This is a genomic window from Pseudoxanthomonas suwonensis J47, assembly GCF_000513955.1.
Lineage (GTDB): Bacteria > Pseudomonadota > Gammaproteobacteria > Xanthomonadales > Xanthomonadaceae > Pseudoxanthomonas > Pseudoxanthomonas suwonensis_C.
This window is the reverse complement of the sequence record NZ_AZUZ01000018.1, coordinates 1-55,562: the sequence shown is the minus strand read 5'-3', so window position 1 is coordinate 55,562 and position 55,562 is coordinate 1. Positions and strand designations below refer to the sequence as shown.

Below are 55,562 nucleotides of genomic sequence, written 5' to 3'. Positions count from 1 at the left end.
CATGCCCGGCAGCTGCACCAGGCCGCCCTGGCGAATGTCTCGCCGGCCACCCTGGCGCGCCTGCGCCAGGCGCGCCATGCCGCGACCTCGGCCCCGCCCCGCCGCCGCCCCCTGCTGGCCTCGTGGCTGGCCGGCGGCGCGGTGGCGGCGACGCTCGCCGTCGCGGTGATGCTGCGCCCCGGCGCGCCCGCGCCCGATGCGCCGGCCAGCTACGCCGACGGAGGCGAGGTACCGGCCGACTTCCTCGCCCCCGCAACCGACCCGGCCGTGGCGCTGGAGAACGACCCCGGTTTCTACCTGTGGCTGGACTCGGTCGACGCCACGGCCCTGGCAATGGAGTAAGACCATGCAATCCCGACGCCTCCTCTCCTGCCTGCTGGCGCTGGCCCTGCTCGCGCCGGTGGCGGCCATCTCCGCCCCGGCCACCCCGGCCGCGCCGAAGCCGGCCGCCACGAAGACCCGTCCCGCGGACCTGCCGGCCTGGGAGCAGCTCAGCCCGGAGCAGCGCGAGCTGCTGATTGCTCCGCTGCGCGAACGCTGGAACTCCTCGCCTCAGGAGCGGGTGCGGATGTACGAGCACGCGCAGCGCTGGAAGACCCTGCCGCCGGACGAACGCGAACGTGCCCGCCGCGGCATGCGCCGCTTCGAGGACATGACCCCGGCGCAGCGCGAACATGCGCGCGCGATCTTCCACTACACCCGCGACCTGCCGGCCGAGCAGCGCCAGGCCTTCCGCGAACGCTGGTCGAAGATGACTCCGGAGCAGCGCCAGCAGTGGCTGCGCGAGCACCCGGCGCCGGCGAAGAAGGACTGAGCCCGCCACACCCGCAGCAGCGGGCGCGCCCCGTCAGCCGGCCGCGCCAGCCCCTGCCCGCGCGTCCGCGGCGGCCGCCGCCGGCGGCTCCGGCCACGCCGTCTTCGCCAGCAGCTCGTCGTTCCAGTCGAACGCCAGCTCGCCGCCCTTCAGGAACAGCGCGACGAAGTTGTAGACGTTGCGCGCGTACATCTCGCTGGCGTGCACCGCGCCCATGCTGGCCAGGTTGAGCGGGCCGGCGACGGTGACGCCGCCGGCCTCGATGGTCTCGCCGGGACGGGTCGCCTCGCAGTTGCCGCCGGTCTCGGCGGCCAGGTCGACGATCACGCTGCCGGGCTTCATCCCGGCCACCATCGCCGAACTGACGATCTTCGGCGCCGGGCGCCCCGGTACCGCCGCTGTGCAGACCACCACGTCGATGCCCCTGAGGTGGTCGGCCAGGCGCTGCTGCTGCAGCGCGCGTTCCTCGTCGGTCAGCGCGCGCGCATAACCGCCCTCGCCCGCCGCGCTCACGCCCAGGTCGAGGAACTTGCCGCCCAGCGATTCGATCTGTTCGCGCGTTTCCGGGCGCACGTCGAAGCCTTCCACCTGCGCGCCAAGCCGGCGCGCGGTGGCGATTGCCTGCAGGCCGGCCACGCCGGCGCCGACGATGAGCACCTTCGAAGGACGGATCGTGCCGGCGGCGGTGGTCAGCATCGGGAAGAAGCGCGGCGCCAGCTGCGCGGCGATCAGCACCGCCTTGTAGCCGGCCATGCCGGCCTGCGAGCTGAGCACGTCCATGGCCTGCGCGCGGGTGGTGCGCGGCAGCCGCTCCAGCGGGAAGGCACGGATGCCCCGCGCCTGCAGCGCCCCGGCGCGGGCGGCGTCGGCCTGCGGATGCAGCACGCCGACCAGGACCGCGCCGTCGCGCAGGCCGGCGATCGCCTCGGCCGGCGGCGCCTGCACGCACAGCACCACTTCGGCGCTGGCGCGCGCGTCGGCAGCGGCCAGCTGCGCGCCGGCATCGAGGTAGGCCTGGTCGGTGATGCCGGCGCCAAGCCCGGCACCGGGCTCGACCTGCACCCGTGCCCCGGCGGCGACCAGCTTCTTCACCGTTTCCGGCGTGGCCGCCACGCGCTTCTCGCCCGCCGCGGTCTCCTTCAGCACCAGCACATCCACCGCCATGCGCCCCTCGCCTGCAAGTCAGCCGAGCCGCGATGCTAGCAAATGGCGGGCCCGGCCCGGGGAGCGGGCCGTGCCCGGTCCGGCGCGGGGAGAACGCGGCAACCTGGCCTGGCTCCGGCCGCGGGCGCGCAGCCCGGACCGGCCGGCGAGGCCGGCGGGAAGTCCACCATGGGGATGCCGGGCGGTATGCGCCGCCCGGACCGGATCAGTGCAGCGTCGCCGACTGCTGCGGGGCGACCGCGTCCAGGCGCTCGATCACGCCCTGCATCGCGTTGTCGAAGGCATCGCCGTCGTCGGCCACGTGCATGCGCAGGCGGCCCATCCGCACCATCACCGCCAGCTCTTCCGGCGAGGCCACGCAGAAGCGCACGCCGCGGCGGTTGACGAACAGCAGGCGCGAGGAGATCGGGCTGACCCAGGTCAGCTTCCCCGGCTGCACGCGGCCGTCCTTGTCGATGAAGTCCAGCCAGGTACCGATCGGCAGGCCGCGGATGCGCTCGGCGTCGGCGTGGTCGAAGTCCAGCGTATCGGTGCCGGCGACCAGCTCGACCGGGTTGCGCTCGACCGGCGCCGCCTGCGGCAGGGCCACTTCCGGCAGTTCCGGCAGCGGTTTCTCCAGTTCCGGACGGGCGTCGGCCACCGCCTGCAGGGTGTCGTGCAGGGCGCCGATCGCCGCGTCGGCGGCGTCGCCGTGCAGGCCGATGCTGGCGAAGACCTGGCGCAGGCCCGGCTGCCAGTTCTGCAGCCACGGCTTGCCGACGATGTGGCGCTGCGCCTCGTCCACTTCCTCGAGGATGCCGTCGGCCAGCTCCAGCGCATCGGTGAAGGTGTCGCCGACCTCGCCTTCGCGCAGCAGCGCCAGGGTGATGTGGTGCTGCCACGGATTGCGCAGGAACTCGGCCACCGCCTGCGGCAGCGCGCGGTCTTCCAGCCGGCTGGCGACCTCGAACTCGGCGCGGCGGCGGGCCATCTCCAGCCGCTCCTGGCCGCGCTGGATCTCGGCGGCGCGGCGCTCGGTGACTTCCACGCGGCGGCGGTGCTGCTCGAGGAAGTCGCGGAACTCCTCCTCCAGGGTCATGAAGATGGCCAGGTTCTCGTTGAACTCGGTCACCAGCCGCTCGATGATCTCCTCGACCTTGGCCAGCAGCGAGCGCTCGGCGGCGCTTTCGCCCTGGTTGCCCTCGCAGGCCTCGGCCAGCGCGTTGAGCAGGCGCCGCGCCGGATGGGTCTTCTGCACGAACATGCGCCGGTCCAGCAGCGCCACCTTCACGAACGGCACCACCAGGCGGCCGATCAGCTCGCGCGGACGGCCCTCGAGGTCGCGCTCGTCCAGCAGCACGTCGAACAGCATGCCGACCAGGTCGATCGCGTCCTCGTCCTTCGGGTCCAGGCGGGTGCTGGACGGGTCCACGCCCAGCTGGCGCGCGTTGGCCAGCACCTCGCTCTTGAGCCGCTGCGACAGCGACTCCTGGTCGTCGCTGATCGCCGCGCTGAGGGTCGGGCTGGGCGTGGCCTGGAGCAGCGACAGCACCGAGAGCATCTCGCGATGGCTCAGCGGACGCTGGTCGGCCTGCCCCCCGGGCACGCCGCCGGCTCCCTGCGCCACGTCGCCGCGCGCGCCGCGGCTCTGCTGCAGCAGCTGGTGCAGGGCGTCCAGCAGCGCCGCGCCACCCGGGGCCGGCGCTTCGCCGGCACCGCCGTCGAAACCGTGCTGCTGCATCGCGCCGCGGGTGTCCTGCCAGCGCTGCATGAAGCGCGCCGCCCAGGCCGGGGAATAGTCCTCGCCGCCGGCCGGCTCTTCCCAGCCGCCGCCGTAGCCGCCTGCATAGCTGCCGGCCGCGGCCGCAGCCGCGCTTTCGGCCATGCGTTCGGGTCGCGGCGCCGCCGGCGCCGGGCGCGGGCCGGCCGGCGCGCCGGGCAGCACGCCCTCACGCACCAGGCGCTGGTCCAGGCCCTCGTAGAGCTTGGCCACGGCGGGCGCCAGGTCGCGCTCGCAGAGCTTGATCAGGACCAGGCGCACTTCCGGCGCCAGGTCGCAGGTCGCGAAGGCCTCGTGCACGGCCACGCCGATGTGTTCGGGACCGATCGGGTTGCGGTCGGCATCCAGCTGCAGCGCGCCGGCGATCCAGCCCAGGCGCCGGTCCAGCCGCGACAGCACGGCCTTGCAGTCGCGCAGCATCACGCTGGCCAGGTTGCGTACCGCCAGGCGCGATTCGAGTTCGTGTTCGGCGACCAGGCTCAGCCCGGTCGACTGGCTGGCCAGCGACGCTTCCGCCGACGGCGGCTCGCCGGACTCCAGCGCTTCCCACGCCTGGCCGAGGCGGGCGCGGAAGCGGGCGACGATCTCCTCGCGGCGGCGGCGCAGTTCGCGCATGCCGTCGAGGAACAGCAGCTGCGAACCGCCGGCGCGCTCGGCGCGATCGAACAGGACGTCGTCGTAGCGGGCCACCGATGCGGCGAACGCATCGCCCAGCGGCGGCAGGAAGGCGTCGCGCACCAGGGCGAGCAGCCTCGCGTCGCGGGCGGGGTGGTGGAGGGGGTCTTGCTGGGTGGGGGACATGCGAACAGCTCCGCGCTGGCCAGGGCGTCGGTCGGATACGGCTCCCCTTATGCCGCTCACGCATCGTAGGGGGACCGCGCATCACGCAACCGTGACCCAGTCAGCAATTCATATTCTCGATACGATGACAATCGGGGTTTATCCCTATGCATCGCGCGCATTGTGATGACATGCAGCGCGCCGCGTGCGCGTGAAGACGGTGCGCCGCACATCGCTTGCGCGCGTGGTCGACGCTGCCGTTCCCGCGCCCTGTCCCGGGGACAGGCGCGCAGCCGCCTATAATTGTCGCCTGCCGGCCACGGGCCGGAGCGGAGCCCTTCCTCGCAATGCATACCCCTCCCGCGCTGCAACTGCTCGACGCGCGCCGCTCGGTCCCCTCGCTGGAACTGGGCGAACCCGGACCCGACGACGCCACCCTGCTGCGCATGCTGCAATCGGCCGTGCGCGTGCCCGACCACGGCAAGCTGGTCCCGTTCCGTTTCCTGCGCATCGCCGGCGACGCCCGCCACGCGCTGGGCGAGTTCCTCGCCGCGCGCGCCTTGCAGCGCAATCCCGACGCGCCGCCGGCGCTGGTCGCCAAGGACCGCAGCCGCTTCTCGCACGCGCCGGTGATCGTGGCCGTGGTCGCGCGGATCCAGGCCGGGCACAAGGTGCCCGAGCAGGAGCAGCTGCTGACCGCCGGCTGCGCCTGCTTCGCCCTGCTCCAGGCCGCGCAGGCGCTGGGCTTCGGCGCGCAGTGGCTGACCGCGTGGATGGCCTACGACGCGGAAGTGGCGAAGGCCCTCGGCCTCGGCGAGGGCGAGCGCATCGTCGGCTTCGTCCACATCGGCACCCCGCGCGTGGACGTGCCCGAGCGTGACCGCCCCAACCCGCGCGCCCTGCTGACGGACTGGACGCCGTGAACCCGGACGGCATGCCGGCGCCGGGCGCGGCCCCCGCGCCGCTGCACCTGGTCGACGCCAGCCTGTACGTGTTCCGCGCCTGGCACTCGATGCCGGACGAGTTCCGCGACGCCCATGGCTGGCCGACCAACGCCGTGCACGGCTTCGCCCGCTTCCTGCTGGAACTGCTCGAGCGCGAACGCCCCCGGCACATCGCCATCGCCTTCGACGAGGCGCTGGACAGCTGCTTCCGCAACCGCCTATATCCGGCCTACAAGGCCAACCGCGATCCGGCGCCGGCAGAGCTGCGCCGCCAGTTCGCCCACTGCAAGGCGCTGTGCGCCGCGCTCGGCCTCACCGTGCTGGCCGACCACGACTACGAGGCCGACGACCTGATCGGCAGCGCGCTGCACCGCGCGCGCCCGGCCGGCTACCGCGGGATCATCGTCTCCGCCGACAAGGACCTGTCGCAGATGCTGGGCGAGCACGACGAGCAGTGGGACTTCGCCCGCGGCCAGCGCTGGGGCGCGGCCGGGGTCAAGGCCCGCCACGGCGTGCACGCGCACCAGATCGCCGACTACCTGGCGCTGACCGGCGACGCGGTCGACAACATCCCCGGCATCGGGGGGGTCGGGGCCAAGACCGCGGCGGTGCTGCTGGCCCACTTCGGCAGCCTCGACGCGCTGCTGGAACGGGTCGACGAGGTCGCCTTCCTGCGCCTGCGCGGCGCCGCCCAGGTCGCCGCGCGCCTGCGCGAACAGCGCGAGCACGCGCTGCTGTGGCGGCAGCTGACCACCATCGCCTGCGACGTGCCGTTGCCGTACGAGGGCCCGGCCGCGACCCGCGCCGAGGCCGATCCGGAGATGCTCGAGGCGCTGGCCGACACCCTCCGCTTCGGCCCGATGACCCGGCGCCGCCTGTGCACCGCGGCCGGCCTCGACAGCGGCGCCGGCGAGGCGCCATCGGTCCAACTTCCGGCTTAGCATTGGCTCATGGCTGACGATCCCCGTTCCGACAACACCCCCCGCGTCGTCTACGAAGGGCGCTGGCAGCGCATGGTCGTGCGCGGAACCTGGGAATACTCCGAGCGCACCCATCCCGGCGGCCTGGCCGCGATCATCATCGCGGTGACCCCGGACGACCGGGTGCTGTTCGTCGAACAGTTCCGCGTGCCGCTGCAGGCGCGCACGATCGAGATGCCGGCCGGGCTGGTTGGCGACATCCATGCCGGCGAATCGATCGAGCAGTCGGCGATCCGCGAGCTGGAGGAAGAGACCGGCTGGACTGCCGAGCGCGCCGAGGTACTGATGACCGGCCCGACCTCCTCCGGCGCCAGCAGCGAGAAGATCGCCTTCGTCCGCGCCACCGGCCTGCGCAAGGTCGGCGCCGGCGGCGGCGACGGCAGCGAGGACATCACCGTGCACGAGGTCCCGCGCGCGCAGGCCGCGGCCTGGCTGGCGGCGAAGATGCACGAAGGCTACGAGCTGGACGCCAAGCTCTGGGCCGGGCTGTGGATGATCGACCACGAGCTGGACGGCACCCCGCGTGAACCCTGACAGCGCCCCTTCGCCGCACCTGCTGCAGCCCGGCGACCCGGCGCCGTTCGAGGTGCTGCGCCCGGAGGGCGCCTCGCCCTGGCTGTTCACCGCCGACCATGCCGGCCAGGCGATCCCCCGCGCGCTCGGCGACCTCGGCCTGCCGCCGGGCGAGATCGACCGCCACATCGGCTGGGACATCGGCATCGCCGGCGTGGCCCGCGAGCTGTCGGCGCTGCTCGACGCCTGGACCATCGTGCAGGCGTATTCGCGGCTGGTGGTCGACTGCAACCGGCCGCTGGAGTCGCCAACGCTGATCGTCGAGCGCAGCGACGGCACAGACGTGCCCGGCAACCACGGCCTCGACGCCGCCGCCCGGCAGGCGCGGCTGGCGGAGATCTTCCTGCCCTACCACGCGCGCATCGGCGAGACCCTGGACCGGCGTCGCGACCAGGGCCGCCCCACCCTGCTGGTCACCCTGCACAGCTTCACCCCGGCGATGGGCGGCGTGGCCCGGCCGTGGCACTGCGGCGTGCTCTACAACCGCGACGCGCGGCTGGCCCATGCCCTGCGCGATGCGCTGCAGGCCGAGGGCGACCTGGTGGTCGGCGACAACCAGCCGTACTCGGTGAGCGACAGCAGCGACTACGCCATCCCCGTGCACGGCGAACGCCGCGGCCTGCCGCACGTGGAGCTGGAGATCCGCCAGGACCTGATCTCCGACGCCGCCGGACAGGTCGCCTGGGCGCAGCGGCTGGCGCGGCTGCTGCGCGGACTGGAAGCGGCGTTCGTCGCCAGCTGAGCGCCGGTCGTCGCGGCAGGCTGAGCCGTGAATGAATCCGTGACCGTCGCCGCTGTAAACGGTACCAGCCGGAGGGCCCATCTGCGTCGCGATCCGGCATACTCGGGCGGTTGTCCCTTCCTTCACGCCTGCACACCGCACGATGCCCTCGCCGCGACCGCTCCTCCTGCCGCTGCTGCTGGCCACCCTGCTGGGCGGCTGCTCCATGGGCGGACTGACCAAGTCCTCCGAACCGTCCGCCACCGAAGCCTTCGATTCGGCCAACACCTATTCGCGCAGTTTCGACCACTCGCCGGCGCAGGCCTGCGAGGCCGCGCGCCGCGCCCTGCTCAGCCAGGGCTTCGTGGTCGGCCGCGCCGAGGCCGACGTGGTGGAGGCGCGCAAGTACTTCCAGCAGAACGAGAGCCACGAGCAGGTCGAGTTCCGCGCGGTGTGCATGCCGCAGTACCGCGGCTCGCAGCAGACCCTGGTGTTCGTCAACGCGGTCCAGGACCGCTACGCTCTGCGCAAGAGCAACACCAGCGCCAGCCTGGGCGTGAGTGCGCTGGGCTCGCTGTCGGTGCCGATCGGCTCCAGCGAGGATTCGCTGGTCAAGGTGGCCAGCGCCACCCTGCAGGACCCCAACTTCTACAAGCGCTTCTTCGCCGTGCTCGAACGGTTCCTGCCGGAGGAGATCGAGCGCCCGGCCAGGCCGGCGGCCACGACGCAGGCGCAGCCGAGCCTGTTCGCGGTGCCGCAGTACCAGGCGCCGGAACCGGCGGCCGAGCTGCCGCGCGAGGAACCGCTGCCGGAGCCGCCGCCGGTGCTGGTCAACCCGCTGCCGACCCAGCCGGCGCAGCCGCCGTCCGGCGGCTGAGCGCGGCCGCCGCGGGCCGGCACCGGCCGGCCCGCACGCCTTCGACGGGAGCGTCCGTCAGGCGAACGCGTCGGTCGCGCGCACCAGCGCGTCGACGTTCTCCGGCTCGAACGCCGAATGGCCCGAGGCGGGGCTGATTTCCAGCTTCGACTTCGGCCAGGCCTTGTGCAGTTCCCAGGCGTTCTGCAGCGGGCAGACCACGTCGTAGCGGCCGTGCACGATCACGCCGGGGATGTCGGCGATGCGGTGCGCGTCGCGCAGCAGCTGGTCCTCGACCTCGAAGAAGCCGCCGTTGACGAAGTAGTGGTTCTCGATGCGGGCGAAGGCCAGGGCGAACTGCGGGTCCTGGTGGCTGCTGACGAAGTCCTCGTCCACGTGCAGGAAGCTGGTCGCGCCTTCCCACACGCTCCACGCCCTGGCCGCGGCCAGGCGGGTGGCCTCGTCCTCGCTGGTCAGGCGGCGGTGGAAGGCGGAGATCAGGTCATGGCGCTCCACCGGCGGGATCGCGCTGATGTAGTGCTCCCACGCGTCCGGGAACAGGCGGTTGGCGCCTTCCTGGTAGAACCACTCCAGTTCCCAGCGGCGCAGCATGAAGATGCCGCGCAGGACCAGCTCGGTGACGCGCTGCGGATGGGTTTCGGCGTAGGCCAGCGCCAGGGTCGAGCCCCAGCTGCCGCCGAACACCTGCCAGCGCTCGATGCCCAGCAGCTCGCGCAGCTTCTCGATGTCGGCGACCAGGTCCCAGGTGGTGTTGTCGACCAGGTCCGCGTGCGGGGTCGAACGGCCGGCGCCGCGCTGGTCGAACAGCACGATGCGGTACTTCGCCGGGTCGTGGAAGCGGCGCATCTTCGGGCTGCAGCCGCCGCCGGGACCGCCGTGCAGCAGCACCACCGGCTTGCCGTCGGGATTGCCGCACTGTTCGTAGTACAGCTCGTGGCGGCCATCGACCTTGAGGGTGCCGGACTGGAACGGTTCGATCTCGGGATAGAGGGTGCGCATGCACGGATCCTGCGGCGGAAAGCCCGCATTGTATCGGCCGCGCGCGGATGGGTTGCGGTGCGGTGCGGTGCGGCGATCGCGCGCTGCGCGCGGCTGCCGGATGAGGCGACGGCGCCGGCCGGCACCGGTCGCCTGCGGCTCCGTCAGCCGGGCAGCCGCCCCAGGGTGACGCGGTCGCGCTGCTCCAGGTCGCGCGCCGTCTCCACGTCCACGAATCCGGCCTGCTCCAGCAGCGCGCGCACCGCCGCGCCCTGGTCCAGGCCGTGCTCGAGCAGCAGCCAGCCGCCGGGGACCAGGTGCCGCGGCGCCGCCGCCACGATCGTGCGGATCGCGTCCAGGCCATCGGCGCCGGAGGACAGCGCGCGCGGCGGCTCGTGGCGGAGGTCGCCCTGGGCCAGGTGGGCATCGCCCTCGGCGATGTAGGGCGGGTTGCTGGCGATCAGGTCGAAGCGGTCGCGGCCCAGCGCCTCCTCCCAGTCGCCGCGGCGGAACCAGACGTTGTCCAGCGCGTGGGCGCGGGCGTTGCGCACGGCCACAGCCAGGGTCGCCTTGTCGATGTCGGTGGCGACCACGACCGCGGCCGGGCGCTCGCTGGCCAGGGCCAGGGCGATCGCACCGCTGCCGGTGCCCAGGTCGGCGATCCGCGCCGGCTGCCCGGGCCCGATCCGGGCCAGGGCCAGCTCCACCAGCAGCTCGGTCTCCGGCCGCGGGATCAGGGTGTCCGGGGTGACCTCCAGGTCCAGGGTCCAGAAGCCGCGGCGGCCGGTCAGGTACGCCACCGGCTCGCCGGCGGTCCGGCGCTCGACCAGGGCACGGTAACGGGCGGCCTCGTCCGCCGGCACCGGGTCGCTGGCGTGGGCGAACAGCCAGGCCCGGTCCACGCCCAGGGCATGGACCAGCAGCGGCTCGGCGTCCTCGCGGCCGATGCGGGCGGAGGCCTCGCGCAGAAGGGCATCCACGCGGACGGGGGCGGTCGGGTTCGGGGGGGGGGATTCCATGCCGGGACGATGGACGAGCGCGGCCGGGAAGCCAAGCTTTCGCGGCGCACCAAAGGCGGCTTATAGGCTGACGATAGACAAAATCTATCTATCTAATCCTTTTAATCGATTTGCTATACCTATCGAACCGGCCTAGGATGGCGATCACCAAGTTTCACCCACCCCTCAGAGGAACCATCGAATGTCCCTGATCAATACGACGGTCAAGCCGTTCAAGGCCACCGCCTTCCAGAATGGCGAGTTCATCGAAGTCACCGACGCCAGCCTGAAGGGCAAGTGGTCGGTCGTGATCTTCATGCCGGCCGCCTTCACCTTCAACTGCCCGACCGAGGTCGAGGACGCCGCCAACAACTACGCCGAGTTCCAGAAGGCCGGTGCCGAGGTCTATGTCGTGACCACCGACACCCACTTCTCGCACAAGGTGTGGCACGAGACCTCCCCGGCGGTGGGCAAGGCCCAGTTCCCGCTGGTCGGCGACCCGACCCACCAGCTGACCCGCGCCTTCGGCGTGCACATCGAGGAAGAAGGCCTGGCCCTGCGCGGCACCTTCATCATCAACCCGGAAGGCGTCATCAAGACCCTGGAAATCCACGACAACGCGATCGCCCGCGACGTCTCGGAGACCCTGCGCAAGCTGAAGGCCGCCCAGTTCGTCGCCGCCAACCCGGGCCAGGTCTGCCCGGCCAAGTGGAAGGAAGGCGCCAAGACCATCGCTCCGTCGCTGGACCTGGTCGGCAAGATCTAAGCGGTACCCGCCGCTCCCGCCTGGCGGGAGCGGCATCCCCTCCTTCGTCAGCACATCGACGAGGGAGTGGACCGGAGCCCTCGCTCCCACGCAGCCACCGCTGCCGCGCGGCGCGCCACGCAGGCCGGCGTGGGTTCCGGTCCACTTCCCCGCATTCCCGGTGGCCTGCAACGCAGGTCCGCCCCGCGGAGCGCTTGCCCGGCGCCCGCCCTGCCCCCCTTTTCTCCTTCGGAGTCGATCGATGTTGGATGAAGCCCTCAAGACCCAGCTGCAGGCCTACCTGGAGCGCCTGACCCGTCCGGTCCACCTGGTCGCCTCGCTCGACGACAGCGACGCCTCGGCCGAGATGCTGGAGCTGCTGAACGACATCGAAGGCCTGTCGCCGCAGGTGAGCCTGGAGGTGCGCCGCCACGACGCCGAGCGCAAGCCGTCCTTCGCCATCACCAGCCCGGGGCAGGACATCAGCCTGCGCTTCGCCGGCCTGCCGATGGGCCACGAGTTCACCTCGCTGGTGCTGGCCCTGCTGCAGGTGGGCGGGCATCCGTCCAAGGCCGCGGCCGACGTCATCGAGCAGGTGAAGTCGCTGGAAGGCGAGTTCCGCTTCGAGACCTATTTCTCGCTGTCCTGCCAGAACTGCCCGGACGTGGTCCAGGCGCTCAACCTGATGGCGGTGCTGAACCCGGGCATCAAGCACGTGGCCATCGACGGCGCCCTGTTCCAGGACGAGGTCGACTCCCGCCAGGTGATGTCGGTGCCGGCGGTGTTCCTCAACGGCGAGCTGTTCGCCTACGGCCGCATGGGCCTGGAGGAGATCGTCGCCAGGCTCGACACCGGCGCCGAAGCGCGCGAGGCGGCGAAGATCGCGAAGAAGGACGCGTTCGACGTGCTGGTCGTCGGCGGCGGCCCGGCCGGTGCCGCGGCGGCGATCTACGCCGCGCGCAAGGGCATCCGCACCGGCGTGGCGGCCGAGCGCTTCGGCGGCCAGGTGCTGGACACCATGGCGATCGAGAACTTCATCTCCGTCCAGCACACCGAGGGTCCGAAGCTGGCCGCGGCGCTGGAGCAGCACGTGCGCGAGTACGACGTGGACGTGATGAACCTGCAGCGTGCCGAGGCCCTGGTCCCGGCCGGCGCCGACGGGCTGGTCGAGGTCAAGCTGGCCAATGGCGCCTCGCTGAAGTCCAAGACCGTGATCCTGTCCACCGGCGCGCGCTGGCGGCAGATGAACGTGCCCGGCGAGAACGAGTACCGCAACAAGGGCGTGGCCTACTGCCCGCACTGCGACGGCCCGCTGTTCAAGGGCAAGCGGGTGGCGGTGATCGGCGGCGGCAATTCCGGCGTCGAGGCGGCGATCGACCTGGCCGGCATCGTTTCCCACGTCACCCTGGTCGAGTTCGACGGCAAGCTGCGCGCCGACGAGGTCCTGCAGCGCAAGCTGCGCAGCCTGCCGAACGTCACCATCATCACCAGCGCGCAGACCACCGAAGTGCTGGGCGACGGGCAGAAGGTCGTCGGCCTGGTCTTCAAGGACCGCGTCGGCGGCGACAGCCACCGCATCGACCTGGAAGGCGTGTTCGTGCAGATCGGCCTGCTGCCCAACACCGAATGGCTCAAGGGCACGGTGGAACTGAGCCCGCGCGGCGAGATCGTCGTCGACGAGCGCGGCCAGACCTCGGTGCCGGGTGTGTTCGCCGCGGGCGACTGCACCACCGTGCCGTACAAGCAGATCGTCATCGCCATGGGCGAAGGCGCCAAGGCCTCGCTGGCCGCGTTCGACCACCTGATCCGCACTTCGGCGCCGAAGGAAACGGCGCCGGCCGAGGTCGAAACCGCGGTCTGACGCACTGCGGCGGGCCCCTCGCCCGCCCGGTGCTACAGTCCGGAAACCGGAGGGATGCTGCAATGAACCTGCGCGACCTCAAATACCTGGTGGCCCTGGCCGATCACAAGCACTTCGGCCGGGCCGCCGCGGCCTGCTACGTCAGCCAGCCCACCCTCTCCACCCAGATCCGCAAGCTGGAAGACGAGCTGGGCGTGCCGCTGGTCGAGCGCGCCCCGCGCAAGGTGATGCTCACTCCCGCCGGCCGCGAGGCCGCCGAGCGTGCGCGCCGGATCGTGGCCGAGGTCGAGCAGATGAAGGAGGCCGCGCGGCGCAGCCGGGACCCGGAAGCCGGCGCGGTGCGCCTGGGCATCTTCCCGACGCTGGCGCCGTACCTGCTGCCACACGTGGTGCCACGCGTGCGTGCACGCTTCCCGCACCTGGAGCTGCTGCTGGTCGAGGAGAAGAGCGACGAGCTGCTCACGCGCCTGCGCGAGGGCAAGCTGGACGCGGCGATCCTCGCCCTGCCGGTGCACGACGAACAGCTGCACACCGAGTTCCTGTTCGAGGAACCGTTCGTGCTGGCGGTGCCGGAAACCCACCCGCTGTCGAAGCGCAAGACCCTGACCCTCGACGAGCTGGGCGAACAGCGCCTGCTGCTGCTCGAGGACGGCCACTGCCTGCGCGAACAGGCGCTGGACGTGTGCCGCCTGTCCGGCGCGCTGGAGAAGACCGAGTTCCGCGCCACCAGCCTGGAGACGCTGCGGCAGATGGTCGCCGCCAACGTCGGCGTGACCCTGCTGCCGACCCTGGCGGTGAAGCCGCCGGTGGCGCGTTCGGACAACATCCACCTGCTGGGCTTCTCCGACTCCCACCCCAGCCGCAGCATCGCCATGGCCTGGCGCCGCAGCTCGGCGATGGCCGGCTTCCTGGAGCGGCTGGCGCAGGTGTTCCGCGACCTCCCGCCCGGCCTGCTGTCGCCGGTGGAGGAAGAGCCGGCCAGGCCGCGCGGCACGGTCCCGGCGGCGCCCCCGCCGCGCAGCGACTGGGCCTGAACGCGGGCCTGCCGCGCGGTTGAATCCGCGCCGCTTCCGGGCTAGCTTAGCCCTACAACCAGATGACCCCGGGCGGTGCGGAAACGCGCCGCCCTTTCTTCATACGTGCGCGCCTGCCGCGCATTGCAACGAGGAGTATCCATGACCAACGTCCCCGCCAGCGGCCTGCCGCCTTCCCTGATCATTTCCAGCCGCGACCTGGCGCGGCTCGAGGCCCTGCTCGATTCCCCGGTGCTGAGCCGCCATCCGGCCGCGATCGCGCTGATGGACGAGCTCAACCGCGCGGAAGTGCTGCCGCCGGAACAGATCCCCGCCGACGTGGTCACCATGCATTCGCAGGTCGAATGCGAGGACATGGCCAGCGGCGAGACCCACATGCTGACCCTGGTGTACCCGAACGAGGCCGACGTCGAACGCGGCCGGGTGTCGGTGCTGGCGCCGGTCGGCAGCGCCCTGCTCGGCCTGTCGGTCGGGCAGCAGATCGACTGGGACGCACCGGGCGGCCGCCGCCTGAAGCTGCGCGTCAAGTCGGTGCGTTACCAGCCCGAGGCGGCCGGCGACTTCCACCGCTGAGCCGCGGTCGCCCGCCGCCGGCGCGCGTCGCCCAGCGCGGCGGGCCTCCCGCCCCGGGGCATGGCCCCGCTTCCATTGCCTGCTGACGACCGGACCCGGCTTGCGGGCCCGGTCGCGTCGTCTTACGCGCCGCGCGCGTCCAGCGCCGCCACCGCCGGCAGGGTCTTGCCTTCGAGGAACTCGAGGAAGGCGCCGCCGCCGGTGGAGATGTAGCTGACGTCGCCGGCGATGCCGTACTTGTCGACCGCGGCCAGGGTGTCGCCGCCGCCGGCGATGGAGAACGCCTTCGACTCCGCGATCGCGCGGGCCAGCGTCTCGGTGCCCTTGCCGAAGGCGTCGAACTCGAACACGCCGACCGGGCCGTTCCAGACGACGGTGCCGGCGGCCTTGATCAGTCCGGCGTACTGCGCGGCGGTCTGCGGGCCGATGTCCAGGATCATGTCGTCGGCGCCCACCTGGTCCACCGGCTTGACCGTGGCCGGCGCGTCGGCGGCGAACGCCGGCGCCACCACCACGTCGACCGGCAGCGGGATCTGCGCGCCGCGCGCCTTCGCCTCGGCGTCGATCTTCTTCGCGGTTTCGATCAGGTCGGCTTCGTACAGCGACTTGCCGACCGGGTAGCCGGCCGCGGCGATGAAGGTGTTGGCGATGCCGCCGCCGACGATCAGCTGGTCGACCTTGCCGACCAGGTTGCTGAGCAGTTCCAGCTTGGTCGAGACCTTGCTGCCGGCGACGATCGCCAGCAGCGGGCGCGCCGGGTTGGCCAGCGCCTTGTCCAGCGCGTCCAGCTCGGCCATCAGCAGCGGGCCGCCGGCGGCGACCGGGGCGAAGCGGATCACGCCGTGGGTCGAGGCCTGGGCGCGGTGCGCGGTGCCGAAGGCGTCCATCACGAACACGTCGCACAGCGCGGCGTACTTCTTCGCCAGCGCCTCGTCGTCCTTGCCCTCGCCGACGTTCATGCGGCAGTTCTCGAGCAGGACGATCTGGCCCGGCTTGATCTCGACGCCGTCGACCCAGTCCTTCACCAGCGGCACCTCGACGCCCAGCAGCTCGGACAGGCGCGCGGCCACCGGCGCCAGCGAATCGGCCTCGCTCCACTGGCCCTCCTTCGGGCGACCCAGGTGCGAGGTGACCATCACCGCGGCGCCCTTCTCCAGGGCCAGCTTCAGGGTCGGCACCGAGGCGGTGATGCGCTGCTCGGAAGTGATGCGGCCCGGCTGTCCGTCAACGTGTTCGATCGGCACGTTGAGGTCCTGCCGGATCAGCACGCGCTTGCCGGCAAGGTCGAGGTCGGTCATCCGCAGGATCGTCATCGTTCGGTCTCGCTAGGTGGGGTGTGTTCGTGGTGGCGGCGGGCCGTTGCGATGTTCGGCCGCGATCGGCGGCGGCAGGCGCGCCGGGGAGCGGCATTGTCCCGCCCCCGCGCCGCGCTGCGCAAACCGGCTCAGCTTTGGGCGGGCGGACGCCGCAGCAGGCTCAGGCCCAGCGCGGCCACCAGCACCGCGCCGGCGACCAGCAGGCCCCACAGCAGCAGCGACTTCCAGTCGACCTGCTGCTGCGGGCGCAGCGCGCGCTCGCCGGCCAGTTCCTCCGGGGCCTCGGCGAGGTAGGCCGGCGCTGGCTGCCAGCCAGCGCCGCGCTGTTTGCGCAGCGCCTCGAGCAGGCCGGGGATCGGCGCCTCGGTGCGGCGTGCGTTCGCGCTGCCGGCGGCCAGCGCGAACGGCGGCTCGCCCTGCGCCAGGAACACCAGGACCTCGGGCCGGTAGCCCAGGCGCAGCACCGGTTCGGCGTCGCCGACCGGCGTGCCCGGCGTCAGCCGCCAGTGGCGGTCGCGCACCGTCCGCGGCAGCGGCTTCGGTTCGGACTGGCTGGCACCTTCGGCGCCGCCGACCTGGAAGGCCATCCACGGTCCGGCGCGCCACAGCCACGAGCCGTCGCCGCGCTCGCGGCTGTACAGGCTCCACTGCTCGGCGTTGTTGCCGGGCAGGTGCACGTCGGCGCGCTCCATCGGGAAGCGTCCCGGCAGGACGAAGTCGAAATGCTCCTGGCCACCCTCGCTGCGCCGTTCGCCGCGGATCTCCAGCCATTCCCAACGGGTGTCCGGCGGCGGCGGCGAGAGTTCGGCGACCACGCCGGTCAGCACCGGCACCGGGCCCGGCCCGACCGGCAGCAGGCGCAGATAGCGCGCCTGCCGGTCCAGGGTGATGCGGCCCTGGCGCAGGCGTTCGCCGCCGCGTTCCAGGTCCAGCAGGGTGGTGCCGCCATTGAGCGTGCGCCACTGGCCCAGGTCGTCGCTGCCTTCGACGCGGTAGCGCGCCTGCAGCGACTGCTGCGGCTGCTCCCATTCCAGCAGCAGCGCGCGCACCGGTTCGCGCAGGCGGCTCGCATCGACCAGCCATTGCCCGGGCGCATGCGCTTCGCCGTCGCGCGGGACCACGCCGGCCTCGATGCGGACGATGCCGCCCTCGCCATCGCGCTCGGCCACCAGGCGCAGGTCGCCACCGCCGACGGCGGGGTCCTGCGCCGGCAGCGGGAACCACGGCAGGGCCAGCGTGCGCGGCGCCCGTGCCAGCGGCTGCTCCGGCGACAGCAGTGCGGCCGGCAGCGGCCGGCCGGCCGCGTTGAACACCTCAACGTCCCCCAGCGCCGGATCGATCGCACTGCGGTAGACCGCCTCGTCGAGCACCACGCGGTAGGCGCCGCTTTCCTCCTGGCCCAGCGCCAGCGGCCATTGCCTGGCGTACTGCCCGCGCTCGCCGGCGGTGGCAAGCAGCGGCAGCAGCGCGACCAGCGCGAATGCGCTCCGTGCGATGGCCCTGGTTGCGGTCATGCGTTCGCTTCTCCCTCTGCCGCCTGTGCGGCGCGCGGCGGTGCCGGCGCCAGGTAGCCGACGATAGTGCACAGCACGCCGTAGGCGATGAACGAGACGATGCCCAGCATCCCACCCAGGTGCTGGCGGTCGACCAGCAGCAGCTTGGCCAGGACCACGCCCATCAGCAGCGCGCCGGCCAGCCACAGGCCGCGCCGCCCGCGGCGCGAGCCGACGATCCAGCCGATCACGCCGAGCACGCTCCAGACCACGGTGAGGCTGGTCTGGGCCAGGCTGGTCGACAGCAGGCCCTCGACCCAGGGATGGCCGCCCCAGTGGTGCACCGTGCGCAGCGTGCTGGCGCTGGCCAGCAGGAAGCCGCCCACGGCGAGGATCCCGCTGCACCAGCGCGTCAGGCCGGCCGGCGCGTGTCCCGACCACAGCCAGGCGCCCACCAGCCCCAGCGCGACCAGCTGCGCCAGCTCGGCAGGATTGAGCAGCGGCAGCCACGGCAGCGGCGCGGACGGCATCGGCAAGGCCAGCGCCTGCAGCCAGCCCACCGTGACCACGGCGACGGCCGCGCCGACCAGCACCGTGCGGAGGCCGTCGCTGGCCTCCGCCTCGCGCGGGAACGCCAGCCACGCCCAGCGCCACAGCGACAGGGCGAGCAGCGCCAGCCACGGCAGCGCACACATCGCCTGCACCCAGCCCTGCGCCAGGCCGGCGTCGACCGCGACGCTGTCCAGCCACAGCGACAGCGCCAGCGGCCACAGCATCCACCAGGCGAAACGGGCGACATCGGCCGCGCCCGCCTCTCCGCGCAGGCACCACAGCCCGCGCAGCGCCAGTACCGTGGCCGCCAGCCACGTCGCCGCGCCCCAGCTGCCGCCGAACGGGTGTACGTGGTCGGTGTCCTGCCACAGCGCCAGCAGCGGCATCGCCACGAACGCGGCCGCGACCGTCCAGGCCAGCAGCCGCGCCGGGCGCAGCCGCCAGGCTTCCGCCGCCAGCCAGGCGGTCAGGCCGGCGAAGGCGAACAGCGCGTCACCGCGGCTGTCGGAAGCCACGAAACGGTCGATCTCGTGCACGCCATTGCCGCACCACCAGGCCAGGCCCCACAGGTAGAACAGCCGCGCGTACCCGGCCTCGCCCGCCGCGCGCATCGCATGGGCGCTGGCGAAGCCGGCCAGGGCGACCAGCAGCGCGCCCATCGCGGTGGGATTGGCCAGGAAACGCAGGTCTTCGCCACCATGGTCGGCGACGCCGATCGCCAGCGCGCCGGCGGCCAGCAACTGCAGCGCCGCGCCGGAGAACTGCGGCAGCGCGCGGCCCTGGCGCAGGCCCAGCCACACCAGTCCGGCGCCTTCCAGCGCGAACACGCTGGCGGTGGCGCGCGCCGACAGCGCCAGCGGCACTGCCAGGGTGGCGAAGCCCACCGCGAGGATCGCGTGCGACTGGCCCAGCACTGCGTAGCCGCCACGCCGCAGCAGCGTCCACGCCAGGCCGGCGTAGAGCAGGCCCAGGCCGAGCGCGCACAGCGCCAGCGGCATGCGGCTGCCGTCCGGGTGGATGCTGTCCAGCAGCCCGGCCTGCATGGCGAAGGCCACCAGCGGCGTGCCGAACACCAGGCAGCCATCGAGCAGGTCGCGGCGGCCCTCCGGCTGGCGCCGCGCGAACAGCACCGGCACCGCCAGGTAGAACAGGAAGAACAGCACCAGGAACGGCTGGGTGCTGGCGTACAGCTCCGGGTGGTAGCGGTCCGTCGCCCACACCCCGCCGATGCCGAAGGTGAAGGCGAAGCCGAGCAGGTTGAGGATGCGCCACGAGCGGAACCAGGCGATCGCCACGATCGCCGCGTTGAGCAGCGCGTAGTAGGAGAACAGCGCGACATGGCTGCCGCCGCCGGTGGACAGCCACACCGGCGCGAGGAAGCCGGCCAGCAAAGCGAACACCGCCAGCGCCCTGGCGTCCTGCAGCACCGCCAGCAGGCCCATGCCGGCCACCAGCAGCACGCTCAGCGCGAACGCGGCGCCCGCGGGCATCAGGTCGTACAGCCGCGCGGCCGCGTACACGGTCAGCAGCAGCACGCCGATGGCGCCGCCCTGCAGGCTCAGCGCGAACACGCGGTTGCTTTCGCGCCGCTTCCAGGCGAAGCCCAGCGCCGCCAGCGCGGCGGCAGCCACGCCGGCCAGGCGCAGCTCCAGCGGCAGGGTGAACAGGCCGCGCTCGCTTGCGTACTTCAGCAGCGCGGCCACGCCGGCCAGCAGCACCAGCATGCCGATCTTCACCGGCACGTTGCCGACGGTGAACCAGCGCCGCACCGCGCGCAGGACCGGGTTCTCCACGGGCGCCGGCGGCACGGCGCGCGGCGTGGCCGGGCGCGGTGGCGCCGTCGGCGGCAAGGGCGGCGGTGCGGGCGAGGCGAGCGGTGGCTCCGCAGCCGGTTCGACGGCAGGCGCCGCGGCGGCAGGCCCGGTGGGCGGCGCAGCCGGCGCGGCGGCCGGGGCAGCCGGCTCTCCACCGGCTTGGCGCCGCATCAGTTCGGCCAGCGTTGGCGCCTCGCCGGACGCCGTGGGCGTCGTCGACGCCGGCGGAGCCGTCGCACGCGCCGCCGCTGCCGCGGCGTCGCCAGCCCGCGCGGCACCGGCGCCGCGCAGCGCGGCCAGCTCGCGCTCCAGCACGGCCACCCGCGCCTTCAGCGAGGACTGCGAGACCAGCACGACCACCAGCAGCACGGGCACGGCAAGCAACGCCAGGCCCAGCAGCACCAGGAACCCCACCAGTCCGTCCATCCGTCCCCCGTCGGTATCGGCGATCGCGTGGCGCCGGCAGCGTCGGCGATGCGCGACGGTAACGCAAGCCGGCACGGATCCCGTAAGCGGACCGTTAAAGGGAAAGGGCGCCCGAAGGCGCCCTTTCCGATGCAACCATCGCCAGGCTTACTTGCCGGCGACGACGCGGACCATCTCCAGGCACTTGTTGGAATAGCCCCACTCGTTGTCGTACCAGGCCACCAGCTTGACGAAGGTCGGGTCGAGCTGGATGCCGGCGTCGGCGTCGAAGATCGAGGTGCGGGTGTCGCCGCGGAAGTCGGTGGCGACGACCTTGTCCTCGGTGTAGCCGAGGATGCCCTTCAGCGCGCCTTCGCTCTGCGCCTTGATCTCGGCCTTGATCTCCTCGTAGGTCGCCGGCTTCTCGAGTTCGGCGGTCAGGTCGACCACCGACACGTCCGAGGTCGGGACGCGGAACGACATGCCGGTCAGCTTCTTGTTCAGCGAGGGGATCACCACGCCCACGGCCTTCGCCGCGCCGGTGGAGGACGGGATGATGTTCTCGAGGATGCCGCGGCCTCCGCGCCAGTCCTTGTTGGACGGGCCGTCGACGGTCTTCTGGGTCGCGGTGGCGGCGTGCACGGTGGTCATCAGGCCGCGCTTGATGCCCCACTTGTCGTGGATGACCTTGGCCAGCGGGGCCAGGCAGTTGGTGGTGCACGAAGCGTTGGAGATGATCGCCTGGCCGGCATAGGTGTCGTGGTTGACGCCGTAGACGAACATCGGCGTGTCGTCCTTCGACGGGGCCGACAGGATCACCTTCTTCGCGCCGGCGTCCAGGTGCTTCTGCGCGCTGGTCTTGTCGAGGAACAGGCCGGTGGACTCGATGACCACGTCGGCGCCGACTTCGTCCCACTTCAGGTTCGCCGGGTCGCGCTCCTGGGTCAGGCGGATCTTCTTCCCGTTCACGACCAGGGCGTTGCCTTCGACCTTGACGTCGCCCTTGAAGCGGCCGTGCACCGAGTCGTACTGCAGCATGTAGGCCAGGTAGTCCGGTTCGAGCAGGTCGTTGATCGCGACGATCTCGATGTTGTCGCCGAAATTCTGCACAGCCGAACGCAGGACGTTGCGGCCGATGCGGCCGAACCCGTTGATGCCAACCTTGATCGCCATTGCGCGTGACTCCTGGCGGCCGCGCCGCTGCGCGGCCAGTGGTGGAAAGGGAGGGCCATTCTAGCAGCCGGGCCCGCCGGAGGCGTCCGCCTTGACTGTGATCAAGGCGGGGCGGCGGGCAGGGGCGGAGACTGGCCGCAACCCCAAGCAGAGAGCACTGCACATGACGAACAAGCTGGTCCCCGCCCTCCTGGCAGCCGCCCTGGCCGCCGCCGCGCTGCCCGCCGCCGCCCAGTCGGCCGGCGACTGGACCGTCGCCATCGGCGTCCACCAGGTGGACCCGAAGTCGAACAACGGCAAGCTGGCCAATGGCACCCTGCCGCTGGCGATCGACAGCGACGCCAAGCCGAGCATCGCCTTCGAATACTTCCTCAAGGACAACCTGGGCCTGGAGGTGCTGGGCGCGCTGCCGTTCAAGCACGACATCGCGGTCAAGGGCGTGGGCAAGGTGGGCGACACCAAGCACCTGCCGCCGACCTTCACCCTGCAGTACCACTTCAACAGCAAGGGCAAGGTTTCGCCGCTGCTGGGCGTGGGCCTGAACTACACCACCTTCTTCAGCGAGAACACCACCGGCGTGCTGAAGGACGCCAAGCTGAAGCTGGGTGACTCGTGGGGCCTGTCGGCGCATGCCGGCCTGGACTTCAAGGTCAGCGACAAGTCGTCGATCCGCGTCGACGTGCGCTGGGCCGACATCGACACCAGGGTCAAGGTCGACGGCGCCAAGCTCGGCACCGCCAACATCGACCCGCTGGTGTACGGCGCGGCCTACGTCGTGAAGTTCTGATGCTGTTTTCCCTGGAAATCTGACCCGGGCACGGGAGCGGCGGCGTCGAACCGGTTAAAGTGCCGGCATGACTGCAACCGCTCCCGTTTCCTTTCCGCTTCCCCGCAGGCGCCGCGGCCTCGCCCTGCTGTGCCTGCCGCTCGCCTTCGCCATCGCCCTGCCCGCGCAGGCGTGGGGCCCGCTCGGCCACCGCCTGGTCGCGCGCCTGGCCGAACCCGGACTCGATCCCCAGGCACGCGCCGAAGTCGAACGGCTGCTGCAGGGCGAAGCCGATCCGACCCTCGCCGGCATCGCCAACTGGGCCGACAACCTGCGTGGCTCCGATCCGGAACTGGGCAAGCGCTCCGCGCGCTGGCACTACGTCAACATCGCCGATCCCGACTGCCACTACGACGCCGCGCGCGACTGCCCGGGCGGCAACTGCGCGGTGGAGGCGCTCGGGAAGCACACCGCGATCCTCGCCGACCGCACGCAGGGCGACGCCGCGCGCCGCCAGGCGCTGAAGTTCGTCGTCCACCTGGTCGGCGACCTGCACCAGCCCCTGCACGCCGGCCGCGGCGAGGACCGCGGCGGCAACGACTACCAGGTCAACTGGCGCGGCAAGGGCAGCAACATGCATTCGCTGTGGGACAGCGGCATGCTCAACAGCCGGCGCATGGACGAGGAGCGCTGGCTGGAGCGCCTGCAGGCGCTGCCGGCCGTGGCGGCATCGCCGCTGCCGGAGGGCGCGCCGCGGCTGTGGGCCGAGCAGTCCTGCCGCATCGCCGCCGCGCCCGGTTTCTATCCGCCCGGCCACGCGATCGGCGAGGCCTACGTGGAGCAGCACCTGCCGACCGCCGAGAAGCAGTTGCGCCTGGGCGGCGAGCGCCTGGCGGCGACCCTCAACGCCGTGCTCGGCGGCACCGACTGACCGCCGGCGCCGGCAGGTGCACCGCCAGCCCGGAGCGGGCAGCATGTACCTGTCCCGGCCCCGCGGGACCGACCGACGGAGAACGCCATGCCAATCCTGGCCTCCCTGATCCGACTGCCGATGCTGCTGCTTGCCGTGGCGATGACGGCCGCGCCCGTGGCCGGGCATGCCGCCGGCAAGGACCAGGTGACGGTGTTCGCCGCCGCCAGCCTCAAGGAATCGCTCGACGAGGCGGCGGCTGCCTACGGCAAGGCCACCGGCACGCCGGTGCGCGTGTCCTACGCGGCCAGTTCGGCGCTGGCGCGGCAGATCGAACAGGGCGCGCCGGCGCAGGTGTTCGTATCGGCGGACCTGGAATGGATGGACTACCTGCAGCAGCGCGGCCGCATCGACGTGGCCAGCCGCCGCGAGCTGCTCGGCAACCAGCTGGTGCTGGTGGCCCCTGTGGCAAGCACCACGAAGATCGACCTCGCGCTGCCCGGTTCGATCGCCGCCGCGCTCGGCGACCGCCGCCTGGCCGTCGGCCAGGTCGCGACCGTGCCCGCCGGCCGCTACGCGCGCGCTGCGCTGGAATCGCTGGGCCAGTGGGATGCGCTGAAGCCGCGCCTGGCCGAAGCGGAAAGCGTGCGCGCCGCGCTGATGCTGGTGGCCCGTGGCGAGGCGCCGCTGGGCATCGTCTACGCCTCCGACGCGAAGGCCGAGCCGCGCGTCCGCGTGCTCGCCACCTTCCCCGCCTCCGGCCATCCGCCGATCGCGTACCCGGTGGCGGCGCTGCGCGGTTCGCCGGCAGCCGCGCGCGGCTTCGTGGTCTGGCTGTCCTCGCCGGAGGCGCGCGCGATCTTCGTGGGCCGCGGCTTCGAAGTACGCGACTGAGGTAGCTGCTTGGCCGCCTGGTTCACGCCCGAGGAACTGACCGCCATCGCCCTGAGCCTGAAGGTGGCCATGGTCGCCGCCGTGGGCAGCCTGCCGGTCGGCGTGGCCGTGGCCTGGCTGCTGGCGCGCCGGCGCTTCCCGGGCAAGGCCCTGCTCGACGCGCTGGTGCATCTGCCGCTGGTGTTGCCGCCGGTGGTGATGGGTTATGCGCTGCTGGTGATGCTGGGCACGGAAGGCCCGATCGGACGCTGGCTGCACGACGCGCTCGGCATCACCCTCGCCTTCCGTTGGACCGGCGCGGCGCTGGCTTGCGCGGTGATGGGCTTCCCACTGATGGTGCGCGCGATCCGGCTGTCGATCGAAAACGTCGACCGGCGCCTCGAGCAGGCGGCGGCGACGCTGGGCGCGGCGCCGTGGCGGGTGTTCCTCACCGTGACCCTGCCGCTGGCCTGGCCGGGCCTGGTCGCCGGCGCGGCCTTGGCCTTCGCCAAGGCGCTGGGCGAGTTCGGCGCCACCATCACCTTCGTCTCGGCGATCCCCGGCGAGACCCAGACCCTGTCCTCGGCGATCTACGGCCTGATGCAGGTGCCCGGCGGCGAGGCCGGGATCTGGCGGCTGGCGCTGGTGTCGCTGGCGATCTCGCTGGGCGCGCTGCTGCTGTCCGAATGGCTGGTGCGCCGGCCGCGCCGCGCGGAGGAGGACTGAGCCGTGCTCGACGTCGACCTGCAGCTGCGCCGCGGCGCCTTCCGCCGCCACGTGCGGATCGGGGAGGAGGCGCGCGTGGTCGCGCTCGCCGGCCCCTCGGGCGCCGGCAAGACCACCGTGCTCAACGCGATCGCCGGACTGGTGCGCCCGGAGTCCGGGCATATCCGCATCGACGACCGCGTGCTCTACGACAGCGCGCGCGGGATCGACGTGCCGACCCATCGCCGCCGCATCGGCTACGTGTTCCAGGACGCACGCCTGTTCCCGCACCTGGACGTGCGCCGCAACCTGCTTTACGGACGCCACGGCGGCGCCGGCGCGCGCTTCGGCTTCGACACCGTGGTCGGCCTGCTCGGCATCGACCACCTGCTCGGCCGGCGCACGGCCAACCTCTCCGGCGGCGAGGCGCAGCGCGTGGCGATCGGCCGCGCCCTGCTCTCGCAGCCGGCGATCCTGCTGTTCGACGAACCGCTCAGCGCGCTGGACCAGGCGCGACGCGAGGAGCTGATCCCGTACCTGCAGCGCGTGCGCGACGAGGTGCGGCTGCCGATGCTCTACGTCAGCCACCACCCCGACGAGGTGCGGCGCCTGGCCGACGCGGTGCACGTGCTGGATTGACGGGTCCTTGCCGCAGGTGCGCGCAGGCTGGCGCCAGGCGCGTACCGGAACCGGCCATGGCCTTGCCCCGCAGGACCGCATTCCCCGTCGAACAGATCCGGCGCTTCCTGGAGCCGGGGCCGCTGGTGCTCATCAGCACCGCATGGAAGGACCGGCGCGCGATCATGACCTGCGGCTGGCACATGATGCTCGGCTACGACCTCGTCGGAACGTACATCTGGAACGCCAACACCAGCCACGCGCTGGCGCGACGCAGCCGCCAGTGCGTGATCAACCTGCCCACCGGGCCGCTGCTGGACACGGTGGTACGGATCGGCAACTGCAGCAGCGCCGAGGTGGACAAGTTCGGGCGCTTCGGCCTGACCGCGCTGCCGGCGCGCGAGGTCGACGCGCCGATGATCGGCGAGTGCCATGCGAGCTTCGAATGCCGGCTGCACGAAACCCGGATCACCGCCGACTACCCGCTGTTCGTGTGGCGCGTGGTCCGTGCACACGCGGCGACGCGGCCGCGCTGGCCGCGCACCCTCCACTACCGCGGCGAGGCCCGCTTCATGGTGTCCGGACGCGAGCTGTCGCGGCGGCGGCTGTTCCGCCCGGACATGCTCGGGCAGTGAGCACTCAGCGCGCGCGGTTGCGCGTCGCCACGACCTGGGCGCGGCCTTCGCGCACCTCGAAGGTGAACGCCCAGCCCAAGGTCACCGCCACCGGCCTGGCCTCGGCGACCGCGCCGGCGCAGCCGACGCCGTTCCAGTCGCGGTCGCGCGTGGTCGCATCGGGATAGACGCACAGCACCGCCGGATCGAAGCGCCAGGACGACACCGCCTCCACCACCGCCGCACCCAGCTGCGGCTGCGCTTCCGGCGGGGCGCAGCCCGGATCCTGCAGCAGCTTCGCCTGGCGCACGTGGCCTTCCGGATCGACCACGAAACCGGCGCAAAGCGTGGTCGGCGGCAGCTCGCGCTGGGCCAGCTCCGGCGGAAATGCAGGCGCTGGATTCTCGCGCGGCGCGGGAAACACGAAGGCCTGGTTGGACGCCATTCAGCGCGGACCGGCATCCGCACGCCGCCATCAGCTGCCATTCGCATCCTGCCCCCCCGGCGGATCCGGTTCGAAACTGATCGGCACGCGCACCTGCCCGGCGACCGGCCTGCCGTCCTTCATCTCCGGCCTGAATTTCCATTGCCGCGCCGCTTCCACCGCGACCGCCTCGAACACGCCCGGCGGCGTCGCCTCCTCGACCTGCACGTCGGCGACGCTGCCGTCGGCAGCGACGCTCACCAGCAGCATGAGCTTGCCGCCGATCCGTTGGCGCGCCGCCTCCGCCGGGTAGCTCGGCGGCGGCCAGTGCGGCGACTCGGCTGCCGCGACCACGGTGGCGGTGCTGGCGAGCAGCTCGCGCAGGCGCGCTTCGGTCGCCTCGCGCGAGCCCTCCAGCGGCAGCACCAGCAACTGCGAGCGGTACAGCAGCCCGTCGCCCGCGCCCTGTTCGATCACCGCCGGTTCGCCATGGCGGACGACCAGCACCGGCTCGGCCACCACCTCGCCGGGTTCGCCGCGCTCGATCCGCATCCTCACCACCGCGGTGCCCTCCTGCTTACCCGGGGCGACGGTGAGCGTGCTCTTCCAGCGCTGCACGCCGTCGCCGACCGTCGACGCCGCCGGCTCGCCGGGCCTCACCCACTGGCTGAGCACGCCGTCGCCGGCGATGCCCCCGTAATGGATCTGGCGGGCCACCAGGTAGAGCGTTTCGGCGGAGGTTGACGCGGCCACGGCGGGCGCGGCGGCCGGCTGCGCCGCCCAGGCCACGTAGCCGGTGCCGGTGCTGAGCGCGGCGGCGAACAGCGTGGCGAAGGTCCAGTGCACTGCAGTGGGGGTCGGTCGCTTGAGCATGTCGATGCGCTCCCGGATCGGATGGCGGGCCTGCCAGTGGCAACCCAGCGGCAGGGGCGAAGGATCGAACTGGGTCTTGAGCAGGGCCTCGCCGTAATGGCGGCGTGCACGCGGATGGCGCGCGATCACCCGCTCGTCGCAGGCCAGTTCCTGGTCCAGGCGGAAGCGGCGAAGGGCCAGCCACAGCAGCGGGTTGAACCAGAACAGGCAGCCGAGCAGCGCGGCCAGGGCGTTGGCGACCAGGTCGCCGCGGCGGATGTGCGAGCGCTCGTGCGCGATCACCAGCGCGCGCTCCGGTTCGCTGTAGCGCTGCTCGAAATCGGCCGGCAGCAATATCCGCGGCCGCAGCACGCCGGTAACCGCCGGCAGGCCCGCCGTGGCGTCGGCCTGGTACAGCCCGTCGTCGCGTCTGCGAAGCTGGCCCAGGCTGCGGCGGAAGCGATGCTGCTGCCAGCCGGCCAGGGCTATGGACGCCAGCACCCCGGCCACCCACAGCGACGGCAGCAGTTCGCGCCAGTTCCAGCCCGCCTGCATCCCGCCGGCCGGGGTCACCGCCACCGCCGGCGCCATCTGCCAGGCCACCGGCAGCGCCAGCGGAAGCTCCTCGCTGCGCGGCAGCAGCACCGCCAGCAGCGCCACCGGCACGCACAGCCACAGCGCATAGGCCGCGCTGGCGCCGAGCATGGTCCGCACCGGCCGGCGCAGCAGGAGCACCAGCAGCACCGCGGCGCTGGAGGCCAGGGTCGTTTCGAACAGCAATGCGCCCGCTTCAGCGTTCATCGTCGCCCTCCCCTTGGTCGAGTTCGGAAACCAGCCGCTTCAGCTCGGCGATGTCGGCCGGCGACAGCTTCCCGCGTTCGCTGAAGTGCGCCACCAGCGGCGCCACGCGCCCGCCGAAGAGGCGCGCCAGCAGGCCTTCGCTCTGCTGCTGCACCCAGGCTTCGCGCTGCAGGACGGGCGAATACAGGTAGCGGCGTCCGTCGCGCGCCGCGCTGATCGCGCCCTTGTTGAGCAGGCGGTTGAGCAGGGTCTTGATCGTGCCCTCCGCCCATCCGGTATCGCCGGCCAGCGCCGCGACCACCTCTTCGGCCGAGCGCGGGCTGGAGCGCCACAGCGCCTCCATGACCACGGCCTCGGCGTCGCTGATCGGAACAGTGTCCATCGCAGCCTCCGTTTACACCCGTAAACGGAACTGATTACAGATGTAAACCAGTGCCGTGTCAACACCCCCCTCGGGCCGGTGCGGAAAGCGAGGCGCGGGATTGATCCTGGGCGGCTGTGCCACCATGTCGGGTCATGAACTGACGCCACGAGTACCCCGGTGACCCGCAAAGTCGACCAGATCCGCCAAGCCCTTGCCGCGCTGCAGCCACGGCACCTGGAAGTGCTGGACGAGAGCCACATGCACAGCCGTGGGCTGGAGACCCACTACAAGGCGGTCATCGTCAGCCTCGCCTTCGAGGGCAAGCGCGCGATCCAGCGCCACCAGGCGGTGTACGCGGCGATGGGCGACCTGATGCGGCAGATCCACGGCCTCGCCCTGCACACCTACACCCCGGCCGAATGGGACGACGGCGCCGCGGTGCCGGACTCGCCGCGCTGCCGCGGCGGCAGCAAGCACGACCTCTGAGCCGGCAGGCTCCCGCCGCCACGACGCGGCTCCCACCTGGCTGAACGACGCCGGCACGCCTTCACGGGCCGCGCGCACGCGCATCCGCAGCTTGATGGGCAACCCCAGGGAACGGACCTGCCATGCCCCGCTCGCGCCTCTGCTGCCTTGCCCTCGCCGTGTTGCTCGCCTCGCCCGCGGTCGCACTCGCGGAAGATGCCCCGACGCTGGCCGCCGCCACCGAAGACCGCGCCAACCGCGAAGGCGACGCCGCCCTGCTGCGCCTGCAGGTGCTGCTGGACCGCGCCCGCTTCTCACCCGGCGAGATCGATGGCCTGGCCGGTTCCAACCAGGCGCGTGCATTGCGTGGCTACCAGGAGGCGCATGGACTGGCGGTCACCGGCGACCCGGACGAGGCGACGTGGGAAACGCTCGAGCGCGACGCATCCCCGGTACTGGCCGACTACACGCTCACCGCGGCGGACATCGACGGGCCTTATGCCGAGCTTCCCGAGGACGCGATGGACAAGGCGAAGCTCGACGCCCTCGGCTACACCTCGCTGGCCGAGGCGCTCGGCGAGCGCTTCCACGCCAGTCCGGCGCTGCTGCGCCGCCTCAACCCCGGGCTCGGGACGGCGCGCGCGGGCGAGACGATCAAGGTCCCGGCCGTCGCCACGCAGGCCGGACTGCCAGGCAAACCCGCGCGCGTCGTCGTCGACCGCAGCGAATCGGTGCTGCGCGTGGTGGATGCCGGCGACCGCACGCTTGCACAGTTTCCCGCGTCCACCGGCAGCGAGCACGACCCGCTGCCGATCGGCGACTGGAAGATCGTCGCCGTGGTCGAGGACCCGACCTTCCACTACAACCCGGACCTGTTCTGGGACGCAGACCCTTCGCACAGCAAGGCGAAGCTCGCGCCCGGGCCGAACAACCCGGTGGGCACGGTGTGGATCGACCTGTCCAAGCCGCACTACGGCATCCACGGCACGCCGGAACCCGCTACGGTAGGCAAGCAGCAGTCGCATGGCTGCATCCGCCTGACCAACTGGGATGCGAAGGCGCTGGCGGCGCTGGTCGATGCCAGCGTGCCGGTGACGCTGCAGGAATGAACCGGGACCTCCACCACGGAGACCGCCGATGAGAACGATGCTCGCACTGCTGGCCGGAGCCTTGCTGGTGGCACTGGTCCTGTTCGTACTGGTGCGCCTGGATGGCGCCAGCGGCACGCTGGTCGAGGTCAATCCGACCCGGGCCCCTGCACCGATGGCGGACGTCGCCAGCGCGCCGTCGCCCATGCCCACCTACCCGCCGCAACCGGCCACGCCGCCGGTGACGCTTTCGCCGCGGCCCGTGACGCGACCTTCGTCCCCGCCGCTGCTGGTACCCGTGCAGGGCATCGACGCGGCCGCGCTGCAGGACACCTTCGCCGATGCGCGCAACGCCGGTCGCCGGCATGACGCGATCGACATCATGGCCCCGGCCGGCACGCCGGTGCTGGCGGTGGCCGATGGCACGGTCGAGAAGCTGTTCGACAGCAAACAGGGCGGACTGACCCTGTACCAGTTCGAGCCAAGCGGGCGCCTGGCGTACTACTACGCGCACCTGCAGCGCTATGCCGACGGCATCGTCGAAGGCCAGGCGATCCGCCGCGGCCAGGTGATCGGCTACGTCGGATCCACGGGCAACGCCTCGCCCGATGCGCCGCACCTGCATTTCGCCATCTTCGTGCTCGGCCCGGAACGGCGCTGGTGGGAGGGCACGGCGGTGAATCCGTATCCGGTGCTGCGCGGCGAGACGCCCCTGCCCTGAGCGCTGCGCGCGAAGGCGCATAAAGAAAGGGGACGCCTGCGCGTCCCCTTTCCTGTTGCAGCCATGGCGGTCGTGTCAGAGCGACCTGGCCGCCTCGACCACGGCCTCGGCGGTGATGCCGAAGTACTTGAACAGCTCGCCGGCCGGGGCGGACGCGCCGAAGCGGTCCAGGCCCACCACCGCGCCGTCCAGGCCCACGTACTTGCGCCAGTAAGCGGTCACGCCGGCCTCGACCGCCACGCGCCTGCGCACGGCCTTCGGCAGCACCGACTCGCGGTAGGCCGCGTCCTGGCGGTCGAACACCTCGGCCGACGGCATCGACACCACGCGAGTCTTCAGGCCTGCCGCGTCCAGCGCCTTCTTCGCTTCCACCGCCAGGCCCACTTCCGAACCGGTGCCGATCAGGATCACGTCCGGATTGCCGCCCTCGGCGTCGGCCAGCACGTAGCCGCCACGCTCGATCAGCTTCACCTGGGCTTCGTCGCGCGGCTGGTGCGGCAGGTTCTGGCGGCTGAAGACCAGCACGCTCGGGCCGTCCTGGCGCAGGATCGCGGCCTTCCACGCCGCCGCCGACTCGACCGCGTCGCACGGACGCCACACGTCGTTGTTGGGGATGTAGCGCAGCGAGGCCAGGTGCTCGACCGGCTGGTGGGTCGGGCCGTCCTCGCCCAGGCCGATCGAGTCATGGGTGTAAACGTGGATCACGTGCGCCGGGATCAGGGCGCTCATGCGCAGCGCGTTGCGCGCGTAGTCGCTGAACACCAGGAAGGTGGCGTCGAACGGCAGGAAACCGCCGTGCAGGGCGATGCCGTTGGCGATCGCGCTCATGCCGAATTCGCGCACGCCGTAGTGCACGTAGTTGGCGTTCGGATCGACCTCGGTCACCGACTTGCTGGCCTTCCACTGGGTCAGGTTGGACGGGGCCAGGTCGGCCGAGCCGCCGACCAGTTCCGGCAGCAGCGGGGCGAAGGCGCCGATCGCGTTCTGCGACGCCTTGCGCGAGGCGATGGTCGGGCCTTCGGCCTGCACCGCGGCGATGTAGCCGTCGGCCTGGGCGGCGAAGTCCTCCGGCAGCTTGCCCTGCATGCGCCGGGCGAACTCGGCGGCCGCTTCCGGGTACTGCGCGGCGTAGCGCTCGAACAGCGCCTGCCACTGCGCCTGGCGCTGCGCGCCGTCGCCGCGGCGCCAGCCGGCGTAGATCTCTTCCGGCACCTCGAACGGCGCGTACGGCCAGTCCAGCGCCTTGCGCGCGCCTTCGATCTCGTCCTTGCCCAGCGGCGCGCCGTGCGACTCTTCCTTGCCGGCCTTGTGCGGGGCGCCGAAGCCGATCACGGTCTTGCAGCAGATCAGGCTGGGCTTGCCGGTCTCCGCGATCGCGGCCTCGATCGCCGCCTTGATCGCCGCCGGGTCGTGGCCGTCGACGCCGCGCACCACGTGCCAGCCGTAGGCCTCGAAGCGCGCCGGGGTGTCGTCGGTGAACCAGTCGTGGACTTCGCCGTCGATGGAGATGCCGTTGTCGTCCCAGAACGCGGTCAGCTTGCCCAGGCCCCAGGTGCCGGCCAGCGAGGCAGCCTCGTGGGAGACGCCTTCCATCATGCAGCCGTCGCCCATGAACACCCAGGTGCGGTGGTCGACCAGGTCCAGCCCGGGCTTGTTGTAGCGCTGCGCCAGCAGCTTCTCGGCGAGGGCGAAGCCCACCGCGTTGGCGAAGCCCTGGCCCAACGGACCGGTGGTGGTCTCGACGCCGGGGGTCTCGTGGCGTTCGGGATGGCCGGCGGTCCTGCTGTGCAGCTGGCGGAAGCGCTTGAGTTCGTCCAGCGGCAGGTCGTAGCCGCTCAGGTGCAGCAGCGCGTAGTGCAGCATCGAGCCGTGGCCGTTGGACAGCACGAAGCGGTCGCGGTCGGCCCAGTGCGGATCGGCCGGGTTGTGCCGCAGGTAGTCGTTCCACAGCACTTCGGCGATGTCGGCCATGCCCATGGGCATGCCCGGATGGCCGGACTTGGCGGCCTCCACCGCGTCGGCGGCGAGGAAACGGATGGCGTTGGCGAGCTGTCGGCGGGTCGGCGTCGTCATGTCGGGGGCTGGAAGGGTCGGAGGCACCCGCGGCGCTGCGGGCAGCCTATTGTCCCATCCTTGTCCACGCCTGTCCTGCACTGCAGCGAAAAACGCCGTCCCGCGGCCCTCCAGGCAAGGTTGGCGACGAAACCATTCGCGGGCCAGCGCCGGCCCGCGCACCTCAGCCTACGCTGTGCGGGCGCTCCGCCGGCGCCGGATCGTCCCGCTCGCCGCGCGACACCAGGGTCGCCAGGGTCAGGTCGCCGCTGACGTTGAGGGTGGTGCGGCACATGTCGAGGAAGTGGTTCACGCCCAGGATCAGGCCGATGCCGATCGGGTCGACCCCGGCCATCGCGCAGATCAGCGCCACCACCGGCAGCGAACCGGAGGGCACGCCGGCGGTGCCGATGCCGCCGAGGATGCACACCAGCATCACCATGAACTGCTGGCCCATGCTCAGGTCGACTCCGAAGAACTGCGCCAGGAAGATCACGGTCACGCCCTCGAACAGCGCGGTGCCGTTCTGGTTGGCGGTGGCGCCAACGGTCAACACGAAGCGCGAGACCTTGTGCGGCAGGCCCATCTGGTCGGCCACGCGCAGCGCGGTCGGCAGGGTGGCGTTGCTCGAGGCGGTGGAGAAGGCCATCACCGCCGCTTCCTGGATGTCGCGGAAGAAGCCCAGGGGCGAACGCCCGGCCAGCCGCACCGCGATGCCGTAGGTGACGAACATGTGGATGGCCAGCGCCACCACCACCACGCCGACGTAGGCGCCCAGCCGCACCAGCAGCTCGAAGCCGAAGATCGCCGCCAGGTTGAACATGAAGCAGAACACCGCGTACGGCGCCAGACGGATGACCAGGCCGATCAGGGTCATCGAGACCTCGAACACGCCCTCGATGCCCCGCCGCAGGCCGGCGACCTTCTCGTCGTCGGTGAGCACCATGCCCACGCCGAACATCACCGCGAAGAACATCAGCGCCAGGATCGAGCCGTTGTCGGAGGCGGCCTGGATCACGTTGCTGGGCACGATCGACAGCAGCATGTCCATGCCACGCGGCTGGCTGTCGATGCTGGCCACGATCTCGCGGCTGCGCTCGGCGTTCTGCGCCAGCAGCTGCTGCGCCAGGGCCGGGTCCACGCCCGCGCCGGGCTCGAGCAGGTTCACCAGGACCAGGCCGAGCAGCACCGCCACGCCGGACAGCAGGATGGTGTAGGCCAGCGTCTTCCAGCCGATCCGCCCCAGCGCGCGGATGTCGCCCATGTCGGCGATGCCCATGACCAGTGCCGAGAACAGCAGCGGCACGATCAGCATGAAGATCAGGTTGAGGAACAGCCGCGAGGCCGGCGTGGTCACGTAGTTCGTGAACGCCTGTACCCAGCCGGCATCGGCACCGACGGCTACGTGCACCAGCAGGCCGAGCACCAGGCCCAGGCCGAAGCCCAGTCCCATTTTCCACGGCATCGGCCAGCTCTTGCGCGGCGTGTCGGACATTCAGCGTCCCCCCCCGAGAAACGAAACCCCGATCCTAGCAAACCGCCCTGCCGGGCTTCACCGCTCCGGATACAGCGGCGGCAGCGGTTCGCGCGGTGCCGTCGCCGTCGCCTTCCAGCGGGGTCCTCCGCGGAACGCCGAGCGCAGCGCGACGCGCGCGGCGGAGGCATCGCCGTCGCCGGCCCACAGCGCGCGCCGCATCGCCTCCAGCGCCTCGCGCTGGCGCGGATCGTCCAGCCGCGCCAGCAGCGCGTCGAGGTCCGCCGCCGGCGGGTCGGCCATGCGCTGCAGCACGCGCACCACCTCGTCGAAGCTGCCGCCGTCCAGCACGCGCTGCAGGTCCAGCGCCACGGGCCTGGAACGGAGCACGCCGGCCACCGCGCCTTCGCCCGCCGCGTGTGCACGGCGGCGTCGCATCGACAACGCCCAGGCCAGCGTGGCCAGCCACAGGACGGCGAGTGCCAGCGCAAGCCAGGGCCACAGCCGGTTGCCCGCGGAAACCGGATGCGTAGTCATTGCATCCACCGCCGTCGCGTCGGACCGGGCCTGCGCCGCCGTGCCGCCACCTGCGGGCGTGGCCTCCGGGTTGCCCGGCGCCACCTCCATCGCAAGCTCCGGGAGCATCGCCGCCTCCGCGCGCCGCTCGCGCACGTTCCACCAGTCGATGCGCGGCCCGGCCACGCGCAGCCGGCCCGGCGCCAGCGGCACAACCGCGTAGCGGCGCACGACGGTCAGCTGTGGGCTGCCGTCGATGAATCGCTCGGTGGTCTCGGCGCGTTCGGGGAACACCTGTGCCCCGTCGACGCGCGGCACCGGGAGGTCGGGGAACTGCGCCGCGGTCACCCCGCGCGCCACCGCTTCCACCGCGATCTCCACGGCTTCGCCGGCACGGGCGGCGGTCGGCGCCGCGAGGTAGCGCAGGCGCAGCTCGCGCAGCGGCAGCCACGGTTGCGGCGCGCCGGCCGGTTGCGCGTGCACCTGCAGGGTCTGCGGCGGCGACTGCGCCGACAGTTCGCGGCGGCCGCCGCCACCGCCGAAGAAATCGTCGAAGAAGTTCGCCGCGGCGCGGCCGCGGAAGCGCGCCGGCGGCAGCACCAGCGGGCCGCTGCGTTCGGGCACCAGCAGGTAGCGGCGCTCGACCACGTGGTAGCGACGGCCGCCGACCTCGCGGCTGCTCTGGACGTCGTCGCCGACACGCTGCAGCGATGCGCCGTCGGGGGCATCCAGGACCAGTTCGCCGGACAGCAGCGGCGTGGCGTAGTGCAGCCGCACCACCAGGCCGACGCCCTGCTGCACGTAGGGGGCCGGATCGTCGACCACGACCTCGACGAAGGCATCGCCGCGCGGCGCCGGCGCGGGGGCTCCGCCCACCTGCAGGCGCAGCGGCGCGGTGCGCTCGCGTCCCACCGCCAGCGCAGGCACGTCCAGCGCGCCAGTGCGCCGCGGCGTCAGCGCGATCCCGAACAGCGTGCGTCCATTGCGGTCGCTGCGATAGGGCTGGCCAAGCTCGAACGCCGCCGCCAGCGGGCGGTAATCGGGCGCCACGCCGGGCTGGTCGGTCTCGATGTTCAGGGTCACCGCGTCGCCCATCGCGGCGCTTTCGCGATCCAGCCACGCGCGCGTTTCCGCCAGCGCGACGGACGCGGGCAGGCAGGCCAGGAGCAGCAGCGAAGCCCATGCCAGCAAGCGCCGCGCCAACAGATGCGGCTGGCCTGCGATGGTCGGGCGAGAGCGCGTCGGCACCTGCATCGTCATCGTCCCTCCCGCTGGCGGCGTTCGTATTCGAGGCGGAACCTGGCCCGCAGCAGTCCGCCGGGATCGTCGGGGATGCGCCGCAGCCAGGCTTCGCGTGCCTGGCGCTCCTCGCGTGCCTGCGCGTCCTCCTGCGGCTGCGCCTGCGCCTGCTCCTGCTGCCCGTCGCCGCCCTGCTGCAGCGCCTCCTGCATGCGCTCGCGCTGTTCGCGGTCGGCCTGTTCCTGGCGCTGGCGCGCCTGTTCGTCTTCCGCCTGCGGCTCGGGGCCTTCGTCGGGTTCCCCAGGATCGCCACGATCCTGCTGCTGGCCGGGATGGTCCGGAGGACGCTGCTGGCCCCGGGAATCCTGCGACGGGTCGTCGCCCTGTTGCGGTTCCCCGTCCTGTGGCTGTTGCGGTTCGCCACCCTGCCCGTCCTGCGGCCGGCCCTGTCCATCCTGCTGCTGCCGGCGCGCAGCCTCGACCACGCGGCGGTTGGCGATCGCATCCTCCATGCCCGGCGACTGCGCGAGGGCGCGGTCGTAGGCAGCGATGGCCTCGTCGTAGCGACCCTGGCGCGCCAGGGCATTGCCGAGGTTGTAGTCGGCATCGGCACCGCGCGCGGTGGCGCCGGCGAACGCCTCTCCAGCGGCGGCGAAATCACCCTGGCGGTAGGCCTCGACCCCGCGCTCGATGCGCTGCTGCGCCTGCTGGTCGGCGCGCCGCCACCAGCCGCCTTCGTCGCCCCCGCCGGCCGCCCGTGCCGGACCTGGCATCGCCAGCAGCACGGCCAGCGGCAGCGCGGCCAGCAGCCCGGCGCCGCGACGGAACACCAGCAGCGCCACCAGCACCAGCAGCGGCGGCAGCAGCCAGTAGCCCTGGTCGAGCCAGGCGCGCTGGCCGTCGCCACGCACGCTTTCCGGTCCGGCGCGAGGCACCAGCACGCCCAGTGCGCGCAGGTCGGAATCGTCCGCGGCGAGCCTGGCATAGCCGCCACCACCCGCCGCGGCGAGGGCGCGCAGGGCCGCCTCGTCCAGCCGCGCCGGTCGCGTCGCGCCGGCACCATCGCGGTACATCGCGCCGGCCGGCGTGCCCAGGCCGATGACCGATATCCGGTAGCCCTGCGTCGCGATCGCACCGGCAACCGGCTGCGCCTCGGCCTCGGTTTCGTCGGTGAGCAGCAGGATGTCGCCGCGCTCGAAACCGGCCTGGTGCAGCAGGGTAGCGGCGTGGGTCAGCGCGCGTTCGACGCGATGGCCGTCGACCGGCATCAGGTCGGGCGCCAGCGCTTCGAGGAACAGCGCGACGTTGCCGGCATCGGCGGTCAGCGGCGCCACCGTGTACGCGTCCTCGGCCCACGCCACCAGCCCGACCTCGCCGCCCTGGCGCTCCCGCAGCAGGGTTTCGATCTTGGCCCGTGCCTGCGCCAGGCGCGTCGGCGGCAGGTCGGGGGCGAGCATCGATGCGGACAGGTCCAGGGCGATGACCAGCGGCGCGCGCGACTCCTGGCGCGGCTGCGCCTCCTGGCGCCAGCCCGGGCCGGCCAGGGCGAGCACGGCGAGGATCCAGGCCAGCGAAATCCCGGCCAGCCGCCAACCACTGCGCCCGCGGCCGGGTTCGATGAGGTGCGCGAGCAGGTGCGGATCCACCGCGTCGCGCCAGGCCTCGCGACGGTGGCGATGCCACAGCAGCCACAGCAGCGGCAACGCGCACAGCGCCCACAGCCACAGCGGGCGCTGCAGGTGCACGGCGGGCAGCTGCTGCAGCCAGGCGATGCTCATGCGGCACGCCTCCGCAGCGGCATGGCGAGGGCCATCAGCAGCAGCGCCGCGCCCAGCGGCCACGGATACAGCTCGATGCGCGGACGCACCGGCGCGGCGGCCACGTCCACCGGCTCGAGCCGGTCGAGTTCGGCATAGATCCCGGCCAGCTCGCCGGTATCGCGCGCGCGGAAGAAGCGGCCGCCGGTCATCGTCGCGACCTGGCGCAGGGTGTCCTCGTCCACTTCCTCGCCCTGCACGGGCAGCGGCACGCCGAACAGCGAGCGCATGCCGCCGCCACCGAAGGCGATGGTGTACACGCGCACGCCTTCGGCCTGCGCCAGCGAGGCGGCGCGCAGCGGTTCGATCACGCCGGCGGTGTTGACGCCGTCGGTGAGCAGCACCAGCACGCGCTGGCCTTCGGGCTGCTCGCGCAGGCGCTTCACTCCGAGGCCGATGGCATCGCCCAGCGCGGTCTCGCGGCCGGCCAGCCCGGCGACGCTGTCGCGCAGCTGCAGGCGCACCGAATCGCGGTCGAGCGTGAGTGGAGCGAGCATGTAGGCGCGTTGCCCGAACACGAGCAGGCCCACCCGGTCGCCCGCACGCCGCTCGAGGAAGTCGGCGATCACCGCCTTGGCCGCGGTGAGGCGGTCGACCACCTGCCCGCCCAGCTCCATGTCCGGATCGCTCATGCTGCCGGAGAGGTCGACCGCGAGCAGCATCTGCCGCGCCTGCTGCGGCGGCACCTGCGCCTCGCCCAGCTGCTGCGGGCGTGCAGCCGCGGTACACAGCAGCACCCAGGCCAGCAGCGGCAACAGCCAGGTGGCGACCGCATTGCCCGCATCACCACCCGCTACCTCTTCCAGGCGCGAACGCCACGGCACGCGCAACGCGGCGCTGGCCGGCTGCCGCGGCGGCAGCATCCAGGCCAGCAGCGGCAGCACCAGCAGCGCCCAGGCCCATGGCCAGGCGAAGCCCGCGAATCCCTGCTGCCATGCGGGCCACCACGCGCTCACCGGCGACCTTCCATCAGTTCGAGGAAACGCTTGCGGGCCAGCGCCCGCGCGGCGGCGAATGCATCGGCGTCGACGTCGCGGCGGAAGCTGCCTTCGAGCAGCAGGCGTCCGGGCCCGGCACTGAAGCCGGTGCCGTCCGCGCCATCGAGAAAGCGCAGCCAGGCTTCGCCCTGCAGCAGTTCCGCCCCAGGCTGGCGGCGGCGTGCGGCGCGACGCAGCAGCGCGGAAATGGCGGCCAGGCGTTCGGGCAAGGTGCCGTGGCCTTCGCTGGCCTGCTCGAACCAGCGCAGCCAGCGGCGCTGGCGCGAGCGGCGCCAGGCGATCCAGCCCGCCAGCCCCAGCAGCACCAGCAGGATCGCCGCGCCCAGCAGCCACCATCCCGGCGCCGGCGGCCACCACGATGGCGGCTCGGGCAGGTATACGTCGCGCAATGGAAGATTGGCTGGATCCACTCAGCGCTCCCCGCCTGCCACTACGGACACATCCGCTGCTGCATCGCCCTGGGCCTCGCCCGCCGACCACAGCCAGTCGGCGCTGCCGGCGTCGCTCGACAGCGTACGCACCCGCCAGCCGAGCGCCGGCAGCGTATCCCCCAGTTCGCGCGCGGGCGCGGCGAAGACCTGTTCCCAGCGCTGGCGCACGCCGCCACGGTCCAGGGCCAGCTGCACGCGCCGCATGCCGGCGAGGAAGGCGAGCGGCCGGCGCGGCGGCGAGGTTTCCAGCGGGTCCTGCAATAGCACCAGGGTGGCCTGGTGGTGGCGCGCCAGCGCCGTCCAGCGCAGCGCCGGCACCTGCGCGGCGCTGGACGGATCGGCCAGCACCACCAGCTGGGCGCCGGGGCGCAGCAGGCGCTGTGCGTGTTCGAGGGCCAGGGCCAGGCCGGCGTCGTCCTCGGGCGGATGCGCATACCAGCGCACCAGCGCGTCGAGCACGCGCATCGCCCCGCGCTGCCCGGTGGCCGGCGGGATCGCCGGTTCGCCGGCGCGCAGCGCAGCGATGCGGTCGCCGGACTGCAACGCGGCCCATACCGCCACCGCGCCGGCACGCGCGGCCTGCACCGACTTGAAGCGGGTACGGGTGCCGAAATACAGCGCCGGCGCGGTATCGGCGACCAGGAGGGTCAGGCGCTCGCGCTCGGCCTGGAACAGCTTGGTATGGGCGCGGCCGCTGCGCGCGGTCAGCCGCCAGTCCATGCGCCGCACATCGTCGCCGGCCACGTACTCGCGCGATTCGGCGTATTCCATGCCGCGCCCGCGCAGGCTGGACGGTGCCGGTCCGTGCACGCCATGCCGGCCTCGCCGCGGTGGCGGCACGCGCATCGCCTGCGCGCGCAACGCGACCAGTTCGGCCAGCGTGGGCACGATGCCTGCGGTCGCGGCTTCGGCCACGGCCGGCGCCGGGCCGGGCGCGTTCACGGCGGCGGCACCTTCTCGAGCAGCGCGGCCACCAGGCGGTCGCCGTCCCAGCCCTCGGCCAGGGCTTCGTAGCTGGGCAGCACGCGGTGGCGCAGCACGTCGGGGGCCACGGCGCGCACGTCATCCGGAGTGACGTAGTCGCGGCCGGCCAGCCAGGCGCGGGCGCGGGCGCAGCGCTCCAGCGCGATCGAGCCACGCGGGCTGGCGCCCCAGGCGATGCGGCGCCCCAGCGCGGCGTCGTAGCGCCCGGCGCTGCGCGAGGCCAGCACCAGTTCGACCAGGTAGCGCTCCAGTGCCGGCGCCACGTGCAGGTCGAGCACCTGTTCGCGCGCGGCGAACACCTGCGCCTGCGGCATGCGCTGCGCCGGTGCCGGCGGGGCCTGCAGGGTCTGCCGCGCGCGCTCGCGGGCCAGACGCAGGATCTCCGTCTCCACTTCCGCGTCGGGATAGCCGATGCGCACGTGCATGAGGAAGCGGTCCAGCTGCGCCTCCGGCAGCGGGAAGGTGCCTTCCTGCTCGATCGGGTTCTGCGTGGCCATCACCAGGAACAGCGGCGGCAGCGGATAGGTGTGGCGGCCGACGGTGACCTGGCGCTCGCCCATCGCCTCCAGCAGCGCCGACTGCACCTTGGCGGGTGCGCGGTTGATCTCGTCGGCCAGCAGCAGCGGATGGAACACCGGGCCGGGCTGGAACTCGAAGCTGCCCTGCTGCGGGCGCCAGACCTCGGTGCCGGTGAGGTCGGCCGGCAGCAGGTCCGGGGTGAACTGGACGCGGGCGAAATCCGCCTCCAGGTGCGCGGCCAGGGTGCGGATCGCGGTGGTCTTGGCCAGGCCCGGCGCGCCCTCGACCAGCAGGTGGCCGTCGGCGAGGAGGGCGATCAGCAGGCGTTCGACCAGCGCGGACTGGCCGACGATGGCGGCCGAAAGGCTGTCGCGCAGCTGGGCGAAGGCGGCGTGCAGGCCGGCGGGGGGAAGCTGGTCGGGGGCGTTGTCCATGGTCGCATTGTGACCCAGCGCCGCGCGGCGAGTTCCCGCGGCAGGTGAACGGAAAAAGCGACGGGGCCCGCAGGCCCCGTCGACGACAGCTCCAGCTTTGCGGCGGCCGTCCCCGGCCGGCCGGTCAGGCGCGCTTCTCGACGCGCATCACCTTCGGGGTCAGGAAGATCAGCAGCTCGGCCTTGTCCTTGTTGCGGCTCTTCTTCTTGAACAGGTTGCCGAGGAAGGGCACGTCGCCCAGGAACGGCACCTTGGCCACGCTGTTGGCGTCGGTGAACTCGTAGACGCCACCGATGACCACGGTCTGGCCGTCGTCGACCAGCACCGCGGTGTTGATCTCGCGGGTGGCGATTTCCGGCACCTGGCCGATGCTGGTATCGATGTAGCGCAGGACCTCGTCCTTGGTCACGTGCACGTCCATGAACACGCGGTCGTCGCTGGTGATGGTCGGGGTGACCTTCAGCTCGAGCACGACGTCCTTGAACTGCACGTTCGGGGTCACCGCGCCGGTGGTGCCGCCGCCGGTCAGGGTCACGTAACCGACCTCGCGGCCCTGGCGGATGACCGCCTCGCGCTGGTTGGAGGTGACCACGCGCGGATTGGACAGCACCTCGCCGCGGCCTTCCTGCTGCAGGGCCGACAGCTCGATGTCGATGGCGAAGTTGGCGCCCAGCAGGGTGTAGGCCAGCGCGCCCGGCGGCAGGCCGGTCGAGGTGGTCGCCGGCAGGTCGAAGTTCAGGCTGCCCGGCAGCTCGGTGACGCCGTTCTGGACGATCTTGGCGGTGTCCTCCAGCGAGCCGCTGATCGCGCCGGTGTTGTTGCCGGTGCGGCGGCCAACCACGCCGAAGCGGGCGCCGAGGTCGCGGGCGAAGGTATCGGTGGCGATGACGATACGGCTCTCGATCAGCACCTGGTCGACCGGGCGGTCGATCACGTCGATCAGCTCGCGCATCTGCGCGACCTTCTTCGGGATATCGCTGATCATCAGGGTGTTGGTGCGTTCGTCGGCGACGATGCGGCCACGCTGCGACAGGAAGCCGGTCTCCTGGTTGTTGCCGCCGCCGCCCTGGTTGCCCACGCCCTTCGCCTCGGTCAGCGCCTTGAAGATGGCCGCGGCCGAGTGGTAGTTGACCTGGATGTAGTCGGTGACCAGGTCGACGCGGTTCTCCAGCTCGATGCGCGCGTCTTCCTTGGCCTTCTCGAACGAGGCCAGTTCCGGCTGCGGCGCGACCCAGATGACGTTGCCGTCGCGGCGCTTGTCCAGGCCCTTGGCGCGCAGGACGATGTCCATCGCCTGGTCCCAGGGCACCTCGACCAGGCGCAGGGTCACGTTGCCCTGAACGGTGTCCGAAGCGACGATGTTGAGGTTCGATTCCTCGGCGATCAGCTGCAGGACGGTGCGCACCGGCACGTCCTGGAAGTTGAAGGTCACCGGCCGGCCGGAATACGCCGGCTTGGCGACCTTGGCCTGGGCGCTGCTCACCGCCGCGCCGCTGACCGCGCCTACCGCCGCCGCGCCGCTGCGCGGGGCGATCTCGACCACGTATTCACCGGCGGTCTGGTAGGCCAGCGAGGTGTAGTCGCCGCGGGTGCTCAGCACCACCTGGGTGCCCCCCGCATACGGCCGGGCCTCGATGCGCTGCACCGGGGTGGCGAAGTCGGTGACGTTGAGCGGCCGCTGCAGCTCCGCCGGCAGCGTGGCGTTGGCCACGTCCACCACGACGCTGCCGTCCTGCTTGCGCAGGTCCGGGGCCACCCCGTCGCCGTCGAAGCGCAGGATCAGGCGGCCCGCGCCACCATCGCCGCGCTTGAAGTCGATCTGCGCCACCTTGGACTTGGCCGTCGCCGGCTGCTCCGCCGTGACGCCGGCGGTCGCGGCCATCGCCGGGACCGTCAGGGCCAGCGCGAGGCCCAGGCCGCAGGCCCGGAAGATCGCCGGGCACCGGCTGCTCAGGCGCTGGGCATTGGAAAAGGTCATCGTGCTATCCCCCAATCATTAGTCTTCAAGCGCGATGGCAGCCGGACGTTCCAGCCAACCGCCCGCTCCATCCGGCACCAGTTCAACCAGCTCGATCCTGTCTTCACGCACTGCTGTGACGCGGCCATCGCTCTGCCCCAGGTAGGCGCCCGGACGGATCCGGTGGGTGACCCGGTCCGGCGCCATGACCAGGGCGACCAGTCCGGCGCCCTCGCCGATGGACCCGACCATGTCGAGGCTGTCCAGCGGGTACTGCTCGAGCGGTTCCTTGGGCCGGTTCGGGTCCGGGCGCAGGCCCGCGCCACCGTCCGGATTGCTCCAGGCATCGCTGAAGGGATCGCGCAGGTCCTGCGCGGCATACTCGAAGGTCTCGAACTGCTGCATCACCGGCAGCGGTTCCAGCGGCGGCGCCGGGCGCGCGCGCACGTCGGCGACCCACCTTTCCAGGTTCGGCGCGTCGCCGGGCGTGCTGGTGACGCCGCGGCCACACGCGCCCAGCGCGAGGACCAGCATCGACGCCCCCAGCCAGCGCAGCGCGGCAGCGTTACGGTTCATGGCCATCATGCGCCGCCCCCCTGGTTCGCATTGCCGGGCTGTGCCTGTTCCTGGATTTCCGTTTCATCGAGGTAACGGTAGGTCTTGACCGTGCCGGACAGCTCCAGCTGGCTGCCGCGACTGATCGCCTTGCCGCCCTTCGGCTGCAGCTGGATGTCGTGCATGGTCAGGATGACCACGCGCGGCAACGAGGCCACGCCGCTGACGAAGGCGCCGAACTGGTGGTAGTTGCCGACCATGCGCAGCGCGATCGGCTTCTCCGCGTAGAACTCGCGGGGTATCTCGGCACCGGGCTTGAACAGCTCGCTGGTCAGGCCGCTGGACAGCGCGGTCTGCGAGATGTCGATGATCAGGTCCGGCATCTCGGTCTTGCTCGGCAGCTGCCGCAGCATCTGCTGCAGGACCTGTTCCATCTGCGCCAGCTGCTGGCGCAGCGGCTCCAGGTTGGCGGCCTTGCCCTGCTCGTCCTCGAACTGGCGGCGCAAGGTCGACTCCTGGCTCTCCAGTCCCTCGAGTTCCTCGACCTTGCCGCGGATCAGCAGCAGGTAGGACATCACCAGGATGAAGGCCGCCAGCAGGATGCAGAACACCACCTTGGCCTGCTGCGGCCAGCCACCGATGTTGCTGAAATCGAGTTCGCTGACCTTGATCTTCTTCTTCTGGCTCATGACGCCGGCCTCCCCTGGGTCTGCGCGGCCGGTTGTTCGACGGGCTGGTTGGGAGCCGGCGCGGCCGGGGCATCCGCCGGGGCCGGATCAGCCGCGGGCGCCGCGGCCTCTGCCGGCACGGAGGTTTCCAGCGCCGCAGCAGCCGGGTCTTCCACTGCCGGCAGCATGCCATCGCCTTCCGCGGTCGCGTTGGGGTTGGCCAGCAGCACCTTCAGCGAGAACGCGTAGGGCAGGGCCGGCGCGCCGGCGACCGCCGGGCCGCCGTTCTTCTTGACCTCGATGACCGACAGGTCCGGCTTGGTCATCCAGCCCGAGACCTCGAGGTTGCGCATGTAGGCACTGACCCGGGCATTGGACTGGGCGCTGCCCTCGAGGGTCAGCAGGTCGCCTTCCTGCTTGATCGAGGTCAGGGTGACGCCGTCGGGAATGGTGCGCACCAGCGAGTCGAACAGGTGGACCATCTGCGAGCGGTTGGCCTGCAGCTGCTCGATCACCTTCTTGCGGGCCAGCAGGCGGTCCTTCTTGGCGTCGAGTTCCTTGATCTCCTCGTTCTGCTTCTGGACCTTGGCGATCTCCGCCTGCAGGAACGCGTTGCGCTCGTGCTGGCCGGCGACCTGCCGGTCGAAGTGGAACCAGACCAGGAACGAGAGCAGCACGCCACCGAGCGCGGCGAGCCCCAGCATCCCCTGGAACTCGCGCTGGCGCTGCTTGCGGCGCTCGACGCGCCACGGCAACAAATTGATCCGTGCCATCAGTCGAAGCTCCTCAGGGCCAGGCCGGTGGCGATCATCAGCGCCGGGGCGTCCTGGGCCAGGGCGTGCGCCTGCACGCGCGGGCCGAGGGTCATCTGCGCCAGCGGGTTGGCGACCTGGGTCGGGACGCCGAGCTGTTCCTCGACCATCTCCGGCAGGCCGGCGATCGCGGCGCAACCGCCGGCCAGGACCACCTGGTCGACGCGGTTGAACTCGCTGCCGGCGTAGAAGAACTGCAGCAGGCGGCTGATCTGCTGGACGGTCGCCTCCTTGAACGGCTCCAGGACCTCGATCTCGTAGGTCTCCGGCAGGCCGCCCTGGCGCTTGGCCTGGCCGGCCTCCTCGTAGGTGAGGCCGTAGCGGCGCATGACCTCGTCGGTCAGCTGCTTGCCGCCGAACAGCTGTTCGCGGCTGTACAGGCTGCGGCCGCCACGCAGGACGTTGAGCGTGGTCATCGAGGCGCCGATGTCGACCAGCGCGACCACGCCGTCGCGGCCGACCGGCAGCTCGTCGGCGATCAGGGCGAAGGCGTTCTCGACCGCGAAGGCCTCCACGTCCATCACCTTGGCCGTCAGCCCGCCCAGCTCCAGCGCCGACTGGCGCAGCTCGACATTCTCCGAACGCGAGGCCGCCAGCAGCACCTGGACCATCTCGGGGTTGCTGGGCATCGGCCCGAGCACCTCGAAGTCGAGGTTCACTTCCTCGATCGGGTACGGGATGTAGTTGACCGCCTCGAGCTCGACCTGGGCTTCCATGTCGTTCTCGTCCAGGTCGGCGGGCATCGGGATGATCTTGGTGATCACCGCCGAACCGGCCACCGCGGCGGCGGCGTACTTGGCCCGGGTTCCGGAGCGGTTGACCGCGCGGCGGATGGCCTCACCCACGGCCTCCACCTCGACGATGTTCTTCTCGACGACCGCATTGGGCGGCAACGGTTCGACCGCGTAATGCTCCACGCGGTAGCGGTTGCCGCTGCGGGAAAGCTGCAGCAGCTTGACCGCAGTCGAACTGATGTCGACGCCGATCAGCGGCGACTGACTTTTCGGGATGAGCCCCACAGTTTCCCCCCAGCCGACAGGCACTTGGCTGAACAACCTGCGCCCAGGCATTAAATAATGGTTTTTTCAGGCTTGGCAACACCCCGACACGCAGGCTGCGATGCCTGTCACGCGCGGTATACGCTCCCTGCCCCCTACGGCGTCCCCCTGGACACCCCCCTGTCGGTGCCCGCGCGTCATCTATACTCTGCGGCCGCGAAATCTGCAATCGGACCCCCCAGATGCCCCCATTCCGCCGCCTGCTGCGCTGGGCGCTGATCGCGTCCGCCGGCCTGGCCCTGCTGGCCGCGATCGGCCTGGGGACCCTGTACTTCGTGCTTTCCTCCCGGCTGCCGGACGTGGAGTCCCTGCGTGAGCTGGAGATGCAGGAGCCCCTGTACGTCTACGCCGCCGACGGCCGGCTGATGGCCGTCTTCGGCGAGACCCGCCGTTACCCGGTAGCCATCGAGGAGGTCCCCGAGCGCCTGCGCCAGGCCTTCATCGCCATCGAGGACGCCCGCTTCTACGAGCACGGCGGCGTGGACTACAAGGGCGTGGCCCGCGCCATCTGGCTGCTGGCCACCACCGACGACAAGCGCGTGCCGGGCGGCTCCACCATCACCCAGCAGGTGGCGCGCCAGTTCTACCTGAGCTCCGAATACAGCTACCAGCGCAAGCTCGCCGAGATGCTGCTGGCGATGAAGATGGAGCGGGCGCTGAGCAAGGACGAGATCCTGGCGCTGTACCTCAACAAGAGCTTCTTCGGCAACCGCGCCTACGGCGTGGCCGCGGCCGCCGAGTACTACTACGGCAAGAAGCTGGACCAGCTGGACCTGGACGAGATGGCCTCGCTGGCCGGCATCCCCAAGTTCCCCTCCAGCGGCAACCCGATCAGCAATCCCGACCGCGCCCGCATCCGCCGCGACTACATCCTCGACCGCATGGCCGAGCTGGGCTTCGTCAGCGCGGCCGAGGCCGCCGCCGCCAAGGCGGTGCCGATGCACGCCAGCCCGCACGAGCCGCCGGTCGAGGTCTCGGCCCCCTACGTGGCCGAGATGGTCCGCCAGGAGATGATCGCCCGCTACGGGCCGGAGGCGGTGACCCGCGGCTACCAGGTCACCACCACCATCCTGCCCGACCTGCAGGCCGCGGCCGAGAAGGCGGTGCGCGACGGCCTGCACCTGTACGACCACCGCCACGGCTGGCACGGCGTCGAGCGCCGCGCGGAGGTGGCCGCGGACGCCGACGACGCCACCCTCGCCAAGGCCCTGGCTGGCACCTCGTCGCAGGGCCCGCTGCTGCCGGCAATCGTGGCCGGCACTACGCCCGACGGCGGCGCCCGCGTGGTCCTGGCCGACGGCAGCAGCGTGGCGCTTGCAAGCTCGGCGGCGCGCTGGACCGGCAAGAACCCCGCCGCCCTGCTCAAGCGCGGCGACGTGGTGCGCGTGCGCGCGGGCGAGAAGGAAGGCGAATACCTGCTCGACCAGGTGCCGCGCGGCCAGGCCACCCTGGTCTCGCTGGACGCCAACAACGGCGCCCTGCGCGCCCTGGTCGGCGGCTACAGCTTCGCCGGCAACAAGTTCAACCGCGCCACCCAGGCGCGGCGCCAGCCCGGCTCCAGCTTCAAGCCCTTCCTCTACGCGGCCTCGTTCGAGAAGGGCTTCAACCCCGCCTCGATCGTGCTCGACGCCCCGGTGGTGTTCCGCGACCGCCGCGGCAACACCTGGCAGCCGCAGAACGACGACGGCGAGTTCCGCGGCCCGATGCGCCTGCGCGAGGCGCTGGTGCAGTCGCGCAACCTGGTGTCGGTGCGCCTGCTGGACGCCATCGGCGTGGACTTCGCCCGCACCTACATCTCCCAGTTCGGCTTCGACGAGGCCGAACTGCCGCCGAACCTGTCGATGTCGCTGGGCACCGCCTCGCTGACCCCGCTGTCGGTGGCGCGCGGCTACGCGGTGTTCGCCAACGGCGGCTCGCGGGTGGACGTGTGGTACATCGACGAGATCCGCGACCGCGCCGGCCAGGTGCTGTTCAAGGAATCGCCGGCGGTGGCCTGCCGCGGCTGCGGCGCGGTGCCCGGCAGCGGCGGCACCCAGGTCGCTTCGCAGGTGGTGGACGGCTTCAACTTCGGCGCGCCGGCACCGGCCGCCCCGGCGCCGGCGCCGGCCACGGGCGAGGCCGGCCAGCAGGCGGCAACGCCCGCCCCGCTGCCGGTCGACGGCAAGGCCGCCCCGCGGGCGATCGACGAGCGCACCGCCTACCAGCTGGTGTCGATGATGCGCGACGTGGTCCAGCGCGGCACCGGCACCGCCGCCAAGGTGCTCGGCCGCGAGGACGTCGGCGGCAAGACCGGTTCGACCAACGACCACCGCGACGCCTGGTTCTCCGGCTTCGGCGGGCCCTTCGCCACCACCGTCTGGGTCGGCCGCGACGACTTCCAGTCGTTGGGCTACCGCGAATACGGCGGCAAGGCCGCGCTGCCGATCTGGATCGACTACATGCGTGTGGCCCTGGAAGGCCAGCCGCTGGCGCCGAACGACCCGCCGCCGGGCATGGTCCAGGTCTACGTCGACAACAGCGGGCGCATGTCCACCGTGGGTGGCGGCCTGGTCGAGTACGTGAAGGTCGAGGACCTCGACCGCATGCAGAACAGCCTCGATTACCACGGCCCCGAGCAGAGCGACGAGGAAGCGTTCGATATCTTCTGAACCCGCGCGGCGCTCGCCGCGTGCAGGCGCCGTGATTGACCGGGCGCGACGATGCGCTACAGTCCCCTGGGCTCACCGGGGGATCCAGACATGCATCGCGCCCGCCAGCATGCCGAGACGCGTACCCGCGAACGCCGGCGGCGCCTGGCCCACGAAGCCGCGCGGCTGATGGCCGAAGGCGGCATCCGCGACTACCACCAGGCCAAGCTCAAGGCCGCCGCGCGCCTGGGCATCCACGACGACGCCTCGCTGCCGCGCAACCGCGAGATCGAGGAGGCGTTGCGCGAGTACCAGCGCATCTTCCTCGGCGAAAGCCAGGCGCAGGCGCTGCGCCAGCGCCGCGAGGCCGCCGCCCGCGCCCTGGAGTTCCTGTCCCGCTTCGAACCGCGCCTGGTCGGGCCGGTGCTGGATGGCACTGCCGCCGCGACCTCGCCGGTGCAGCTGCACGCCTACAGCGACGACGCCGAGGCGGTGGCCCGCTTCCTCGACGAGCACGGCATCCCCGCCGAATCGCGCACCCGCCGCCTGCGCCTGGACCGCGAACGCAGCCTCGACGTGCCAGTGTGGCTGTTCAGCGCCGAGGAACTGGCCTTCGACGTGGCGGTGCTGCCGCTGCAGGCGCTGCGCCAGGCGCCGCTGTCGGCGATGGACGAGAAGCCGATGCGCCGAGCCTCGCTGCCGCAGCTGCGCCAGCTGCTGGCCGAGGACGAGATCGCCGGTTACGAGGGCTCCCTGGCCGGCGGGCGGGCCCAGGCCTAGCCGGGCAGCACACCGCCGCGGAAAAGGAAACGCCCCGCAATGCGGTGCGTTTCCGGTCACGCGGACGTCGGTCCAGGCGCTCAGCGCTGGTCGGCGGCCTTGTAGTCGCGCACGTCGTAGCCGGTGTAGATCTGGCGCGGACGGCCGATCTTGGCTTCCGGGTCGACCTGCTGCTCCAGCCAGTGCGCCACCCAGCCGGCGGTGCGGCCGATGGCGAACATGACGGTGAACATCTCGGTCGGGATCTTCAGCGCCTTGTAGATGATGCCGCTGTAGAAGTCGACGTTCGGGTACAGCTTGCGCTGGATGAAGTACTCGTCCTTCAGCGCCGCCTCTTCCAGCTTCATCGCCACTTCCAGCAGCGGATCGTCCACGCCCAGCTCGCCCAGCACCTTGTGGGTCATCTCGCGGATGATCTTGGCGCGCGGGTCGAAGTTCTTGTAGACGCGGTGGCCGAAGCCCATCAGGCGGAAGCCGGAGTTCTTGTCCTTGGCCTTGGCCACGGCCGACTCGACGTTGTCCGGGGTGCCGATCTCTTCCAGCATCTTCAGCACCGCCTCGTTGGCGCCGCCGTGCGCGGGGCCCCACAGCGCGGTGATGCCGGCGGCGACCGAGGCGTACGGGTTGGCGCCGGTGGAACCGACCAGGCGGACGGTCGAGGTCGAGGCGTTCTGCTCGTGGTCGGCGTGCAGGATGAACAGCAGGTCCAGGGCCTTGGCCACGACCGGGTTCAGTTCCAGCGGCTCGCTCGGCACCTCGAACATCATGTGCAGGAAGCGGTCGACGTACTCGAGGTTGTTGCGCGGATAGCGGATCGGCCAGCCGATCGAGTAGCGGTAGGCGGCGGCGGCCAGGGTCGGCATCTTCGCCAGCAGGCGGATCGCGGCCAGGCGGCGCTGCTCCGGATCGTTGAGATCCAGGGTGTCATGGTAGAACGCCGAGAGCGAGGCGACGCTGCCGGCCAGCATGGCCATCGGGTGCGCGTCGTAGTTGAAGCCCTGCAGGAAGTTCTTCAGGGACTCGTGCATCATCGTGTGATGCGTGACCTCGTGCTCGAACTTCTTGAATTCGGCCTCGGTCGGCAGCTCGCCGTTCATCAGCAGGTAGGCCACCTCGAGGAAGCTCGACTTCTCGGCCAGCTGCTCGATCGGATAACCGCGATACAGCAGCACGCCGTTGTCGCCGTCGATGTAGGTGATGGCCGACTTGCAGCTGGCCGTGGCGGTGAAACCGGAGTCGTAGGTGAAAAGACCGGTTTCCCTGGTCAGCTTCGAAATGTCGATGCAGTCGTTGCCCAGGGTCGGCTTGAGAACCGGCAGGGACACCGACTTGTCGCCGGCGTTCAACGTGACCTGGTCGAGATTGGACACGGTGTGCACTCCTCTTATGGGGTAGGCTTCGCACGTTCGCGCACGGGATGCGCTCGACGTGGTTTGCGAGGGAGTCCGCGGCCGCGGCCGCGAAGCCTTCGAATTATCGCATACCCCACCGTCCAGAAGACCCGATACGGAAGTCGAATTGCACCGTTCCGGAAACGCGCACGGCAAAACGGCCGCGCAGGCGCGGCCGTTCCGGTGCATCGCGTGGCTGGGGCGCGCCTGGCGGCGCGCCGGCCTGGCTCAGCGCGCGTAGCGGCGCTGGAACTTGTCGATGCGGCCGCTGGTGTCAACGACCTTGTGCTTGCCGGTGTAGAACGGGTGCGAAGCCGAAGAGATTTCGATCTTCACCAGCGGGTATTCGTTGCCGTCTTCCCACTTCACGGTTTCCTTGGCGCCGCCGGCCAGGGTCGAGCGGGTCAGGAACTTGAAATCGGAGGTGACGTCGTGGAAGACGACTTCGCGGTAGTCGGGATGGATGCCGGCCTTCATGGCGTACACCGTACAGGTAAGGGGAACAGAGCCCGGCATTTTAGCCGGCTATGCGACCCCGGCGCAAGGCCGGGGTCGCTCCGCGGTCAGGCGGCCGCCAGCGCGGCCTGGACCCGGGCCTCGAATCGGGCCTGGTCGTAGCGCAGCAAGATCCGGGCGCTGTCGGCGGCGCCGGTCTGCCGGTTCCAGTCCACCGCGGTCAGGCCACGGGCCAGGCCGAAGCCGGTTTCCACGGCCAACGGCCGCTCCACCGCCTCCACCGCGCCCTCCGGCTCCAGCGCCCAGGCCATGGCCAGCGAATCGGCCGAATACCAGTACTGTCCGCGCCGGTCCTCGGACCACAGCCGGGTCTGGCGCGAAATGGCGTCATAGAAGGCCGCCCGCGGCGACGGTGCGGCCAGCCACTTCTCCACCTCGCGGTGGTGGAAGCCGTGGGCCATGGTCGCTTCCCAGTCGGCCAGGTCGTACTTCGGGAAACCGGACAGGACCACGTGTGCGGCCTCCGGATCGAAACCGACGTTGAACTCGGCCACCGGGGTGATGTTGCCGTGGGCGGTGACCGCCCCGCCCATCACCACCAGCCGCGCCACGCGCTGCGGCAGGGTCGGATCCAGGCGCAGGGCCAGGGCCAGGTTGGTCAGCGGGCCGAGCGCGACCAGCAGCAGCCGGCCGGCGTGCTCGTGCGACAGGCGCAGGATCGCCAGCGCGGCGTGTTCGGCCTCGGCGCGACCGGACGGATCGGCGTAGCCGACGTCGCCGAAACCGTCGCGACCGTGCACGTGCGCGGCGTCCTCGCGCGGCGCGTGCACCAGCGGGCCCTCGCAGCCGGCGAATACCGGCACGTGCGCGCAGCCCGCCACCTCGCGCAGCTTCAGCGCGTTGCGCACGGTGTGTCCAAGGCCGACGTTGCCGGCAGCGATGGTCAGGCCGACCACCTCGTGGGCATCGGAATTGAAGGCCATCAGCAGGGCCAGGGCGTCGTCGACACCCGGATCGGTGTCGATCAGCAGCGGGATCTTCTCGCTCATGCGTGACTCGTGACGATTGGCCGGCCAGTTTGGCCGCTGCGGGCCCGCGCGGCAAACCGGCGCCGGCGGCGCGGTTCAGGCCGCCGCGTAGCGCGCCGCGCCGCCCACCCAGCGCGCGACGATGCGCCCGGCCACGTCCGGCGCGTGCTCCAGCAGGTGCGAGGCAAGCGCGTGCACCTGCGGCAGCAGGCCGGCGTCGCGGCCCAGCTCGGCGATGCGGAACCCGGCCAGGCCGGTCTGGCGCGTGCCCAGCAGTTCGCCCGGGCCGCGCAGCTCCAGGTCCTTCTCGGCGATGACGAAACCGTCGCTGGTGTTGCGCAGCGTATCCAGGCGCTGCCGCGCCATCTGCGACAGCGGCGGCTGGTACAGCAGCACGCAGCTGGACGCCGCCGCGCCGCGCCCCACCCGTCCGCGCAGCTGGTGCAGCTGGGCCAGGCCCAAGCGCTCGGCGTTCTCGATGATCATCAGCGAGGCGCGCGGCACGTCGACGCCGACCTCGATCACCGTCGTGGCGACCAGCAGGTCCAGTTCGCCCTCCTTGAACGCACGCATCGTCGCCTGCTTCTGCGCCGTCTTCATGCGTCCGTGGACCAGGCCCACGCGCACGCCCGGCAGCTGCGCCGAGAGCTGCTCGAAGGTGCGCTCGGCGGCCTGCGCCTGCAGGCGCAGCCCCTGCCCAGGCTGGCCGTCGTCTTCCTGCTCCTCGATCAGCGTGCAGACCCAGTAGGCCTGGCGCCCTTCCGCGCAGGCGGCGCGGATGCGCTCGACCAGCTCGGGCCTGCGTTCTCCGCTGAGCACCACCGTCGTGACCGGCGTGCGCCCGGGAGGCAGCTCGTCGATCGCCGATACGTCCAGGTCCGCGTAGGCGGTCATCGCCAGCGTGCGCGGGATCGGCGTGGCGGTCATCACCAGCTGGTGCGGCACGTAGCCGTGGGCCGGCCCCTTGTCGCGCAGCGCCAGGCGCTGCTGCACGCCGAAGCGGTGCTGCTCGTCGACGATCACCAGGGCCAGGTCGTGGAAGGCCACGCCTTCCTGCATCAGCGCATGCGTGCCGACCACGACCTGCGCCTCGCCCGACGCCACCTCGGCCAGCGCCCTGGCGCGCGCCTTGCCGGTGACCTTGCCGGCCAGCCAGGCCACGCGGATGCCCAGCGGCTCCAGCCAGGCGCGCAGGCTGGACAGGTGCTGTTCGGCCAGCAGCTCGGTCGGCGCGGCCAGCGCCACCTGGCAGCCCTGCTCCACTGCCAGCGTCGCCGCCAGCGCCGCGACCACGGTCTTGCCCGAGCCGACGTCGCCCTGCACCAGCCGCTGCATCGGCACCGGCCTGGCCAGGTCGGCGCGCACCTGCAGGAATACCCGCCGCTGCGCGCCGGTGAGCTTGAACGGCAGGTTCTCCAGCAGCCGCCGCGCCAGCGCGCCCGGGCCGTCCAGCGCGCGCGCCGCCAGCTGCTGCTGGGCCAGGCGCTGCCGGCGCAGGCTCAGGTGGTGGGCGAGCAGTTCCTCCAGCGCCAGCCGGCGCTGCGCCGGATGCGTGCCGGCGGCCAGCGCGGCCAGGTCTTCGTCGGGGGACGGCCGGTGCAGGGTCAGCAGCGATTCGCGCAGCCCCGGCAGGCCAGCCATCTCCGGCAGCGAAGGCGGCAGCAGCTCCAGCGCCGCGGCCTCCGGCAACCGGTCCAGGGCCTGCCCGATCAGCCGCCGCAGCACTGCCGGGCCGACGCCCTCGACCGCCGGATAGACCGGATCGAGCGCCTCGCCCAGCGCCGGATCCTCGTCCTCGCCGAGGACCCGGTAACTGGGGTGCACGATCTCCAGCCCGTGCTGGCCCGGCCGCGGCGTACCGTAACAGCGCAGCCGCACCCCGGGCCGGAACTGCGCCACCTGCGCCGCGCGGAAATGGAAAAAGCGCAGCACGACCGTGGCGCGCGAACCGTCGCCCACCGCCACGCGCAGCATCGGCCGGTAGCGGAAGCCGCGCTCGACCGCCTCCACCGTGCCCTCCACCTGCGCCGCCACGCCTGGCTGCAGCTGGCGGATCGGGGTCAGGCGGGTGCGATCCTCGTAGCGCAGCGGCAGGTGCAGCCACAGGTCCTGCACCGTGACCAGGCCGCGCGCGGCCAGCTTCCCGGCCACGCTGGCGCCCACGCCGCGCAACACGGCCAGCGGCGCATTGCCGCCGGCCAGCACGGGCGGCGCGGGCCGGGACGCCTTCACCGGCGCCCCTCCCCGGCACGGAAGCGACGAACCGTGGCCAGCCCCGCGTTATCCACTCAGTCCAGGACCATGATGGCGTCGGCCTCGAAGCCCACGCCCTTCGGCAGGCCGGAGACCTCGATGGTCGAACGCGCCGGGAACGGTGCCGAGAAGTATTCCTGCATCACCGCGTTGACTGCGGCGAACTGCGACAAATCGGTCAGGTACAGGCCCAGGCGCACGATCCGGTCCAGCGAACCGCCGGCGGCCTCGGCCACCGCGCGCAGGTTGTCGAACACCTGCCGCGCCTGCGCGGTGATGTCGCCTTCCACGACCTCGCCGGTCGCCGGCACCAGCGGGATCTGGCCGGAGAAATACACCGTGTTGCCGCTGCGCACGGCCTGCGAATACGGGCCGATCGCCGCCGGCGCCTTGTCGGTCTGGATGATCTGGGACATGCGTGTCTCCGAAGGGGGAATGCGGTCGAGGGATTCTAACGGGTCGAGGCGACGGACTCTGGTCTAGCGACCTGGGCCGCCACAGATCTCCGACCCTCTCTCCCGGCCCCGCTCCGCGCCCCGGCCTGCGTCCATGGGACGAGGGCGTTCGGCGGCATGCGCGCCAGTGGCGCGCGAGCAACGCCACCTCACCCCTGTGGAGGAGCGGAGAAAACGAAGCCACGACCCAAACGCGCCGAAAGACGCGGTAGCGCGGGGGTATGGCGCAAGCAGGCCATGGATGGCCTGCGCTCGCGCGTTGGAGCCATGGACGGCGGAACCGCGCGATGCGCCATACCCCCG

Annotated in this window: 51 protein-coding genes (1 of these 51 running past the window's edge); 22 read left to right on the top strand and 29 right to left on the bottom strand. The window is 71.9% G+C overall.

Annotated features, from left to right (window positions below):
- On the top strand, positions 1 to 342 hold the 3' portion of the coding sequence (locus M503_RS0106535) for a hypothetical protein (protein WP_037060712.1). It extends 42 nt beyond the left edge of the window; only the last 342 of its 384 coding nucleotides appear in the window; its start codon lies off the left edge, out of view; the stop codon is at positions 340 to 342.
- A gap of 4 nt (positions 343 to 346) precedes the next feature.
- Positions 347 to 814, top strand: a complete 468-nt coding sequence (locus tag M503_RS0106530; RefSeq protein ID WP_028919906.1) for a DUF3106 domain-containing protein — start codon at positions 347 to 349, stop codon at positions 812 to 814.
- A 33-nt stretch (positions 815 to 847) separates the two neighbouring features.
- Here M503_RS0106530 and M503_RS0106525 read toward each other — a convergent pair whose 3' ends face one another.
- Positions 848 to 1,978, bottom strand: coding sequence for an NAD(P) transhydrogenase subunit alpha (locus M503_RS0106525; RefSeq protein WP_028919905.1), 1,131 nt, complete (start codon positions 1,976 to 1,978; stop codon positions 848 to 850).
- A 205-nt stretch (positions 1,979 to 2,183) separates the two neighbouring features.
- Positions 2,184 to 4,538, bottom strand: a complete 2,355-nt coding sequence (locus tag M503_RS0106520; RefSeq protein ID WP_028919904.1) for a DUF1631 domain-containing protein — start codon at positions 4,536 to 4,538, stop codon at positions 2,184 to 2,186.
- 326 nt (positions 4,539 to 4,864) lie between these two features.
- On the opposite strand from M503_RS0106520, the gene M503_RS0106515 reads away from it, so the two are divergent.
- From M503_RS0106515 to M503_RS15840, 5 genes are all read left to right on the top strand, one after another.
- Entirely contained in the window at positions 4,865 to 5,440 is a 576-nt protein-coding gene (locus M503_RS0106515) for a nitroreductase family protein (protein ID WP_028919903.1), read from the top strand.
- Positions 5,441 to 5,451: 11 nt separating this feature from the next.
- Positions 5,452 to 6,402 carry a 5'-3' exonuclease gene (locus M503_RS0106510; RefSeq protein ID WP_028919902.1) on the top strand — a complete coding sequence of 317 codons (951 nt, stop codon included), beginning with the start codon at positions 5,452 to 5,454 and terminating at the stop codon, positions 6,400 to 6,402.
- A 9-nt stretch (positions 6,403 to 6,411) separates the two neighbouring features.
- Complete coding sequence (locus M503_RS0106505; protein ID WP_024869456.1) at positions 6,412 to 6,975, top strand: NUDIX hydrolase; 564 nt, start codon at positions 6,412 to 6,414, stop codon at positions 6,973 to 6,975.
- Positions 6,965 to 7,756, top strand: coding sequence for an N-formylglutamate amidohydrolase (locus M503_RS0106500; RefSeq protein WP_028919901.1), 792 nt, complete (start codon positions 6,965 to 6,967; stop codon positions 7,754 to 7,756). Before M503_RS0106505 ends, M503_RS0106500 begins: the two co-directional genes overlap by 11 nt.
- A gap of 142 nt (positions 7,757 to 7,898) precedes the next feature.
- A complete protein-coding gene (locus M503_RS15840) occupies positions 7,899 to 8,612 on the top strand; it encodes a DUF2242 domain-containing protein (protein ID WP_024869458.1) in 714 nt (237 codons plus the stop codon).
- 57 nt (positions 8,613 to 8,669) lie between these two features.
- Here the strand turns inward: M503_RS15840 and pip are convergent, their stop codons facing one another.
- Positions 8,670 to 9,611 carry a prolyl aminopeptidase gene (gene pip / locus M503_RS0106490; RefSeq protein ID WP_028919900.1) on the bottom strand — a complete coding sequence of 314 codons (942 nt, stop codon included), beginning with the start codon at positions 9,609 to 9,611 and terminating at the stop codon, positions 8,670 to 8,672.
- A gap of 143 nt (positions 9,612 to 9,754) precedes the next feature.
- On the bottom strand, positions 9,755 to 10,609 hold the full coding sequence (gene prmC, locus M503_RS0106485; protein WP_028919899.1) for a peptide chain release factor N(5)-glutamine methyltransferase: 855 nt from the start codon (positions 10,607 to 10,609) through the stop codon (positions 9,755 to 9,757).
- Positions 10,610 to 10,790: 181 nt separating this feature from the next.
- Between prmC and ahpC the strand changes: the two genes are divergently transcribed.
- The 4 genes from ahpC to rnk all read left to right on the top strand — a co-directional run bounded on the left by ahpC (position 10,791) and on the right by rnk (position 14,801).
- A complete protein-coding gene (ahpC, locus tag M503_RS0106480) occupies positions 10,791 to 11,354 on the top strand; it encodes an alkyl hydroperoxide reductase subunit C (RefSeq protein WP_024869461.1) in 564 nt (187 codons plus the stop codon).
- Positions 11,355 to 11,595: 241 nt separating this feature from the next.
- On the top strand, positions 11,596 to 13,194 hold the full coding sequence (gene ahpF / locus M503_RS0106475) for an alkyl hydroperoxide reductase subunit F (protein ID WP_028919898.1): 1,599 nt from the start codon (positions 11,596 to 11,598) through the stop codon (positions 13,192 to 13,194).
- Positions 13,195 to 13,256: 62 nt separating this feature from the next.
- Positions 13,257 to 14,228: a DNA-binding transcriptional regulator OxyR gene (oxyR, locus tag M503_RS15835; RefSeq protein WP_051414331.1), complete on the top strand. Its 972-nt coding sequence runs from the start codon at positions 13,257 to 13,259 to the stop codon at positions 14,226 to 14,228.
- A gap of 141 nt (positions 14,229 to 14,369) precedes the next feature.
- Positions 14,370 to 14,801: a nucleoside diphosphate kinase regulator gene (rnk, locus tag M503_RS0106465; RefSeq protein ID WP_024869464.1), complete on the top strand. Its 432-nt coding sequence runs from the start codon at positions 14,370 to 14,372 to the stop codon at positions 14,799 to 14,801.
- Between the two features lie 122 nt (positions 14,802 to 14,923).
- Here the strand turns inward: rnk and M503_RS0106460 are convergent, their stop codons facing one another.
- From M503_RS0106460 to gap, 4 genes are all read right to left on the bottom strand, one after another.
- Complete coding sequence (locus M503_RS0106460; RefSeq protein ID WP_028919897.1) at positions 14,924 to 16,114, bottom strand: phosphoglycerate kinase; 1,191 nt, start codon at positions 16,112 to 16,114, stop codon at positions 14,924 to 14,926.
- Between the two features lie 131 nt (positions 16,115 to 16,245).
- The gene (locus M503_RS0106455) at positions 16,246 to 17,631 is read right to left on the bottom strand and encodes a DUF3999 domain-containing protein (RefSeq protein ID WP_037060709.1); all 1,386 of its coding nucleotides are present in this window, start codon (positions 17,629 to 17,631) and stop codon (positions 16,246 to 16,248) included.
- Positions 17,628 to 20,393 (bottom strand): DUF2339 domain-containing protein, encoded by a 2,766-nt coding sequence (locus M503_RS0106450; RefSeq protein ID WP_155951985.1) that lies wholly within the window; start codon positions 20,391 to 20,393, stop codon positions 17,628 to 17,630. Before M503_RS0106450 ends, M503_RS0106455 begins: the two co-directional genes overlap by 4 nt.
- 156 nt (positions 20,394 to 20,549) lie before the next feature.
- On the bottom strand, positions 20,550 to 21,554 hold the full coding sequence (gap, locus tag M503_RS0106445) for a type I glyceraldehyde-3-phosphate dehydrogenase (protein WP_028919894.1): 1,005 nt from the start codon (positions 21,552 to 21,554) through the stop codon (positions 20,550 to 20,552).
- Positions 21,555 to 21,717: 163 nt separating this feature from the next.
- Here gap and M503_RS0106440 point away from each other — a divergent pair, with 163 nt between their 5' ends.
- The 6 genes from M503_RS0106440 to M503_RS0106415 all read left to right on the top strand — a co-directional run bounded on the left by M503_RS0106440 (position 21,718) and on the right by M503_RS0106415 (position 26,061).
- The gene (locus tag M503_RS0106440; protein ID WP_037060705.1) at positions 21,718 to 22,341 is read left to right on the top strand and encodes an OmpW family outer membrane protein; all 624 of its coding nucleotides are present in this window, start codon (positions 21,718 to 21,720) and stop codon (positions 22,339 to 22,341) included.
- 67 nt (positions 22,342 to 22,408) lie between these two features.
- Complete coding sequence (locus M503_RS0106435) at positions 22,409 to 23,251, top strand: S1/P1 nuclease (protein WP_051414329.1); 843 nt, start codon at positions 22,409 to 22,411, stop codon at positions 23,249 to 23,251.
- Positions 23,252 to 23,338: 87 nt separating this feature from the next.
- A complete protein-coding gene (gene modA / locus M503_RS0106430; RefSeq protein WP_081720957.1) occupies positions 23,339 to 24,124 on the top strand; it encodes a molybdate ABC transporter substrate-binding protein in 786 nt (261 codons plus the stop codon).
- Positions 24,125 to 24,133: 9 nt separating this feature from the next.
- Positions 24,134 to 24,829 (top strand): molybdate ABC transporter permease subunit, encoded by a 696-nt coding sequence (gene modB, locus M503_RS0106425; protein ID WP_024869472.1) that lies wholly within the window; start codon positions 24,134 to 24,136, stop codon positions 24,827 to 24,829.
- Between the two features lie 3 nt (positions 24,830 to 24,832).
- Positions 24,833 to 25,447, top strand: coding sequence for a molybdenum ABC transporter ATP-binding protein (gene modC, locus M503_RS0106420; RefSeq protein ID WP_024869473.1), 615 nt, complete (start codon positions 24,833 to 24,835; stop codon positions 25,445 to 25,447).
- A gap of 56 nt (positions 25,448 to 25,503) precedes the next feature.
- Positions 25,504 to 26,061 (top strand): flavin reductase family protein, encoded by a 558-nt coding sequence (locus tag M503_RS0106415; RefSeq protein ID WP_028919890.1) that lies wholly within the window; start codon positions 25,504 to 25,506, stop codon positions 26,059 to 26,061.
- 4 nt (positions 26,062 to 26,065) lie between these two features.
- Here M503_RS0106415 and M503_RS15830 read toward each other — a convergent pair whose 3' ends face one another.
- From M503_RS15830 to M503_RS0106400, 3 genes are read right to left on the bottom strand one after another with little or no spacing between them, the layout of a single operon-like run.
- The gene (locus tag M503_RS15830) at positions 26,066 to 26,485 is read right to left on the bottom strand and encodes an energy transducer TonB (RefSeq protein ID WP_051414328.1); all 420 of its coding nucleotides are present in this window, start codon (positions 26,483 to 26,485) and stop codon (positions 26,066 to 26,068) included.
- A 30-nt stretch (positions 26,486 to 26,515) separates the two neighbouring features.
- Positions 26,516 to 28,117: a TonB family protein gene (locus tag M503_RS16795; RefSeq protein WP_051414326.1), complete on the bottom strand. Its 1,602-nt coding sequence runs from the start codon at positions 28,115 to 28,117 to the stop codon at positions 26,516 to 26,518.
- A complete protein-coding gene (locus M503_RS0106400; protein WP_037060700.1) occupies positions 28,107 to 28,499 on the bottom strand; it encodes a BlaI/MecI/CopY family transcriptional regulator in 393 nt (130 codons plus the stop codon). The genes M503_RS16795 and M503_RS0106400 overlap by 11 nt, the downstream gene beginning before the upstream one ends.
- 159 nt (positions 28,500 to 28,658) lie before the next feature.
- On the opposite strand from M503_RS0106400, the gene M503_RS0106395 reads away from it, so the two are divergent.
- From M503_RS0106395 to M503_RS0106385, 3 genes are all read left to right on the top strand, one after another.
- Positions 28,659 to 28,967 carry a BolA family protein gene (locus M503_RS0106395; protein WP_028919888.1) on the top strand — a complete coding sequence of 103 codons (309 nt, stop codon included), beginning with the start codon at positions 28,659 to 28,661 and terminating at the stop codon, positions 28,965 to 28,967.
- Positions 28,968 to 29,089: 122 nt separating this feature from the next.
- A complete protein-coding gene (locus tag M503_RS0106390) occupies positions 29,090 to 30,055 on the top strand; it encodes a L,D-transpeptidase family protein (protein WP_028919887.1) in 966 nt (321 codons plus the stop codon).
- 28 nt (positions 30,056 to 30,083) lie between these two features.
- The gene (locus tag M503_RS0106385; protein WP_028919886.1) at positions 30,084 to 30,755 is read left to right on the top strand and encodes a M23 family metallopeptidase; all 672 of its coding nucleotides are present in this window, start codon (positions 30,084 to 30,086) and stop codon (positions 30,753 to 30,755) included.
- Positions 30,756 to 30,830: 75 nt separating this feature from the next.
- Here M503_RS0106385 and tkt read toward each other — a convergent pair whose 3' ends face one another.
- The 13 genes from tkt to M503_RS0106320 all read right to left on the bottom strand — a co-directional run bounded on the left by tkt (position 30,831) and on the right by M503_RS0106320 (position 46,230).
- Positions 30,831 to 32,828, bottom strand: a complete 1,998-nt coding sequence (gene tkt / locus M503_RS0106380; RefSeq protein WP_028919885.1) for a transketolase — start codon at positions 32,826 to 32,828, stop codon at positions 30,831 to 30,833.
- A gap of 163 nt (positions 32,829 to 32,991) precedes the next feature.
- On the bottom strand, positions 32,992 to 34,302 hold the full coding sequence (locus M503_RS15820) for a dicarboxylate/amino acid:cation symporter (RefSeq protein ID WP_051414324.1): 1,311 nt from the start codon (positions 34,300 to 34,302) through the stop codon (positions 32,992 to 32,994).
- Between the two features lie 57 nt (positions 34,303 to 34,359).
- Positions 34,360 to 36,051, bottom strand: coding sequence for a BatD family protein (locus tag M503_RS0106370; RefSeq protein ID WP_155951984.1), 1,692 nt, complete (start codon positions 36,049 to 36,051; stop codon positions 34,360 to 34,362).
- A gap of 2 nt (positions 36,052 to 36,053) precedes the next feature.
- Positions 36,054 to 37,814 (bottom strand): VWA domain-containing protein, encoded by a 1,761-nt coding sequence (locus tag M503_RS0106365; protein WP_028919883.1) that lies wholly within the window; start codon positions 37,812 to 37,814, stop codon positions 36,054 to 36,056.
- Entirely contained in the window at positions 37,811 to 38,809 is a 999-nt protein-coding gene (locus M503_RS0106360; protein WP_028919882.1) for a vWA domain-containing protein, read from the bottom strand. The genes M503_RS0106365 and M503_RS0106360 overlap by 4 nt, the downstream gene beginning before the upstream one ends.
- The gene (locus tag M503_RS17325; protein WP_028919881.1) at positions 38,806 to 39,261 is read right to left on the bottom strand and encodes a DUF4381 domain-containing protein; all 456 of its coding nucleotides are present in this window, start codon (positions 39,259 to 39,261) and stop codon (positions 38,806 to 38,808) included. The genes M503_RS0106360 and M503_RS17325 overlap by 4 nt, the downstream gene beginning before the upstream one ends.
- Positions 39,262 to 40,128, bottom strand: a complete 867-nt coding sequence (locus tag M503_RS15815; protein WP_081720961.1) for a DUF58 domain-containing protein — start codon at positions 40,126 to 40,128, stop codon at positions 39,262 to 39,264.
- A 92-nt stretch (positions 40,129 to 40,220) separates the two neighbouring features.
- The gene (locus M503_RS0106345) at positions 40,221 to 41,219 is read right to left on the bottom strand and encodes an AAA family ATPase (protein WP_028919880.1); all 999 of its coding nucleotides are present in this window, start codon (positions 41,217 to 41,219) and stop codon (positions 40,221 to 40,223) included.
- A 124-nt stretch (positions 41,220 to 41,343) separates the two neighbouring features.
- Positions 41,344 to 43,197, bottom strand: coding sequence for a type IV pilus secretin PilQ (locus M503_RS0106340; RefSeq protein ID WP_028919879.1), 1,854 nt, complete (start codon positions 43,195 to 43,197; stop codon positions 41,344 to 41,346).
- Positions 43,198 to 43,215: 18 nt separating this feature from the next.
- Positions 43,216 to 43,710: a pilus assembly protein PilP gene (locus tag M503_RS0106335; RefSeq protein WP_155951982.1), complete on the bottom strand. Its 495-nt coding sequence runs from the start codon at positions 43,708 to 43,710 to the stop codon at positions 43,216 to 43,218.
- Between the two features lie 47 nt (positions 43,711 to 43,757).
- Positions 43,758 to 44,420 (bottom strand): type 4a pilus biogenesis protein PilO, encoded by a 663-nt coding sequence (locus M503_RS0106330; protein ID WP_028919877.1) that lies wholly within the window; start codon positions 44,418 to 44,420, stop codon positions 43,758 to 43,760.
- Positions 44,417 to 45,172 (bottom strand): PilN domain-containing protein, encoded by a 756-nt coding sequence (locus M503_RS0106325; RefSeq protein WP_028919876.1) that lies wholly within the window; start codon positions 45,170 to 45,172, stop codon positions 44,417 to 44,419. The genes M503_RS0106330 and M503_RS0106325 overlap by 4 nt, the downstream gene beginning before the upstream one ends.
- Complete coding sequence (locus M503_RS0106320) at positions 45,172 to 46,230, bottom strand: type IV pilus assembly protein PilM (protein WP_037060698.1); 1,059 nt, start codon at positions 46,228 to 46,230, stop codon at positions 45,172 to 45,174. The genes M503_RS0106325 and M503_RS0106320 overlap by 1 nt, the downstream gene beginning before the upstream one ends.
- A 221-nt stretch (positions 46,231 to 46,451) precedes the next feature.
- On the opposite strand from M503_RS0106320, the gene M503_RS0106315 reads away from it, so the two are divergent.
- Together M503_RS0106315 and M503_RS0106310 are read left to right on the top strand one after the other, a co-directional pair.
- The gene (locus M503_RS0106315; protein ID WP_028919874.1) at positions 46,452 to 48,917 is read left to right on the top strand and encodes a penicillin-binding protein 1A; all 2,466 of its coding nucleotides are present in this window, start codon (positions 46,452 to 46,454) and stop codon (positions 48,915 to 48,917) included.
- A 90-nt stretch (positions 48,918 to 49,007) separates the two neighbouring features.
- Complete coding sequence (locus M503_RS0106310; RefSeq protein ID WP_028919873.1) at positions 49,008 to 49,676, top strand: hypothetical protein; 669 nt, start codon at positions 49,008 to 49,010, stop codon at positions 49,674 to 49,676.
- 80 nt (positions 49,677 to 49,756) lie between these two features.
- Here the strand turns inward: M503_RS0106310 and M503_RS0106305 are convergent, their stop codons facing one another.
- From M503_RS0106305 to M503_RS0106285, 5 genes are all read right to left on the bottom strand, one after another.
- Complete coding sequence (locus tag M503_RS0106305; protein WP_024869497.1) at positions 49,757 to 51,046, bottom strand: citrate synthase; 1,290 nt, start codon at positions 51,044 to 51,046, stop codon at positions 49,757 to 49,759.
- 249 nt (positions 51,047 to 51,295) lie between these two features.
- Positions 51,296 to 51,544: a type B 50S ribosomal protein L31 gene (locus tag M503_RS0106300; protein WP_024869498.1), complete on the bottom strand. Its 249-nt coding sequence runs from the start codon at positions 51,542 to 51,544 to the stop codon at positions 51,296 to 51,298.
- 86 nt (positions 51,545 to 51,630) lie between these two features.
- Positions 51,631 to 52,572, bottom strand: coding sequence for a nucleoside hydrolase (locus M503_RS0106295; RefSeq protein WP_028919872.1), 942 nt, complete (start codon positions 52,570 to 52,572; stop codon positions 51,631 to 51,633).
- Positions 52,573 to 52,647: 75 nt separating this feature from the next.
- Positions 52,648 to 54,783: an ATP-dependent DNA helicase RecG gene (gene recG, locus M503_RS0106290; protein ID WP_037060695.1), complete on the bottom strand. Its 2,136-nt coding sequence runs from the start codon at positions 54,781 to 54,783 to the stop codon at positions 52,648 to 52,650.
- A gap of 56 nt (positions 54,784 to 54,839) precedes the next feature.
- Positions 54,840 to 55,220 (bottom strand): RidA family protein, encoded by a 381-nt coding sequence (locus tag M503_RS0106285; protein ID WP_028917218.1) that lies wholly within the window; start codon positions 55,218 to 55,220, stop codon positions 54,840 to 54,842.
- Positions 55,221 to 55,562 lie beyond the last annotated feature (342 nt).

Excerpts from the sequence above, each read along its gene's own strand:
- M503_RS0106530 (WP_028919906.1), top strand. The coding sequence starts at position 347 with ATGCAATCCCGACGCCTCCTCTCCTGCCTGCTGGCGCTGGCCCTGCTC.
- M503_RS0106525 (WP_028919905.1), bottom strand. The coding sequence starts at position 1,978 with ATGGCGGTGGATGTGCTGGTGCTGAAGGAGACCGCGGCGGGCGAGAAG.
- M503_RS0106520 (WP_028919904.1), bottom strand. The coding sequence starts at position 4,538 with ATGTCCCCCACCCAGCAAGACCCCCTCCACCACCCCGCCCGCGACGCG.
- M503_RS0106515 (WP_028919903.1), top strand. The coding sequence starts at position 4,865 with ATGCATACCCCTCCCGCGCTGCAACTGCTCGACGCGCGCCGCTCGGTC.
- M503_RS0106510 (WP_028919902.1), top strand. The coding sequence starts at position 5,452 with ATGCCGGCGCCGGGCGCGGCCCCCGCGCCGCTGCACCTGGTCGACGCC.
- M503_RS0106505 (WP_024869456.1), top strand. The coding sequence starts at position 6,412 with ATGGCTGACGATCCCCGTTCCGACAACACCCCCCGCGTCGTCTACGAA.
- M503_RS15840 (WP_024869458.1), top strand. The coding sequence starts at position 7,899 with ATGCCCTCGCCGCGACCGCTCCTCCTGCCGCTGCTGCTGGCCACCCTG.
- pip (WP_028919900.1), bottom strand. The coding sequence starts at position 9,611 with ATGCGCACCCTCTATCCCGAGATCGAACCGTTCCAGTCCGGCACCCTC.
- prmC (WP_028919899.1), bottom strand. The coding sequence starts at position 10,609 with ATGGAATCCCCCCCCCCGAACCCGACCGCCCCCGTCCGCGTGGATGCC.
- ahpC (WP_024869461.1), top strand. The coding sequence starts at position 10,791 with ATGTCCCTGATCAATACGACGGTCAAGCCGTTCAAGGCCACCGCCTTC.
- ahpF (WP_028919898.1), top strand. The coding sequence starts at position 11,596 with ATGTTGGATGAAGCCCTCAAGACCCAGCTGCAGGCCTACCTGGAGCGC.
- oxyR (WP_051414331.1), top strand. The coding sequence starts at position 13,257 with ATGAACCTGCGCGACCTCAAATACCTGGTGGCCCTGGCCGATCACAAG.
- rnk (WP_024869464.1), top strand. The coding sequence starts at position 14,370 with ATGACCAACGTCCCCGCCAGCGGCCTGCCGCCTTCCCTGATCATTTCC.
- M503_RS0106460 (WP_028919897.1), bottom strand. The coding sequence starts at position 16,114 with ATGACGATCCTGCGGATGACCGACCTCGACCTTGCCGGCAAGCGCGTG.
- M503_RS0106455 (WP_037060709.1), bottom strand. The coding sequence starts at position 17,631 with ATGACCGCAACCAGGGCCATCGCACGGAGCGCATTCGCGCTGGTCGCG.
- gap (WP_028919894.1), bottom strand. The coding sequence starts at position 21,554 with ATGGCGATCAAGGTTGGCATCAACGGGTTCGGCCGCATCGGCCGCAAC.
- M503_RS0106440 (WP_037060705.1), top strand. The coding sequence starts at position 21,718 with ATGACGAACAAGCTGGTCCCCGCCCTCCTGGCAGCCGCCCTGGCCGCC.
- M503_RS0106435 (WP_051414329.1), top strand. The coding sequence starts at position 22,409 with ATGACTGCAACCGCTCCCGTTTCCTTTCCGCTTCCCCGCAGGCGCCGC.
- modA (WP_081720957.1), top strand. The coding sequence starts at position 23,339 with ATGCCAATCCTGGCCTCCCTGATCCGACTGCCGATGCTGCTGCTTGCC.
- M503_RS0106415 (WP_028919890.1), top strand. The coding sequence starts at position 25,504 with ATGGCCTTGCCCCGCAGGACCGCATTCCCCGTCGAACAGATCCGGCGC.
- M503_RS15830 (WP_051414328.1), bottom strand. The coding sequence starts at position 26,485 with ATGGCGTCCAACCAGGCCTTCGTGTTTCCCGCGCCGCGCGAGAATCCA.
- M503_RS16795 (WP_051414326.1), bottom strand. The coding sequence starts at position 28,117 with ATGAACGCTGAAGCGGGCGCATTGCTGTTCGAAACGACCCTGGCCTCC.
- M503_RS0106400 (WP_037060700.1), bottom strand. The coding sequence starts at position 28,499 with ATGGACACTGTTCCGATCAGCGACGCCGAGGCCGTGGTCATGGAGGCG.
- M503_RS0106390 (WP_028919887.1), top strand. The coding sequence starts at position 29,090 with ATGCCCCGCTCGCGCCTCTGCTGCCTTGCCCTCGCCGTGTTGCTCGCC.
- M503_RS0106385 (WP_028919886.1), top strand. The coding sequence starts at position 30,084 with ATGAGAACGATGCTCGCACTGCTGGCCGGAGCCTTGCTGGTGGCACTG.
- tkt (WP_028919885.1), bottom strand. The coding sequence starts at position 32,828 with ATGACGACGCCGACCCGCCGACAGCTCGCCAACGCCATCCGTTTCCTC.
- M503_RS15820 (WP_051414324.1), bottom strand. The coding sequence starts at position 34,302 with ATGTCCGACACGCCGCGCAAGAGCTGGCCGATGCCGTGGAAAATGGGA.
- M503_RS0106370 (WP_155951984.1), bottom strand. The coding sequence starts at position 36,051 with ATGCAGGTGCCGACGCGCTCTCGCCCGACCATCGCAGGCCAGCCGCAT.
- M503_RS0106365 (WP_028919883.1), bottom strand. The coding sequence starts at position 37,814 with ATGAGCATCGCCTGGCTGCAGCAGCTGCCCGCCGTGCACCTGCAGCGC.
- M503_RS15815 (WP_081720961.1), bottom strand. The coding sequence starts at position 40,128 with ATGCGCGTGCCGCCACCGCGGCGAGGCCGGCATGGCGTGCACGGACCG.
- M503_RS0106345 (WP_028919880.1), bottom strand. The coding sequence starts at position 41,219 with ATGGACAACGCCCCCGACCAGCTTCCCCCCGCCGGCCTGCACGCCGCC.
- M503_RS0106340 (WP_028919879.1), bottom strand. The coding sequence starts at position 43,197 with ATGACCTTTTCCAATGCCCAGCGCCTGAGCAGCCGGTGCCCGGCGATC.
- M503_RS0106335 (WP_155951982.1), bottom strand. The coding sequence starts at position 43,710 with ATGCTGGTCCTCGCGCTGGGCGCGTGTGGCCGCGGCGTCACCAGCACG.
- M503_RS0106330 (WP_028919877.1), bottom strand. The coding sequence starts at position 44,420 with ATGAGCCAGAAGAAGAAGATCAAGGTCAGCGAACTCGATTTCAGCAAC.
- M503_RS0106325 (WP_028919876.1), bottom strand. The coding sequence starts at position 45,172 with ATGGCACGGATCAATTTGTTGCCGTGGCGCGTCGAGCGCCGCAAGCAG.
- M503_RS0106315 (WP_028919874.1), top strand. The coding sequence starts at position 46,452 with ATGCCCCCATTCCGCCGCCTGCTGCGCTGGGCGCTGATCGCGTCCGCC.
- M503_RS0106310 (WP_028919873.1), top strand. The coding sequence starts at position 49,008 with ATGCATCGCGCCCGCCAGCATGCCGAGACGCGTACCCGCGAACGCCGG.
- M503_RS0106300 (WP_024869498.1), bottom strand. The coding sequence starts at position 51,544 with ATGAAGGCCGGCATCCATCCCGACTACCGCGAAGTCGTCTTCCACGAC.
- M503_RS0106295 (WP_028919872.1), bottom strand. The coding sequence starts at position 52,572 with ATGAGCGAGAAGATCCCGCTGCTGATCGACACCGATCCGGGTGTCGAC.
- M503_RS0106285 (WP_028917218.1), bottom strand. The coding sequence starts at position 55,220 with ATGTCCCAGATCATCCAGACCGACAAGGCGCCGGCGGCGATCGGCCCG.